Annotated in this window: 49 protein-coding genes and 1 tRNA gene (1 of these 50 running past the window's edge); 27 read left to right on the forward strand and 23 right to left on the reverse strand. The window is 45.7% G+C overall.

All coding sequences use genetic code 11. The annotated features are described in order from the left end of the window. A partial coding sequence (locus ACJHXB_RS03470; protein WP_323498327.1) for an IS3 family transposase occupies window positions 1-79 on the forward strand: 79 nt, incomplete at its 5' end. Between the two features lie 166 nt (window positions 80-245). On the opposite strand, the gene ridA is transcribed toward ACJHXB_RS03470, so the two are convergent. From ridA to bdcA, 6 genes are all read right to left on the reverse strand, one after another. After that, window positions 246-632, reverse strand: coding sequence for a 2-iminobutanoate/2-iminopropanoate deaminase (gene ridA, locus ACJHXB_RS03475; RefSeq protein WP_000047539.1), 387 nt, complete (start codon window positions 630-632; stop codon window positions 246-248). A gap of 72 nt (window positions 633-704) precedes the next feature. Continuing rightward, a complete protein-coding gene (pyrI, locus tag ACJHXB_RS03480) occupies window positions 705-1,166 on the reverse strand; it encodes an aspartate carbamoyltransferase regulatory subunit (RefSeq protein ID WP_000148581.1) in 462 nt (153 codons plus the stop codon). 12 nt (window positions 1,167-1,178) lie between these two features. Further along, the gene (gene pyrB, locus ACJHXB_RS03485) at window positions 1,179-2,114 is read right to left on the reverse strand and encodes an aspartate carbamoyltransferase (RefSeq protein ID WP_000013046.1); all 936 of its coding nucleotides are present in this window, start codon (window positions 2,112-2,114) and stop codon (window positions 1,179-1,181) included. A gap of 3 nt (window positions 2,115-2,117) precedes the next feature. Next, complete coding sequence (pyrL, locus tag ACJHXB_RS03490) at window positions 2,118-2,252, reverse strand: pyr operon leader peptide (protein WP_001296693.1); 135 nt, start codon at window positions 2,250-2,252, stop codon at window positions 2,118-2,120. A 280-nt stretch (window positions 2,253-2,532) separates the two neighbouring features. After that, window positions 2,533-2,928, reverse strand: coding sequence for a RidA family protein (locus tag ACJHXB_RS03495; RefSeq protein ID WP_000230273.1), 396 nt, complete (start codon window positions 2,926-2,928; stop codon window positions 2,533-2,535). A gap of 130 nt (window positions 2,929-3,058) precedes the next feature. Further along, window positions 3,059-3,772 (reverse strand): SDR family oxidoreductase, encoded by a 714-nt coding sequence (gene bdcA / locus ACJHXB_RS03500; RefSeq protein ID WP_000500711.1) that lies wholly within the window; start codon window positions 3,770-3,772, stop codon window positions 3,059-3,061. A gap of 70 nt (window positions 3,773-3,842) precedes the next feature. Between bdcA and ACJHXB_RS03505 the strand changes: the two genes are divergently transcribed. The 3 genes from ACJHXB_RS03505 (at window position 3,843) to ACJHXB_RS03515 (ending at window position 7,027) form a co-directional block, all read left to right on the forward strand. Further along, window positions 3,843-4,436 carry a TetR/AcrR family transcriptional regulator gene (locus ACJHXB_RS03505; protein WP_001316043.1) on the forward strand — a complete coding sequence of 198 codons (594 nt, stop codon included), beginning with the start codon at window positions 3,843-3,845 and terminating at the stop codon, window positions 4,434-4,436. 144 nt (window positions 4,437-4,580) lie between these two features. Further along, window positions 4,581-5,033: a toxin-antitoxin biofilm protein TabA gene (tabA, locus tag ACJHXB_RS03510; protein WP_001328597.1), complete on the forward strand. Its 453-nt coding sequence runs from the start codon at window positions 4,581-4,583 to the stop codon at window positions 5,031-5,033. Window positions 5,034-5,155: 122 nt separating this feature from the next. Then, entirely contained in the window at window positions 5,156-7,027 is a 1,872-nt protein-coding gene (locus tag ACJHXB_RS03515) for a hypothetical protein (protein ID WP_410233463.1), read from the forward strand. Window positions 7,028-7,084: 57 nt separating this feature from the next. Here ACJHXB_RS03515 and argF read toward each other — a convergent pair whose 3' ends face one another. Next, complete coding sequence (gene argF, locus ACJHXB_RS03520; RefSeq protein ID WP_000012907.1) at window positions 7,085-8,089, reverse strand: ornithine carbamoyltransferase; 1,005 nt, start codon at window positions 8,087-8,089, stop codon at window positions 7,085-7,087. A gap of 161 nt (window positions 8,090-8,250) precedes the next feature. Between argF and rraB the strand changes: the two genes are divergently transcribed. Continuing rightward, complete coding sequence (rraB, locus tag ACJHXB_RS03525; RefSeq protein ID WP_000002955.1) at window positions 8,251-8,667, forward strand: ribonuclease E inhibitor RraB; 417 nt, start codon at window positions 8,251-8,253, stop codon at window positions 8,665-8,667. A 45-nt stretch (window positions 8,668-8,712) separates the two neighbouring features. On the opposite strand, the gene ACJHXB_RS03530 is transcribed toward rraB, so the two are convergent. After that, on the reverse strand, window positions 8,713-9,216 hold the full coding sequence (locus tag ACJHXB_RS03530; RefSeq protein ID WP_001059404.1) for a GNAT family N-acetyltransferase: 504 nt from the start codon (window positions 9,214-9,216) through the stop codon (window positions 8,713-8,715). Between the two features lie 192 nt (window positions 9,217-9,408). Between ACJHXB_RS03530 and ACJHXB_RS03535 the strand changes: the two genes are divergently transcribed. Then, window positions 9,409-10,605 (forward strand): YjgN family protein, encoded by a 1,197-nt coding sequence (locus ACJHXB_RS03535; RefSeq protein WP_000079637.1) that lies wholly within the window; start codon window positions 9,409-9,411, stop codon window positions 10,603-10,605. Between the two features lie 53 nt (window positions 10,606-10,658). On the opposite strand, the gene valS is transcribed toward ACJHXB_RS03535, so the two are convergent. From valS to pepA, 3 genes are all read right to left on the reverse strand, one after another. Next, the gene (gene valS, locus ACJHXB_RS03540) at window positions 10,659-13,514 is read right to left on the reverse strand and encodes a valine--tRNA ligase (RefSeq protein WP_000416383.1); all 2,856 of its coding nucleotides are present in this window, start codon (window positions 13,512-13,514) and stop codon (window positions 10,659-10,661) included. Then, entirely contained in the window at window positions 13,514-13,957 is a 444-nt protein-coding gene (holC, locus tag ACJHXB_RS03545; protein ID WP_000786399.1) for a DNA polymerase III subunit chi, read from the reverse strand. The genes valS and holC overlap by 1 nt, the downstream gene beginning before the upstream one ends. Before the next feature lie 133 nt (window positions 13,958-14,090). After that, a complete protein-coding gene (gene pepA / locus ACJHXB_RS03550; protein WP_000397144.1) occupies window positions 14,091-15,602 on the reverse strand; it encodes a leucyl aminopeptidase in 1,512 nt (503 codons plus the stop codon). 153 nt (window positions 15,603-15,755) lie between these two features. Between pepA and ytgA the strand changes: the two genes are divergently transcribed. The 3 genes from ytgA to lptG all read left to right on the forward strand — a co-directional run bounded on the left by ytgA (window position 15,756) and on the right by lptG (window position 18,048). Continuing rightward, window positions 15,756-15,806, forward strand: a complete 51-nt coding sequence (ytgA, locus tag ACJHXB_RS03555; protein ID WP_211180521.1) for a protein YtgA — start codon at window positions 15,756-15,758, stop codon at window positions 15,804-15,806. 62 nt (window positions 15,807-15,868) lie between these two features. Further along, window positions 15,869-16,969 carry an LPS export ABC transporter permease LptF gene (gene lptF / locus ACJHXB_RS03560; protein WP_000584114.1) on the forward strand — a complete coding sequence of 367 codons (1,101 nt, stop codon included), beginning with the start codon at window positions 15,869-15,871 and terminating at the stop codon, window positions 16,967-16,969. Beyond that, a complete protein-coding gene (gene lptG, locus ACJHXB_RS03565; RefSeq protein WP_001182250.1) occupies window positions 16,969-18,048 on the forward strand; it encodes an LPS export ABC transporter permease LptG in 1,080 nt (359 codons plus the stop codon). Before lptF ends, lptG begins: the two co-directional genes overlap by 1 nt. Window positions 18,049-18,211: 163 nt before the next feature. Here the strand turns inward: lptG and ACJHXB_RS03570 are convergent, their stop codons facing one another. From ACJHXB_RS03570 to idnD, 5 genes are all read right to left on the reverse strand, one after another. Next, complete coding sequence (locus tag ACJHXB_RS03570; RefSeq protein WP_001294527.1) at window positions 18,212-19,714, reverse strand: helicase HerA-like C-terminal domain-containing protein; 1,503 nt, start codon at window positions 19,712-19,714, stop codon at window positions 18,212-18,214. A gap of 77 nt (window positions 19,715-19,791) precedes the next feature. Further along, window positions 19,792-20,790 carry a DNA-binding transcriptional regulator IdnR gene (gene idnR / locus ACJHXB_RS03575; protein WP_001309159.1) on the reverse strand — a complete coding sequence of 333 codons (999 nt, stop codon included), beginning with the start codon at window positions 20,788-20,790 and terminating at the stop codon, window positions 19,792-19,794. A gap of 66 nt (window positions 20,791-20,856) precedes the next feature. Next, window positions 20,857-22,176 carry a gnt-II system L-idonate transporter gene (idnT, locus tag ACJHXB_RS03580; protein ID WP_001128344.1) on the reverse strand — a complete coding sequence of 440 codons (1,320 nt, stop codon included), beginning with the start codon at window positions 22,174-22,176 and terminating at the stop codon, window positions 20,857-20,859. A gap of 64 nt (window positions 22,177-22,240) precedes the next feature. Further along, window positions 22,241-23,005: a gluconate 5-dehydrogenase gene (gene idnO / locus ACJHXB_RS03585; protein WP_000998695.1), complete on the reverse strand. Its 765-nt coding sequence runs from the start codon at window positions 23,003-23,005 to the stop codon at window positions 22,241-22,243. 23 nt (window positions 23,006-23,028) lie between these two features. Continuing rightward, on the reverse strand, window positions 23,029-24,060 hold the full coding sequence (gene idnD, locus ACJHXB_RS03590; RefSeq protein WP_001197411.1) for an L-idonate 5-dehydrogenase: 1,032 nt from the start codon (window positions 24,058-24,060) through the stop codon (window positions 23,029-23,031). 216 nt (window positions 24,061-24,276) lie between these two features. Here idnD and idnK point away from each other — a divergent pair, with 216 nt between their 5' ends. Further along, window positions 24,277-24,840 (forward strand): gluconokinase, encoded by a 564-nt coding sequence (idnK, locus tag ACJHXB_RS03595; protein WP_000896737.1) that lies wholly within the window; start codon window positions 24,277-24,279, stop codon window positions 24,838-24,840. Window positions 24,841-24,843: 3 nt separating this feature from the next. On the opposite strand, the gene ahr is transcribed toward idnK, so the two are convergent. Beyond that, entirely contained in the window at window positions 24,844-25,863 is a 1,020-nt protein-coding gene (gene ahr, locus ACJHXB_RS03600; RefSeq protein WP_001469517.1) for an NADPH-dependent aldehyde reductase Ahr, read from the reverse strand. 195 nt (window positions 25,864-26,058) lie between these two features. Between ahr and ACJHXB_RS03605 the strand changes: the two genes are divergently transcribed. From ACJHXB_RS03605 to ACJHXB_RS03625, 5 genes are all read left to right on the forward strand, one after another. Continuing rightward, window positions 26,059-26,143: transfer RNA gene (locus ACJHXB_RS03605), tRNA-Leu, on the forward strand. A gap of 339 nt (window positions 26,144-26,482) precedes the next feature. After that, window positions 26,483-27,262 (forward strand): HNH endonuclease, encoded by a 780-nt coding sequence (locus ACJHXB_RS03610; RefSeq protein ID WP_001088804.1) that lies wholly within the window; start codon window positions 26,483-26,485, stop codon window positions 27,260-27,262. A 68-nt stretch (window positions 27,263-27,330) separates the two neighbouring features. Then, window positions 27,331-27,708: a hypothetical protein gene (locus tag ACJHXB_RS03615; RefSeq protein ID WP_000784770.1), complete on the forward strand. Its 378-nt coding sequence runs from the start codon at window positions 27,331-27,333 to the stop codon at window positions 27,706-27,708. A gap of 325 nt (window positions 27,709-28,033) precedes the next feature. Further along, a complete protein-coding gene (locus ACJHXB_RS03620) occupies window positions 28,034-31,549 on the forward strand; it encodes an AAA domain-containing protein (RefSeq protein ID WP_000344089.1) in 3,516 nt (1,171 codons plus the stop codon). Between the two features lie 127 nt (window positions 31,550-31,676). Further along, entirely contained in the window at window positions 31,677-32,666 is a 990-nt protein-coding gene (locus ACJHXB_RS03625; RefSeq protein WP_086176906.1) for a restriction endonuclease, read from the forward strand. 507 nt (window positions 32,667-33,173) lie between these two features. Here the strand turns inward: ACJHXB_RS03625 and ACJHXB_RS03630 are convergent. Further along, window positions 33,174-33,887, reverse strand: coding sequence for a toll/interleukin-1 receptor domain-containing protein (locus ACJHXB_RS03630; protein ID WP_001469515.1), 714 nt, complete (start codon window positions 33,885-33,887; stop codon window positions 33,174-33,176). Between the two features lie 243 nt (window positions 33,888-34,130). Here ACJHXB_RS03630 and ACJHXB_RS03635 point away from each other — a divergent pair, with 243 nt between their 5' ends. From ACJHXB_RS03635 to ACJHXB_RS03650, 4 genes are read left to right on the forward strand one after another with little or no spacing between them, the layout of a single operon-like run. Next, complete coding sequence (locus tag ACJHXB_RS03635; RefSeq protein ID WP_000172639.1) at window positions 34,131-35,630, forward strand: class I SAM-dependent DNA methyltransferase; 1,500 nt, start codon at window positions 34,131-34,133, stop codon at window positions 35,628-35,630. Between the two features lie 5 nt (window positions 35,631-35,635). Continuing rightward, window positions 35,636-37,120 carry a class I SAM-dependent DNA methyltransferase gene (locus ACJHXB_RS03640; protein WP_001605028.1) on the forward strand — a complete coding sequence of 495 codons (1,485 nt, stop codon included), beginning with the start codon at window positions 35,636-35,638 and terminating at the stop codon, window positions 37,118-37,120. Beyond that, window positions 37,113-38,252, forward strand: coding sequence for a restriction endonuclease subunit S (locus tag ACJHXB_RS03645; protein WP_000130278.1), 1,140 nt, complete (start codon window positions 37,113-37,115; stop codon window positions 38,250-38,252). The genes ACJHXB_RS03640 and ACJHXB_RS03645 overlap by 8 nt, the downstream gene beginning before the upstream one ends. A 3-nt stretch (window positions 38,253-38,255) precedes the next feature. Further along, a complete protein-coding gene (locus tag ACJHXB_RS03650; RefSeq protein WP_000481471.1) occupies window positions 38,256-41,318 on the forward strand; it encodes a type I restriction endonuclease subunit R in 3,063 nt (1,020 codons plus the stop codon). An 80-nt stretch (window positions 41,319-41,398) separates the two neighbouring features. Here the strand turns inward: ACJHXB_RS03650 and ACJHXB_RS03655 are convergent, their stop codons facing one another. From ACJHXB_RS03655 to nanC, 5 genes are all read right to left on the reverse strand, one after another. Then, entirely contained in the window at window positions 41,399-43,306 is a 1,908-nt protein-coding gene (locus ACJHXB_RS03655; protein WP_001097956.1) for an N-6 DNA methylase, read from the reverse strand. After that, the gene (locus tag ACJHXB_RS03660) at window positions 43,303-45,036 is read right to left on the reverse strand and encodes an AAA family ATPase (RefSeq protein WP_000404910.1); all 1,734 of its coding nucleotides are present in this window, start codon (window positions 45,034-45,036) and stop codon (window positions 43,303-43,305) included. The genes ACJHXB_RS03655 and ACJHXB_RS03660 overlap by 4 nt, the downstream gene beginning before the upstream one ends. A gap of 862 nt (window positions 45,037-45,898) precedes the next feature. After that, window positions 45,899-46,885: a sialate O-acetylesterase gene (locus ACJHXB_RS03665; RefSeq protein WP_001469511.1), complete on the reverse strand. Its 987-nt coding sequence runs from the start codon at window positions 46,883-46,885 to the stop codon at window positions 45,899-45,901. A gap of 64 nt (window positions 46,886-46,949) precedes the next feature. Then, entirely contained in the window at window positions 46,950-48,056 is a 1,107-nt protein-coding gene (nanM, locus tag ACJHXB_RS03670; RefSeq protein ID WP_001469510.1) for an N-acetylneuraminate epimerase, read from the reverse strand. Between the two features lie 19 nt (window positions 48,057-48,075). After that, window positions 48,076-48,792, reverse strand: a complete 717-nt coding sequence (gene nanC / locus ACJHXB_RS03675) for an N-acetylneuraminic acid outer membrane channel NanC (protein ID WP_001295734.1) — start codon at window positions 48,790-48,792, stop codon at window positions 48,076-48,078. A gap of 1,452 nt (window positions 48,793-50,244) precedes the next feature. Between nanC and fimB the strand changes: the two genes are divergently transcribed. From fimB to ACJHXB_RS03715, 8 genes are all read left to right on the forward strand, one after another. Continuing rightward, the gene (gene fimB, locus ACJHXB_RS03680; protein WP_000790583.1) at window positions 50,245-50,847 is read left to right on the forward strand and encodes a type 1 fimbria switch DNA invertase FimB; all 603 of its coding nucleotides are present in this window, start codon (window positions 50,245-50,247) and stop codon (window positions 50,845-50,847) included. A gap of 477 nt (window positions 50,848-51,324) precedes the next feature. Then, window positions 51,325-51,921: a type 1 fimbria switch DNA invertase FimE gene (gene fimE / locus ACJHXB_RS03685; RefSeq protein ID WP_000044711.1), complete on the forward strand. Its 597-nt coding sequence runs from the start codon at window positions 51,325-51,327 to the stop codon at window positions 51,919-51,921. Between the two features lie 480 nt (window positions 51,922-52,401). Then, on the forward strand, window positions 52,402-52,950 hold the full coding sequence (gene fimA / locus ACJHXB_RS03690) for a type 1 fimbrial major subunit FimA (protein WP_000695532.1): 549 nt from the start codon (window positions 52,402-52,404) through the stop codon (window positions 52,948-52,950). 64 nt (window positions 52,951-53,014) lie between these two features. Beyond that, window positions 53,015-53,554 (forward strand): fimbrial protein, encoded by a 540-nt coding sequence (locus ACJHXB_RS03695; RefSeq protein ID WP_000824121.1) that lies wholly within the window; start codon window positions 53,015-53,017, stop codon window positions 53,552-53,554. A 36-nt stretch (window positions 53,555-53,590) separates the two neighbouring features. Beyond that, window positions 53,591-54,316, forward strand: a complete 726-nt coding sequence (fimC, locus tag ACJHXB_RS03700) for a type 1 fimbria chaperone FimC (protein WP_000066575.1) — start codon at window positions 53,591-53,593, stop codon at window positions 54,314-54,316. A 66-nt stretch (window positions 54,317-54,382) separates the two neighbouring features. Beyond that, window positions 54,383-57,019, forward strand: a complete 2,637-nt coding sequence (gene fimD / locus ACJHXB_RS03705) for a fimbrial usher FimD (protein ID WP_000121025.1) — start codon at window positions 54,383-54,385, stop codon at window positions 57,017-57,019. 9 nt (window positions 57,020-57,028) lie between these two features. Beyond that, window positions 57,029-57,559, forward strand: coding sequence for a type 1 fimbria minor subunit FimF (gene fimF, locus ACJHXB_RS03710; RefSeq protein ID WP_001469032.1), 531 nt, complete (start codon window positions 57,029-57,031; stop codon window positions 57,557-57,559). Between the two features lie 72 nt (window positions 57,560-57,631). After that, window positions 57,632-57,671 carry the 5' portion of a fimbrial protein gene (locus ACJHXB_RS03715; protein ID WP_077897989.1) on the forward strand. 404 nt of this gene lie beyond the right edge of the window, so only the first 40 of its 444 coding nucleotides appear in the window; the start codon lies at window positions 57,632-57,634; the stop codon falls past the right edge of the window.

The raw sequence follows: 57,671 nt of genomic DNA on the forward strand, positions 1-57,671 counted from the left end.
GAATCAAAAAAGAATAAAACTCAGTCTTGGGGGACTCAGTCCGGTAGAATACCGGACTGAGCATCAAAAAGCCGGTTAACTGAAACTGTCCAGGTTTTGGGGTTCAGTTCAGTAAACGCCCAATCCGGCCTACAAATTCAATAAATTGCAGGAATCACATAGGCCTGATAAGCGTAGCGCATCGGGCGATTTTGCTTTTGTCATCAGACTTAATCCGGGCATGATAGCCCGGATTTCCGTCAAGATTAGCGACGAACAGCGATCGCTTCGATCTCAATCTTCACGTCTTTCGGCAGACGGGCAACTTCAACGCAAGAACGTGCCGGGAAGGTGGCATTGTGCTCGGTGAAGAACGCTTCGTAAGTGGCGTTTACGGTTGCGAAGTCGTTCAGATCTTTCACAAACACGGTGGTTTTAACGATGTCGCCCACTTTCAGGCCTGCGGCTTCGACGATCGCTTTTACGTTATCCAGCGACTGACGAGCCTGTGCAGCGACGTCTGCCGGTACTTCGCCCGTTTTCGGATTTACCGGGATCTGACCGGAGGTGATGATCATATTGCCCAGATCAACGCCCTGTACGTAAGGACCGATAGCTGCCGGTGCATTTTCCGTCGCGATAGTTTTGCTCATGATTTCTCCTTTATTACAGCGGTAAAAAGTCTGGCTCATTATAGGGAGCCAGACTTTTATTACCAACCGCAATTAATTGGCCAGCACCACATTATGGGAAAACTCTTTTTCACAGTATTTGCATTTGAGCGCGATGTCATTGGCGCGTTTTCGCACGGCAAAGCTGGAAGAAACCGGTTCGGCATGGCTGATACAGTTGCTGTTCGGGCAGACCAGCACATTGTCGATGCGCTCCGGCAGACTGGGGCGCGATTTGCCAACCACTTCATAGTTGTCGATACGATTTACCGTGGCTTGCGGCGCATACAATGCCAGTTGATCTACTTGATCTTCACTTAAAAAGGTATTTTCGATTTTGATCAGATCTTTGCGGCCCATCTCGCCAGAAGGCAGATTCAGACCAATGGTGATCCGCTGATCCGTTTCGGTCAGCTTGAACAGACTCAACAGCTTAAAACCGATCTGGGCGGGGATATGGTCAATTACCGTGCCGCGTTTAATAGCTTCAACCTGCAATTTATTATCGTGTGTCATCTCTATTTCCCCTTACAGTACCAGATCGCGATTCAGAACCAGTGCCAGTAACGCCTGGCGAGCGAAAATCCCGTTGCCTGCCTGCTGGAAGTACCAGGCGTGTGGCGTTTTATCAACATCCGTCGCAATCTCATCAACACGCGGCAGCGGATGCAGCACTTTCATATTGGCTTTGGCGTTGTGGAGATCGCTGGCGCGAAGAACAAACTGCGCTTTCACGTTGGCGTACTCGGACGGGTCCAGACGCTCTTTTTGCACGCGGGTCATGTACAGGATGTCTACTTCCGCCATCACTTCTTCAATAGAGCTGTGCAGACTCCAGGCGATCCCTTTTTCATCAAGCATATCCAGAATGTATTGCGGCATTGCCAGCGCGTCCGGCGCGATGAAGTAAAAACGGTTGCCGTCGAACTTCGCTAACGCCTGAGTCAGGGAGTGAACGGTGCGGCCATATTTCAGGTCACCAACCATTGCGACGTGGAGATTGTCCAGACGCCCCTGGGTTTCCTGAATGGTGAATAAGTCCAGCAAGGTTTGCGTCGGATGTTGGTTGGAGCCATCACCGGCATTCAGTACCGGTACATTGCCAGAAAATTCGGTGGCCAGGCGCGCCGCCCCTTCCTGCGGATGACGCATCACTATCGCATCGACGTAAGTGCTGATAACCGAAATGGTATCGGCCAGCGTCTCGCCTTTTTTACCCAGTGATGTATTGGCGCTGTCGGAGAAGCCCACCACGCTGGCACCCAGGCGGTGCATGGAAGTTTCGAAAGAGAGGCGGGTACGGGTAGAGGCTTCGAAGAAACAGCTGGCAATGACTTTGTGCTTCAACAGCTCTGGTTGCGGGTTTGCTTTCAGTTTCGCCGCTGTCGCCAGCACCAGATTAAGGTCATCGCGACTAAGGTCGTTTATGGAAATGATATGTTTCTGATAGAGCGGATTAGCCATCTTTTATCTCCTGACGCCTGGGCAAAAAAAAGCCCCTCGATTGAGGGGCTGGGAATGGGTGATCAACGGGAAGAAAAACGGCAGGCCAGCGTCTTTTTTCAGACGCGGTAAGACAAAATGTCGAACACACTGAACCATACATCCTCCCGGCAAATTGTCCGGCATTATACTCATAGCCAGAAGCGGTGCAAGCATTTGATGCAATATTTTGTCAGCGCAAACGGTTTATTTGAATTAAAAGTCAAAATGTATGCATTTTTATTTGCTTTGATTCTGGAGGAGAACTGTCGTTCGGTATCAATAATTGCAGACATTTCCTGCTTTTTTCTTTTTCACTTTCACGCAATCAGATATGCATTTTATTCCATTCATCCGACTTATACGGCGGAGTGTGAAAACGAACGGCTAACACTATTGCTTACAGCTCAGGGATGCGCGCTATCACTTTAATTTCAAAATCAAAGCCTGCCAGCCAGGTAACGCCCACCGCCGTCCAGTTTGGATAAGGGGGGGCGCTAAATATTTCATTTTTGACCGTCATGATGTCTTCAAATTGTTTTTCCGGATCGGTATGAAAGCTCGTAACATCAATGATATCGTCAAAAGTGCATCCCGCGGCAGCCAGGGTCGCATGCAAATTATCAAATGCCAGTCTGACTTGTTGCTGAAAATCGGGTTCTGGTGTTCCGTCCTCTCGACTTCCTACTTGCCCGGAAACAAACAGCAAATCGCCGGAACGAATAGCCGCAGAATAACGATGTTCAGCATACAGTGAATGTCGGCCAGCAGGGAAAACAGCGGTTCTTTCTACCATTTGGTTATCCCCAAGATTTACGACATGAACAGAAGATTTATATTTACCAGGAGCCGCTTTTAGCGGACGACGTGAGTAAACAAAACCCAGACATCATGGGAAATGGCTGGGCTTAATTGAGCGTAGTCGGTTATGCGCCAAACGCGCCATCAATGGTATGCATCGCGCCGGTAACAAAACTGGCTTCTGGCCCTGCTAACCATGCGACCATACCAGCGACCTCTTCCGGTTGCCCATGTCTTTTAATAGCCATAAAACCATGCAACATATCGCGCATTGGCCCGTTGGCGGGATTAGCGTCGGTATCTATTGGCCCAGGCTGGACGACGTTAATGGTGATCCCACGCGGTCCAAAATCACGGGCCAGCCCGCGCGCCATGCCTTGCAGGGCAGATTTACTGGCGGCATAAGCAGCCATGCCTGCAACAGGCATACGATCGCCATTCACGGAGCCGATGATTAAGATGCGCCCGCCTTCGGGCATCTGCCGGGCGGCTTCAACAGAGGCATGGTAAGGAGCATGAATATTGATTTTGAAAAGGCGATCAATATCGTCGGCATTTAATTCCAGGGCATCGCCAAAGACGCCAATACCTGCATTTACCACCAGGATATCCAATGCGCCGCTCTTACGAACGACATCAATAACAGCGTCTCTGTCAGCACTATCTGTGAATACTGCTGTCGCTCCAGTCTCTTGTGCCAGGCGTTCAGCGGCATCTTTCGACCCCGCATAGGTGAATCGTACATTGGCCCCATCGGTGACGAAACGACGTACGATAGCGGCACCGATTCCACGGCTACCACCGAGGATGAGAACTGTCTTACCTGTAAAAGCGCCCATAAGGACTCCTTGATTTATTATGTAACATGCATTACAAAACTGTTTTAACTTTCTGTCAACAAGTTTTGTAATGGTCACTAAAAAACAATCTCGTGTTCCAGGTCGCCCCAGACGTTTCGCTCCTGAGCAGGCAGTCTCTGCGGCAAAAGTGCTTTTTCATCAAAAAGGTTTCGATGCTGTCAGTGTTGCTGAAGTTACTGATTATCTTGGTATTAACCCCCCGAGCCTCTACGCGGCTTTTGGCAGTAAGGCTGGGTTATTTAGCCGTGTACTCAATGAATATGTCGGTACGGAAGCTATTCCGCTTGCCGATATTCTTCGTGATGATCGTCCGGTAGGCGAGTGCCTGGTTGAGGTATTAAAAGAAGCGGCGCGCAGATATAGCCAAAACGGCGGCTGCGCTGGCTGTATGGTTCTTGAAGGTATTCATAGTCATGATCCACAAGCGCGTGATATTGCCGTTCAATATTATCACGCCGCAGAAACGACCATTTATGACTATATCGCCAGGCGGCATCCACAACGCGCACAATGCGTGACTGATTTTATGAGTACAGTGATGTCTGGGCTTTCTGCGAAGGCACGGGAGGGGCACTCCCTCGAACAACTCTGTGCAACAGCTGCACTGGCGGGGGAAGCGATAAAAACTATTCTCGAGGAGTGATGCGGGCCTTGACCCGAAAGGCGGGAACGCGCCTGCCGATAAGTTGTGATAAGACAATAATTCACGCGTTAAGGCTAGCGGAATTGATCATCTTTTCGTATAACGATAGAAATGAAACGTTGTTTTAATTAAGGAGTGGAAAAGATGATCATCGGAAATATTCATAATCTTCAGCCGTGGCTACCCCAGGAGTTACGCCAGGCGATTGAGCATATCAAAGCACACGTTACGGCAGAAACGCCAAAGGGCAAGCACGATATCGAAGGCAATCGTCTGTTTTATCTTATCTCGGAAGATATGACCGAGCCGTACGAAGCTCGCCGTGCGGAGTACCATGCCCGCTATCTTGACATTCAGATTGTGTTAAAAGGTCAGGAAGGCATGACCTTCAGCACGCAACCTGCAGGCACCCCGGATACCGACTGGTTAGCTGATAAAGACATCGCATTTTTGCCGGAAGGCGTTGATGAGAAAACAATTATCCTAAATGAAGGTGATTTTGTTGTGTTTTATCCGGGGGAAGTGCATAAACCGCTGTGCGCAGTGGGCGCACCAGCCCAGGTTCGCAAAGCAGTAGTGAAGATGCTGATGGCGTAATGACTTTTCGCCGTAAATAACTCCAGGTTTACGGCGAGTTTGTGAAAAGAGCGTTTTTTGATATTTTTTTGTGAGTAAAATTTGTAATGCTTAGACGTTCTTATTAACTCAAGGAGTTCGTCATGAGCAAAATATCAGATTTGAATTATTCTCAACACATTACATTAGCCGACAATTTTAAACAAAAAAGTGAAGTTTTAAATACCTGGCGTGTTGGAATGAATGATTTTGCCCGTATTGCCGGGGGGCAGGATAGCAGAAGGAATATTCTTTCTCCTGGAGCATTTTTGGCGTTTTTGGCAAAGATATTTACCCTGGGTTATGTGGATTTTAGCAAACGCTCCAACGAAGCGGGTAGAAATATGATGGCTCATATTAAGTCCTCATCTTATATCAAAAATAATGACGGTAGTGAGATAATGAAGTTTGTTATGAATAATCCTGTAGGGGAACGAGCGGATTCACCCAAGGTGATTATAGAAATTTCACTTTCCGCTATCACTACTATGGGGACTCGTCAAGGACATACAGCCATTATATTTCCACAATCTGATTTTTTGAGTTTTCGTTATGAAGGTAAGTCTTTTGAAAGAAAAGATGATAGTTCATTACACCTGATTACTAACAAGGTTCTGGCGTGTTACCAACGCGAAGCTAACAAGGAAATAGCGCGTCTATTAAATAATCATCAGAAGTTAAATAATCGTCAAAAGTTAAATGCTCTACAGAAGTTAAATAATTTACAGAAGTTAAATAATCTACAGAAGTTAAATAATTCGCAGGAGTTAAATAATCCGCAGGAGCTAAATAATTCGCAGGAGCTAAATAATTCGCAGGGGTTAAATAATTCGCAGGGGTTAAATGATTCGCAGGATTTAAATGATTCTCAGGATTTAAATGATTCTCAGGAGTTAAATAACTCGCAGGAGTTAAATAATTCTCAGGACTTAAATAACTCGCAGGTGAGTTGTAAAGGTTCAGTTGATTCTACGATTACGGATTTATTAGAAAAACCATTGAATAATGCATTATTAGCAATAAGGAAAGAACATCTGCTATTAATGCCTCATGTATGTGATGAATCGATATCATACTTACTGGGCGAAAATGGTATACTTGAAGAAATAGATAAGCTCTACGAATCAAATGATCACGGAATTGATAATGACAAAAAAGGTAACAATGAAATTAATGACATCATGATTAACCTGTCTCATATTCTTATTGATTCCTTAGATGATGCAAAGGTTAACCTTACACCGGTCATCCATTCGATGTTGGTGACTTTTTTAGAATTGCCATATAATAATGATGTAAAAATACTGGAATGGTGTTTTAATAAAAGCATGCAATATTTTGATGATTCTGCAAAGATAAAGCATGCATGCTCCGTAATAAATCATATTAATCTTCGCAGCGATCAGTCTAAAATAGCTGAGGCATTATTTTTCAATCTCGATAAAGAACCCTATAAAAATAGCCCTGAATTACAGGAGTTGATTTGGAATAAGTTGGTTGTATATGTCAATGATTTTAATTTAAGTAATCAAGAAAAATCACGCTTAATACTAAGGTTATTTGATGATGTTAAGTTGCTATTTAATGAAGTGCCTGTCAGCATTTTAGTAAATGACATTTTTTTGAAGGGTTTTTTCATAAAACACCCTGATTTTGCTAAGTGGTACTTCTATCAATTACTTAAGAATTATGAGGTCGAACAGCTGTATCTTAATGAGTTAGGATATGTTTATGGTGATGAAGAAAAAACAAATGAAATTGTAAAAAAACAACCGGGTTATGTCGTTAAGATTTTTGAAGAAAAGATGGGGAATGAATTAAAAATTAGAACAAGAATGATGAAAATCCTCCGGGATGGGAAAATAAATATATATGAATATATTAATAAAGAACAGTTAGAAAAATTAAATCCTCCGGAAGATTTACGAACAGTAATAGAAAAATTGGGGTGGAAGAATAGAACTCACACTGCATAAAATAATATGATGCCGGGATGTTTTTTGTATTTCCCGGCATCTTTATAGAGATGTCAATTATTTACTGAGCGTCGCGACCATCACCGCTTTGATGGTATGCATGCGGTTTTCCGCCTGATCAAATACAATGCTGGCGGCAGATTCGAAGACCTCATCAGTCACTTCCATTCCGCCATGTAGGCCAAACTCTTCCGCCATTTTTTTGCCAAGCGTCGTTTGGTCGTCATGAAACGCGGGCAGGCAGTGGAGGAATTTGACCTCCGGGTTACCGGTCAACTGCATCATCTTGCTGTTCACCTGATAATCACGCAGTAATGCAATGCGTTCAGCCCATTTTTCTTTTGCTTCACCCATCGACACCCATACATCGGTATAGATAAAGTCAGCACCTTCAACTCCTTTAGCTACATCTTCCGTCAGCGTAATATTCCCGCCATTTTGTTGTGCCAGGGCGCGGCATTCCGTAACCAGCGCAGCTTCTGGCCAGCACGCCTGTGGCGCGACCAGACGCAAATCCAGACCGGTAAGCGCTGCAGCTTCGAGCATCGAATTGCCCATGTTGTTACGTGCGTCACCTGCATAGACCAGCGTCATTTCGTTGAACGCTTTGCCGGGCAAATGCTCCTGCATGGTGAGGAGATCCGCCAGCAGCTGCGTTGGGTGAAACTCATTGGTCAGGCCGTTCCATACCGGCACGCCAGCGTATTCCGCCAGTGTTTCGACAATCTCCTGACCATAGCCGCGATACTGAATACCGTCATACATGCGACCAAGCACGCGGGCAGTGTCTTTAATCGACTCTTTATGACCAATTTGGCTGCCGCTTGGGCCGAGATAAGTAACGCGAGCACCCTGGTCATATGCGGCAACTTCGAAAGAGCATCGGGTACGGGTCGAGTCTTTTTCGAAGATGAGCGCGATGTTTTTACCAGTGAGTTTGGCTTCTTCTTTACCGCTTTTCTTATCAGCTTTCAGCTTCGCGGCTAACTGCAGCAGGCTGTTAAGTTCAGCTGGCGTGAAATCGAGTAATTTCAGGAAATGCTTATGATAAAACCCGGACATAGATCCCTCCTGTGGCTAACGCCTCAATGAATTAAAATTCAATTTATATGGATGATTATTCATTTGCAAGTCTAAAGCATAAATCTTTGTCACAAAGGTGGAGGCAATGTCAGTGGTGTGTGACAATAAGAGTATCGGCAGGACATTAAGAGGAATGAGCCATGGCAAACCCGGAACAACTGGAAGAACAGCGTGAAGAAACACGTTTGATTATTGAAGAATTACTGGAAGATGGCAGCGATCCGGACGCGCTGTACACCATCGAACACCATCTTTCCGCAGACGATCTGGAAACTCTGGAAAAAGCGGCAGTTGAAGCGTTTAAACTCGGTTACGAAGTGACCGATCCAGAAGAGCTGGAAGTTGAAGATGGTGACATCGTGATTTGCTGCGACATCCTCAGCGAGTGCGCATTGAATGCCGATCTGATCGATGCCCAGGTTGAACAACTGATGACGCTGGCGGAGAAATTTGACGTTGAGTACGACGGTTGGGGCACTTACTTTGAAGATCCTAATGGCGAAGATGGCGACGATGAAGATTACGTCGATGAAGACGATGACGGGGTTCGCCACTAATTAATTGATTAAAATGCCCGATAGCACACACTAGCGGGCATTTTTTTAGAGTTCGCGTAGCATCCGCACTTCACAATCGACATGGCCCGTGCAGCCAAGCGCATAGTCGATATGCTCAAAGCCCAAATGCTCATAAAGCGCAATGGCTTCCTTTAAAAAAGCGGTCGTTTCCAGATAGCAGCGTTTGAAGCCCATCTCTCGTGCCTGCTCCATCGCCATTACGGCCAGTTTTTTCGCTAGCCCTTTACCGCGAATAGCCGGAAGAAAATACATCTTTTGCAGTTCGCAAATGTCCGACTCACTCCCGGTTAATGGCGCAATCCCACCGCCGCCGACCACTTCACCCTCGTACTCAACCACCCAATATGCATGGCCAGGCTGACTATACACTTGATACAGCTCGTCAAGATTCGGATCGGCGACGGTGTAGCCTTTATCAGCGGTAAGACCGTATTCGGCGGATACCTGACGAATGACGCGGGCAATAGCAGGATTATCCTGCAGCGTCAGGCGACGCATTACAGGTGATTGCGGCGCAATGTTATTCATAGTTTAACCCAATAAAAATAAAGTAATTATACATTTGTTTAATACCACTCTCTTCTTACGTGCGCAAGCGTCTTATAAAGCAATAAAGTTTTTGCCAGCCTATTACTGATAAGAGTATTGTAACGTGGCAGAACATTTTACTGTCTGTATCTATAAATTATATCAATGGATTTTTTAATTCAGGGAATTTTTATGGCTCAAGTTATTAATGAAATGGATGTTCCGTCCCATTCTTTTGTTTTTCATGGTACAGGTGAGAGATATTTTCTTATTTGTGTGGTGAATGTGTTGTTAACGATTATAACGCTAGGTATCTATTTACCATGGGCATTAATGAAATGTAAGCGTTATCTTTATGCTAATATGGAAGTTAACGGACAACGATTTTCTTATGGAATAACCGGTGGGAATGTTTTTGTTAGTTGTCTTATTTTTGTTTTTTTCTATTTCGCAATCTTAATGACAGTGTCAGCAGATATGCCGCTTGTTGGTTGTGTTTTGACTTTGTTACTGTTGGTTTTGCTTATATTTATGGCAGCAAAAGGACTGCGTCATCAGGCCTTGATGACCAGTCTCAACGGCGTAAGATTTAGTTTTAATTGCTCTATGAAAGGGTTCTGGTGGGTAACCTTTTTCTTGCCGATTTTAATGGCCATTGGGATGGGGACTGTTTTCTTTATCTCGACAAAGATGCTACATGCCAATAGTTCAAGTAGTGTTATTATATCTGTGGTTCTGATGGCAATAGTTGGTATTGTTTCCATTGGTATTTTTAATGGTACTTTATATAGTCTGGTAATGAGTTTTCTCTGGAGTAATACCAGTTTCGGTATACATCGTTTCAAGGTGAAATTAGATACTACATATTGTATAAAATATGCCATTCTCGCATTTTTAGCTTTATTACCTTTTCTCGCTGTTGCTGGTTATATTATCTTCGATCAAATATTAAATGAGTATGATAGTTCTGGGTATGCAAATGATGATATTGAGAATTTACAGCAGTTTATGGAAATGCAACGTAAAATGATAATCGCGCAGTTAATTTATTATTTTGGGATTGCTGTTAGCACCAGTTATTTAACGGTGTCGTTGCGAAATCATTTTATGAGCAACCTGTCACTGAATGATGGGCGTATTCGTTTTCGCTCAACTTTAACGTACCACGGTATGCTTTATCGCATGTGTGCGTTGGTGGTGATATCCGGGATTACGGGTGGTCTGGCTTACCCACTGCTGAAAATATGGATGATTGACTGGCAGGCAAAAAATACGTATTTGCTGGGCGATTTGGATGACCTTCCTTTAATCAATAAAGAAGAACAACCAGATAAAGGCTTCTTAGCCAGTATTTCTCGGGGAGTTATGCCTTCTTTACCATTTCTGTAAGAGATAAAAAAGGCCGGAGCATGCTCCGGCCTTCGTTTTCATCACGGTGTTGATTACAGCGCGGCGATAACAGCCTGCTGTTCAAGCAGCTTCGCTTTCGCTTCCGCATAGCCTTCCAGCTTCTCACGCTCTTTCGCGATAACCGCTTCCGGTGCACGGGCGACAAAGCCTTCGTTCGCCAGTTTGTTCTCGATACGGCTGATTTCACCTTCGATCTTCGCCACTTCTTTCGCCAGGCGCGCCAGCTCATCTTCTTTGTTGATGAGGCCAGCCATCGGGATCAGCAGCTCTGCGCCGTCGATGATCTTCGTAACGGAAACCGGACCTTTGTCATCGGCAGGCAGCACGGTGATGCTTTCCAGACGCGCCAGCGTTTGCAGGAAGCCACGGTTTTCGTTCACTCGACGTTCTGCATCCGCGCTGCAACCACGCAGCAGCAGCTCCAGCGGTTTGCCCGGCGCGATGTTCATTTCTGCACGGATGTTACGTACAGCAACGATCGCCTGTTTCAGCCACTCGGTGTCGGCCAGTGCGGCTTCATCAACCTGAGACGCATCGTACTGCGGGAACGGTTGCAGCATGATGGTGTCAGCAGTGATACCGCAAAGTACTTTCACACGCTGCCAGATGGTTTCGGTGATGAACGGAATGATCGGATGCGCCAGGCGCAGCAAACCTTCCAGTACAGTCACCAGCGTATGGCGAGTACCGCGCAGTTCGGCTTCTGTTCCACCGTTCATTACCGGCTTGGTCAGCTCCAGATACCAGTCACAGAACTGGTTCCAGGTGAACTCATACAAAATGCCTGCGGCGATATCGAAGCGGAAGCTGTCCAGCGCTTCGCGGTACGCTTTGATAGTCTGGTTGAACTCCGCCAGAATCCAGCGGTCCGCCAGCGACAGCGTCATTTCACCGCCGTTGAAGCCGCAATCCTGACCTTCTGTGTTCATCAGCACAAAGCGGCTGGCGTTCCACAGCTTGTTACAGAAGTTACGGTAGCCTTCCAGACGCTTCATATCCCAGTTGATGTCACGACCGGTAGAAGCCAGCGCCGCCAGGGTGAAGCGCAGCGCGTCAGTGCCGTGCGGCTCAATGCCGTTCGGGAACTGTTTCTCGGTGCGCTTACGGATTTTGTCCGCCAGCTGCGGCTGCATCATATTGCCGGTACGTTTTTCCAGCAGTTCTGGCAGCGAAATACCGTCAACCATATCCAGCGGGTCGATAACGTTACCCTTGGATTTGGACATCTTCTGGCCTTCGTCGTCACGAATCAGACCGGTCATGTAAACAGTGTGGAACGGCACCTGCGGTTTGCCATTTTCATCTTTGATGAAGTGCATGGTCATCATGATCATGCGGGCAATCCAGAAGAAGATGATGTCGAAACCAGATACCATCACGCTGGTTGGGTGGAACTGACGCAGGGCGTCGGTATTTTCCGGCCAGCCGAGCGTGGAGAAGGTCCACAGCGCGGAGGAGAACCAGGTGTCGAGAACGTCTTCGTCCTGACGCAGGGCAACGTCGGCACCGAGGTTATTTTCTTTACGCACTTCGTCTTCATTGCGGCCAACATAAACGTTACCCGCTTCGTCGTACCATGCCGGGATACGGTGACCCCACCACAGCTGACGAGAGATACACCAGTCCTGAATATCGCGCATCCAGGAGAAGTACATGTTTTCGTACTGCTTCGGTACGAACTGAATGTCGCCGTTCTCAACCGCTTCAACTGCCGGTTTCGCCAGTACATCGGCACGCACGTACCACTGGTCGGTCAGCATCGGTTCGATAACCACGCCGCCACGGTCGCCGTAAGGAACGGTCAGGTCGTGCGGTTTAATTTCTTCCAGCAGGCCGAGTGCATCAACCGCAGCAACGACTGCTTTACGTGCAGCAAAACGCTCGAGTTTCTGGAACTCTGCCGGGATTTCGCTGGAATAAACGTCAGATTCGTTACCTTTGGTATCGAACACCTGGGCGCTTTCACGGATATCGCCGTCAAAGGTCAGGATGTTGATCATCGGCAGCGCGTGACGTTTACCGACTTCATAGTCGTTAAAGTCGTGCGCCGGGGTGATTTTCACGCAGCCGGTGCCTTTTTCCATGTCGGCGTGTTCGTCGCCAACGATCGGAATACGACGGTTAACCAGCGGCAGAATGACATATTTGCCAATCAGATCTTTGTAACGCGGATCTTCCGGGTTAACGGCTACGCCGGTATCGCCCAGTAGGGTTTCCGGGCGAGTGGTCGCAACCACCAGATAATCTTTACCGTCTGCGGTTTTCGCGCCGTCAGCCAGCGGATAGCGGATGTGCCACATCGAACCTTTCGATTCGCGATTTTCCACTTCCAGGTCAGAGATAGCGGTACGCAGTTTCGGGTCCCAGTTTACCAGGCGCTTGCCACGGTAAATCAGGTCTTCTTTATACAGACGAACGAAAACTTCTTTCACCGCATTGGACAGGCCTTCGTCCATGGTGAAGCGTTCACGCTCCCAGTCGACGGAGTTGCCGAGACGGCGCATCTGACGGGTAATGGTGCCGCCAGATTCCGCTTTCCATTCCCAGATTTTGTCGATGAAAGCTTCGCGGCCGTAGTCGTGACGGGTTTTACCTTCTTCTGCGGCAATCTTGCGCTCAACGACCATCTGGGTAGCGATCCCGGCGTGGTCAGTACCGACCTGCCACAGGGTGTTTTTGCCCTGCATGCGCTGATAGCGGATCATGGTATCCATGATGGTTTGCTGGAAGGCGTGACCCATATGCAAACTGCCGGTGACGTTCGGCGGCGGGATCATGATGCAGAAACTTTCCTGGCTTTCATCGCCATTAGGCTTAAAGTAGCCCTGCTTTTCCCAGTGCTCGTAAAGCGGCTGTTCGATATCTTGTGGGTTATATGTCTTTTCCATTATTTCCAGGTTGCCGTATTCAGGTTGAAACCAGCCACGCGGTAGGCTTTATAGCGTTCGCGCGCCAGTTGTTTCAGAGAATCTTCATAAGGAACGAAGTCTACCACTTCTGTGAAAGCGGTGGCAAAATCTGCAAAGCTTGTTCGCAGACTAATCAATATATCGCGCGGGCTGCTGCTACGCTTTTGCGGCCAGGCGATCTCCACCGGCGCACCGCCGCGCGGTCCTTCTCCCGCTAAATTATGCGGAACAAAGCTTTCTGCCGGACGCGCCCACAGGGCTTCATCCAGCCGGTAAGCCTGCTTTTCATCTTCACAGGCGATGAGCACGCGCTTACCGCTGCGCCAACGTTCTGCGGCAATTTCACACACCAGCTGCTCAACGGCGCTTAAGCCATCGACGGTGGTGTCATTGTCCAGAAGGTAGAACGTTGCGTTTTTCATATATGGGGCTTCTTGTGGTGGATTTAAATATTGCTGCATTCCTCACCCTGAAAGATGAGCAATGAATTTCTATTGCGCTCGATCGGTTCCCTCTCCCTTAGGGAGAGGGTTAGGGTGAGGGTAAAACGCAAACTTACTCTTCGCCGTTAAACCCAGCGCGGTTTAACAGGAACTGTGCCAGCAACGCTACCGGACGACCGGTTGCGCCTTTTGCTTTACCAGAACGCCAGGCGGTTCCTGCAATATCCAGGTGCGCCCAGTTGTACTTACGGGTAAAGCGTGACAGGAAGCAACCTGCGGTAATCGCCCCACCAGGACGACCGCCAATGTTCGCCATATCGGCAAAATTGGACTCCAGTTGTTCCTGATACTCGTCACCCAGCGGTAAGCGCCATGCGCGGTCACCGGATTGTTCAGACGCGGCAATCAGTTCATGGGCCAGCGGATTATGGTTCGCCATCAGACCGGTAATGTGATGGCCCAGCGCGATCACGCAGGCACCGGTCAGCGTCGCCACGTCAATCACTGCTTCCGGCTCAAAACGCTCAACGTAAGTTAACACGTCGCACAGTACCAGACGGCCTTCGGCGTCGGTATTCAGCACTTCAACGGTTTGACCGGACATGGTGGTTAACACATCGCCCGGACGATAGGCACGCCCGCCAGGCATGTTTTCACAGCCTGCCAGCACGCCAATAACGTTAATCGGCAGTTGCAGCTCCGCGACCATACGCATCACGCCGTAAACCGCTGCCGCACCGCACATATCGTACTTCATCTCATCCATGCCTTCTGAAGGCTTGATCGAGATACCGCCGGAGTCGAAGGTTAAACCTTTACCCACCAGCACGATTGGGCGTGCATCTTCCGACGCGTTGCCTTTGTACTCAATCACTGACATCAGCGATTCGTTTTGCGAACCCTGACCGACCGCCAGATAGGAATGCATCCCCAGCTCTTTCATCTGCTGTTCGCCGATAACTCGGGTGATGACATTCTTGCTGTAGCTGTCAGCCAACTGGCGCGCCTGAGAGGCGAGGTAAGCGGCGTTACAGATATTCGGCGGCATATTGCCGAGATCTTTTGCTGCTTTAATCCCGGCGGCAATCGCCAGACCGTGCTGGATCGCGCGCTCACCGCTGGTCAGTTCACGGCGGGTCGGCACGTTGAACACCATCTTACGCAGCGGGCGACGCGGTTCGCTCTTATTCGTTTTCAACTGATCGAAACTGTAGAGCGTCTCTTTTGCTGTCTCGACAGCCTGACGCACTTTCCAGTAGTTGTTACGGCCTTTAACGTGCAGTTCAGTCAGAAAGCAGACCGCTTCCATCGAGCCAGTATCATTCAGCGTATTAATGGTTTTCTGAATAACCTGCTTGTACTGACGCTCATCCAGCTCACGTTCTTTGCCGCAACCAATAAGGAGGATGCGTTCAGAAAGCACGTTTGGCACATGGTGCAGCAACAGTGTCTGCCCCGGTTTTCCTTCCAGTTCGCCCCGACGTAGCAGGGCGCTGATGTACCCATCGCTGATTTTATCGAGCTGTTCTGCAATCGGAGAAAGGCGACGTGGTTCGAAGACGCCCACGACGATGCAGGCACTCCGCTGTTTCTCCGGGCTACCGCTTTTTACACTAAACTCCATGCACTACGCTCCTGAATCTTAAAGACAACGGCGGTGGCTACAGATAGAATTGCAAGCTTTCGTAACTCATGTCCGCTGTTGCGATGACTTCGTGTTAATCTTAACGTTATTACGGCATTGGCACGTCAGAACAAAATCTGAGAGGTGAATCCGTTGAGTATAATTATCTTAGCGACGATTTCGACGACTCAAGAGAATAAATGACGTTTAAGCCATGAAACAAGCTAAAATCCTGCAAAAGACGAGTTTTTACGGGCGTATTTAAAGTGATAATCATAAGATATCTGGTGCGGGAGACGCTCAAAAGCCAGCTGGCGATACTCTTCATCTTGCTTTTGATCTTCTTCTGTCAAAAGTTAGTGAGGATCCTCGGCGCAGCGGTTGACGGCGATATTCCGGCGAATCTGGTGCTCTCCCTTCTCGGGTTGGGCGTGCCGGAAATGGCGCAGCTTATCCTGCCATTAAGCCTGTTCCTCGGGCTGCTGATGACGCTGGGCAAACTGTATACCGAAAGTGAAATTACGGTAATGCATGCCTGCGGCCTGAGCAAAGCGGTTCTGGTGAAAGCGGCAATGATCCTTGCGGTATTCACGGCAATCGTCGCGGCGGTTAACGTGATGTGGGCGGGACCGTGGTCATCGCGTCATCAGGATGAAGTGTTAGCAGAAGCGAAAGCGAACCCTGGCATGGCGGCGCTGGCGCAAGGGCAATTCCAGCAAGCGACTAATGGCAGCTCGGTGCTGTTCATCGAAAGCGTTGACGGCAGTGATTTCAAAGATGTGTTCCTCGCGCAAATTCGACCAAAAGGTAATGCACGTCCTTCTGTGGTGGTGGCCGATTCCGGACATTTAACCCAGCTGCGCGACGGCTCCCAGGTCGTCACTCTCAACCAGGGAACGCGCTTCGAAGGCACTGCACTGTTACGTGATTTCCGCATTACGGATTTCCAGGATTATCAGGCGATCATTGGTCACCAGGCGGTGGCGCTCGACCCGAACGATACCGACCAGATGGACATGCGCACATTGTGGAACACTGACACCGATCGTGCCCGCGCAGAATTGAACTGGCGTATCACGTTGGTATTCACCGTGTTTATGATGGCACTTATGGTTGTACCGTTGAGCGTGGTTAACCCGCGTCAGGGACGCGTACTGTCGATGCTGCCAGCCATGCTGCTGTATCTACTTTTCTTCCTGATCCAGACCTCCCTGAAATCGAACGGTGGTAAAGGTAAGCTGGACCCGACGCTGTGGATGTGGACCGTTAACCTGATTTATCTGGCTTTGGCGATTGTTCTCAACCTTTGGGACACCGTGCCGGTCCGCCGCCTGCGCGCCAGTTTTTCGCGTAAAGGAGCGGTGTGATGCAACCTTTTGGCGTACTTGACCGCTATATCGGTAAAACTATTTTCACCACCATCATGATGACGCTGTTCATGCTGGTGTCACTGTCGGGCATTATCAAGTTTGTCGATCAGCTGAAAAAAGCCGGGCAGGGGAGTTACGACGCGTTAGGCGCAGGAATGTATACCTTGCTGAGCGTGCCGAAAGATGTGCAAATCTTCTTCCCGATGGCGGCTCTGCTTGGGGCGTTGCTTGGTCTTGGGATGCTTGCGCAGCGCAGCGAACTGGTGGTGATGCAGGCTTCTGGTTTTACCCGTATGCAGGTTGCGCTGTCGGTGATGAAAACCGCCATTCCGCTGGTCTTGCTGACGATGGCGATTGGCGAATGGGTCGCGCCGCAGGGCGAACAGATGGCGCGTAACTACCGTGCGCAGGCGATGTACGGCGGCTCGTTGCTCTCTACTCAGCAAGGTTTATGGGCGAAAGATGGCAACAACTTCGTCTACATTGAGCGGGTTAAAGGTGACGAAGAGTTAGGTGGCATCAGTATTTATGCCTTTAACGAGAATCGTCGTCTGCAATCCGTACGTTATGCCGCTACCGCGAAGTTTGACCCGGAACATAAAGTCTGGCGTCTGTCGCAGGTTGATGAATCTGATCTGACCAATCCGAAACAGATCACCGGTTCGCAGACGGTGAGCGGCACCTGGAAAACCAACCTCACGCCAGACAAACTGGGCGTGGTGGCGCTGGACCCGGATGCACTCTCCATCAGTGGTTTGCACAACTATGTGAAGTATCTGAAGTCGAGCGGTCAGGATGCCGGACGTTATCAGCTCAACATGTGGAGCAAAATCTTCCAGCCGCTATCCGTGGCGGTGATGATGCTGATGGCGCTGTCGTTTATCTTTGGCCCACTGCGTAGCGTACCGATGGGCGTGCGTGTGGTCACCGGTATCAGCTTCGGTTTTGTCTTCTACGTACTGGACCAGATCTTCGGCCCGCTGACATTGGTTTACGGCATCCCGCCGATTATCGGCGCACTGTTGCCAAGCGCCAGCTTCTTCTTAATCAGCCTGTGGCTGTTAATGAGAAAATAGTAACCGAATGAACGAATAAAGGGAGCGAAAGCTCCCTTTATTATTGTTAGCAAAGTGTGCTTCGTTCATGCCTGAAAAATCATGAAAATTCAATATATTGCAGTAGTGTAGGCATGATAAGGCGCGCCAGCGTCGCATCAGGCAAAGACAAATCGCACCTGACTTACCTTCTTCTCCCCCCCAGTAAACTCCCCAGCACACCACGCACAATCTGATTCGTCACCTGGCGGGCGGCGCTTTTCGCCATTGTTTGCACCACACCATCTTTCTTCCCGCCGCGTGGTCCGGTAGTGCCAAACAAAATATCCTTCAATCCACCAAGAATACCGTCATCCACCGCCACCTCTTTCCCTTTCGCGGGAGGATTATTTTGCTGCTCGGTACTGGCCTGAAAGCCTTTTTGCAACATCTCATAGGCGGATTCCCGGTCCACGTCATCCTCGTACTTGCCATACACTGGAGAGTGATTAATCAGGCCATTACGCTCATCTTCCGTCACCGGCCCCATTCGTGAACAGGGGGCAATCACCATCGCCCGTTCCACCACTGAAGGACTTCCTTTCGCATCGAGAAACGAGATTAACGCCTCGCCGGTCCCCAGTTCCTGGATTGCCTTTTCGGTATCAAACGCCGGATTGGCCCGCATGGTTTGCGCCGCAGCTTTTACTGCTTTCTGATCTTTTGGCGTAAAAGCCCGCAAAGCGTGCTGAACGCGATTACCGAGCTGCCCGAGCACATTATCCGGAATATCAGACGGGTTTTGCGAAACGAACCAGACGCCCACGCCTTTTGAGCGAATAAGCCTTATCACCTGCTCAATCTTATCCAGCAGTACCTGTGGCGCATCGTTAAACAACAGATGTGCTTCGTCGAAGAAAAACACCAGTTTTGGTTTCTCCAGATCGCCCGCTTCCGGCAATTGTTCATACAACTCTGAAAGCATCCACAGCAGACTGGCGGCGTACAGTTTCGGCATCTGATAAAGCTTCTCGGCGCTGAGGATATTGATAACGCCTTTACCGTTGGTATCGGTACGCATCCAGTCTTTGATATCCAGCATCGGCTCACCAAAGAAGTGTGCTGCGCCTTGCTGTTCCAACGATAACAGCCCGCGCTGGATGGCACCAACCGATGCGCTACTGATATTACCGTACTGATTCTGGAAGGATTTGGCGTTATCGCCGATGTACTGGGTAATCGCCCGCAAATCTTTAAAGTCGAGCAGTAACAGCCCCTGATCGTCCGCAATGCGGAAGATAATATTCAGCACGCCAGATTGCACATCGTTGAGATTCAACAGTCGCGCCAGCAACAGCGGCCCCAGATCCGAAACCGTCGCCCGCACTGGGTGGCCTTTCTCGCCAAAGATATCCCACACCACCACCGGATTGGCATGCGGTTGCCAGTCATTGACGCCGATATTTTTAAGCCTTGCGAGCAGTTTTTCCGACGCCGTTCCTGCCTGCGCGACGCCGGTCAGATCGCCTTTCACATCGGCCATAAACACCGGAACGCCGATTTCCGACAATGACTCCGCCAGTTTTTGCAGCGTAACGGTTTTACCCGTCCCCGTTGCGCCGGTAATCAGCCCATGACGGTTAGCCATAGCGGGTAGTAAAAACAGTTCTGTGTCTGGCGTGCGGGCAATTAACAGGGGTTCGCTCATGAGATATCCTCCAGTTTCCTGCCTGGAGTATAGGCAACGTCCGGCAAAGAGAATACGTGTAATGAAGAGAAAATAACCTAAAGCGTGTTGCCGTGATAAATCTGATACCCGAGGTCAACAGTGTTGTGGTTGTGATCGTTATTTTTAATTTTGCTCAGCAACATTTGGGCGGCCATCCGACCAATATCAAAACGGGGAGTAATTACGCTGGCGAGGCTTGGGATCATTTGCCTGCCAATCTCCAGCCCATGAAAACCCGCAATGGAAATTTGTTCTGGCACGGCGAGGTTTCGCTCGCGGCACAGCAGAAGCGCACCCATCGCAATATCGTCATTGGTGCAAAATACACCGTCTAAATCCGGGTTTGCGCTAAGGGCATCACGCATTAACTGCATTCCTAAATGAATGGATGAGATGGCGCGTGGATTCATGCGTAATGGGGAAAGATTATGCAGCATCATCGCATCGCAATACCCCTGATAACGCTGTTCATCGCGGGTGTCATCTTTGGAACCGAGATACAGAATTTTGTGCCTGACTCGCTTCTCCAGCATGGTACACACCATGTCAAAAGCGGCCTGCCGATTATCAAAACCGACCTCCATATCCAGCCGTTCTCCCTGTACATCCATCAATTCCACGACCGGAATGGTGGCTGAACGCAGAAATTTCACCGTCCTGATGGTGTGATATTTTTCCGAAAGTATAATCCCGTCAATGTTATAAGAGAGCAGGTTAATCACCGACTCTTCTTCGGAATCGCGATCGTAATTGTAATTAGCAATAAGGGTCTGATAATTATGCTCAGAGGTGACGGATTCTATTCCCGCGAGAATGTCAGCGAAGAGTTGATTTTGAAATGACGGAATCAAGATACCGAGGGTATAACTTTGTGCATTCAACAACATGCCGGGAGCGCGATTAGGGATATAATTGATCTCTTCCATAATTTTGGCGATGCGCTCGCCTGTTTCCTTTGCCACCTTTTTCGGCGAGCGGATATAACGACTCACGGTCATTTTTGTTACGCCAGCCAGCGTAGCGATATCCTGTAAAGAAATTCTGTGATTGCGCATAACTTCTCCCAACGTCGGGGGAATCTTCAATCTTCCCCCGAAACTACATCACAATATTTTATTCTTTCAGTGCAATACGGCGTTAATGGCTAACACGCCCAGCAAACCCATAATAGAAATAAGGGTTTCCATCACCGTCCAGGTACGCAACGTTTCACCAACCGTCAGATTAAAATACCCTTTAAATAGCCAGAAGCCAGGGTCGTTTACGTGTGACGCGATCACGCTGCCCGCACCGGTTGCCAGTACCATTAAAGCGGGATCGGCATGGGTAACGTTGATAATCGGCAACACCACACCCGCGGTGGTAATGGCCGCGACGGTGGCAGAGCCCAGAGCGATACGCAACAGCGCCGCAACAGTCCAGCACATCAATAACGGCGAAAGTGTAGTTCCGGTCATTAAGTGTGAAATATACTGCCCGACACCGCTATCTACTAATACCTGCTTAAACGCGCCGCCGCCAGCGATAATAAACACAATCATCGCGATAGCGCCTATAGAATCCCCAATGATATCCATGATTTGCTCGATGGTGCGTCCATTACGTCGGCCCAGTGTGAAAATCGCAATAACAATGGCAATAAACAGCGCAACGGCAGGGTTACCGACAAATTCAAAGAAGAGGCGCACGGTGTTAGTTTTCGGTAACGTAATTTCACAAACGGCGGCGATAGCCATCAGGATGACCGGGATCACGGCAGCGAAAATACTGTTCCAGAAGGAGGGTATCTCCTCTTCGCTAAACAGATGAGGATTAAATAAGCCTTCCGGTGGTGCTTTCTCAAAGCGAGTTAGCAGTTTAGAAAACAGCGGTCCTGCGACAATAACTGTCGGAATGGTAATGATAAATCCATACAGTAAAGTCGTTCCGAGATTAGCCTCAAAGATAGTCGCGATGGCAGTAGGCCCTGGATGTGGCGGCAGAAAACAGTGGGTTACAGAGAGCGCTGCTACCATTGGTACGCCAACATACAACAGGGGTAATCCTGATGATACCACGATGGTAAATACCAACGGCAACAGCAGGACAAAACCCACTTCAAAAAACATGGCGAGGCCCACAACCAGACCGGTGATCACTAGCGCCCATTGCACGCGTTTTTTACCAAAAGTAGCAATCAGCGTAGTGGCGATACGTTGTGCCGCACCCGTATCAGAAATCAGCTTGCCTAACATGGCCCCGAAACCGAGGATCATTGCCAGCCCGCCGAGCGTGCTGCCGATACCATTTTGTATAGAGTGCAGGACGGCCTGTGCATCCATCCCTTCGGCAAATCCGACGACGGCAGCTACCAGAACGAGGGCAATAAAGCCGTTAACTTTAAAGCCGATCATCAGGATAAGAAGCAGCGCGACGCCTGCCGCAATAATGATTAATGGCATAGTCTTTATCTCTTATTAGTGCCAGAAAAGCAGCGCTTTCGCGCTGCACGTAGGGTGGTAGCTGTTAAACAGCCACTAACATGCCGCCATCAACAAACAACAGGTGGCCGTTTACGAAATCAGAGGCTTTTGAAGAAAGGAACACCGCAGCACCAATCAGTTCCTGCGGATCTCCCCAGCGTGCGGCGGGGGTCCGTTTGCACAACCAGGCGGTGAAGGCTTCGTCCTCAACCAGTGCTTTAGTCATTTCTGTTTTGAAATAGCCCGGCGCAATACCGTTGACCTGAATATTGTGGCGCGCCAGCTCGACGCACATGCCGCGGGTGAGCATTTTTACCGCCCCTTTCGATGCGGCATAAGGGGTGATGGTGTCACGTCCCAGTTCGCTTTGCATCGAGCAAATATTAATAACTTTACCTGCCTTGCGTTCAACCATGTGACGAGTTACCGCTTGCGATACCAGGAACACGGCGGTCTGGTTTACTGCGATCACATCATTCCACTCTTGTTCAGGGAACTCAGTAAAAGGATGACGGCGCTGGATACCGGCGTTATTCACCAGCACATCAATGGGGCCGATGTCCTTTTCGATATGTTCAACGGCGGCATCAATTTCATGTTTATGAGTAACATTAAAAGGTGCGGCAACGGCCTGAATACCCTCCTGGTGGAGTTTTTCTACAGCAAGTTCTGCGCGTTCGGCAGTAATATCATTAATAATTATTTGTGCGCCATATTTACCCAGGCCGGTTGCCAGTAAAAAGCCAATGCCCTGTGCTGAACCGGTAATCAAGATATTTTTTCCTGCCAGTGAAAATAGATCGTTCATTGTATTATTCCTTTATTTATCTCTTAGAAAACAAGCTGGACTTTTGCTGCCTGGGTTTTATCACCGGCGAAACGTAGCGCCTCTTCCAGGTCAGTGAAGGGATATTCAGCACTCAGTAAAGGCAGTGGATTGATAACGCCATTCGCCAGCCATGACACTGCGGTATTAAATTCGCTGGTAAAACGGAAAGAGCCTCTGAGTGAAATCTCCTTACCAATCAACGTCATCATTGGGAATTCTGCCATCGCACCTCCCATACCTACCTGCACCATTACGCCGCGTGCACGAGTGACCTCCAGACAGGTATTCACTGATGAAGGATGACCGGACACTTCAAAGCTGACATCGAAATAGCCTTTTTCCGCTTTCCAGTGATCCATGTCGTCGTTTTGTGGGTTTACGAGCACATCCGCCCCCATCTCTTTGCCCAGCGAAAGGGAACGGGGACTCACATCAGCACAGACAATTTCCGCGGCCCCCAGTGTTTTCACTGCACTGACAATCAGGCAGCCAATGGGTCCAACACCGGAAATAAATACTCGCTTGCCCTGTAACTCGCCGGCCTGATGTGCGGCATGAATCGCGACGGCTAAAGGTTCGGCAAAAGCCATAACCTTTTCGTCAGCTTTGGCCGGATAAGGGACACATTGCGACGTTTCGACCATTTTATAACGGGTAAAACCACCATCAACATGAGGGAAATACATGGCACTGCCAAAAAAACGCATATCTGTACACTGATTCTCGTTATGTTCAATGCAGTATTTGCAGTGACCGCACGGTTTAGACGGATTAATGGCTACCGTTTGCCCTTCATGTAATTCTGATGAGTCGCTATGAATAACTTTACCGATAACTTCATGACCTAACACCATCGGTGCCTTTATCATGAAATTACCTACTTTTCCTTCCTGATAATAATGTAAATCGGAACCGCAAATTCCACCTCGGGTTATTTGTACTAATGTTCCATTATTATTCCAATCTATCGTCTGCTCGGTAACGGCAACAGTTTTCTTGCCTGCAACAACGCAGGACTGTGTTTTCACTTGCATAAATTCCTCACTGGTCAGGTAGACACCTCGGAAGCATTTAAGCGGTTTTAATTGTCATTATTTGTGATGAAGATCACGTTAGAAAATTGTTACATTACTATGTTACGCATAACGTGATGTGCTTTGTAATTCTTATCAGCAGAAATAAAAAAACGTGAAATTATTATGCCACCAGGCGTAGTATCGCAGCAGGTAAGATGATTCAGGAGATTTTAAATGGCGGGTGAAAGCTTTATTTTGATGGGCGTTTCAGGGAGTGGTAAAACATTAATTGGTAGCAAGGTTGCCGCGTTATTATCTGCTAAATTTATTGATGGTGACGATCTTCATCCAGCCAAAAATATAGATAAAATGTCGCAGGGTATTCCATTATCTGATGAAGATCGACTTCCCTGGCTGGAACGCTTAAATGATGCTTCATACAGTCTTTATAAAAAGAATGAAACAGGATTTATTGTCTGTTCATCATTAAAAAAACAGTATCGTGATATTTTACGCAAGGGTAGCCCCCATGTTCATTTCCTCTGGTTAGATGGCGACTATGAAACTATTCTCGCGCGAATGCAGCGGCGGGCTGGGCATTTTATGCCGGTAGCGTTACTAAAAAGTCAGTTTGAGGCGCTGGAGCGTCCACAAGCAGATGAACAGGATATTGTGCGCATTGATATCAACCATGATATTGCCAATGTCACCGAACAATGTCGGCAGGCCGTGCTGGCGATACGACAAGACAGAATATGTGCGAAAGGGGGCAGCGCCTCAGATCAGCGCTGCGAATGATTTTCAAAAATCGGCTTTCAGAACCACGCGGTAACGCGCCTTACCGTTGCGCACATGCTGGATGGCGTCGTTTATTTTCGACATCGGGAACAGTTCGGTAGTCGGCGCAACCTTGCTGCGGGCGGCAAAGCGCATCAGCTTACGCAGCTCATAAGGCGTACCGGTTGCCGAACCTGAGACACTGCGATCGCCCGCAATTAACGTAAAGGCCGGAACAGACAGCGGCGTGAGAACCGCACCGACAGTGTGGAAATTACCGCCATAGGTCAGCGCCTCAAAATAGGGCTGCCAGTCGAGGCTGACGTTCACAGTATTGATAATGAGATCAAACTGCCCCGCCAGAGTTTTCAGTGCCTGCGGATCGCGGCTATTCACCACTTTATCGGCACCCATCGCCAGTACTTCCTGCTCTTTCGCCGGATTAGAACTAAAGGCTGTCACCTCGCATCCCATTGCGTGCAGAAGTTTTATAGCGATATGCCCCAGCCCGCCAATACCAATCACGCCGACGCGGCTGGTGGCAGTGATATGGTGCATCAACAGTGGTTTAAAGACCGTGATACCGCCGCACAACAGCGGCCCGGCAGACTCGATATCAATATTTTCTGGCAGTGGGATCACCCATTGCCAGTCCGCACGCAACTTCTCGGCAAAGCCGCCGCGATTCATAATTGTTGGCACCGCGCCTTGCTCGCAGTTGATCTGATTACCGCTAATACAGGCATCGCAGTGACCACAGCTACGCGCCGTCCAGCCAATCCCGACACGCTGACCGACCTGCAAACCTTTATCCTGCGCGGCGCTCCCTAGTGCCACCACGCGCCCAATCACCTCATGCCCGGCAACCAGCGGATATTGTGAAAATCCCCATTCGTTGTCGATCATCGACAGATCGGAATGGCAGATCCCGCAGTAATCCACTTGCACTTCAACATCTTGTGGCTTCAGTTCACCGGGATCGTACTCATAAAGTTCCAGTTCGCCGCCAGCTTCTTTTGCGGCATAGCTTTTTATCATCGACATTTTTTGGTCCTTCTCTGGTGTTGTCTGGGAAGTGTAGAGCATGGCAGGGCGGGGTGCCTGGAGTGTGACAAAGGTTACACATCGCTGTATGCAATGCTGAAAATTTCAGCACTTAGCGAAGTGGGAGCAAGCTGGCGCTTGCATGGTGGCGTGCGACAGGTATAATCCACAACGTTTTCCGCATACCTCTTCAGTGCCGAAGTGGCGAAATCGGTAGACGCAGTTGATTCAAAATCAACCGTAGAAATACGTGCCGGTTCGAGTCCGGCCTTCGGCACCAAAAGTATGTAAATAGACCTCAACTGAGGTCTTTTTTTATACCTGAAATCCAGTATTTACCTACCTTTCCCGCTATATTAACTCTCTCCAGGTGAACCAACTTCAACGTACATCTACCAACAGATAATGGTATTTCCGTTTCGAAAATGCTTGTACCTAGAGGCAGGGGATAAGCAATACAAACTGACCGATGGCAGCGGAATGCACCTGCTTGTTCCTCTTAATGGTTCTGAGTATTAGCGTTTGCAGTACCGTTTTGCAGGTAAGCAGATCAGTTTAGTAAACGATCTTTTCAGATATAATCTGGTGATAATTTACTCTGCAAAAACAGGACGTAATATTGAATAGCTCTGAAGACGATTTGCTTGAAGTGGCGTGGTATTTGTCGAAGTACGGAAAATCTCAACCACCCGCAGGACTGGGTGTTCAGAAATGGAAAGAGGCTTTTGCCTTGTTTTATCCTCGATTTGGAGCGGGCAAAACTGCCAGCGAGTTTCACAATAGTCTGAAAAATAGTCGTGACCGTTTTGATTCCTGGCTTAGTGATGTGCGTGTCGGCTGGCTTGACGAGCAGGGCGCTCCTGCTGCGCTTTCTCATTCAGCGCAGCGTGTGTATCAGCGAATGAGTGTGCTTTCAGACAGTGCGATTGAGCAGCGCGTTCTTTCGTTAATATCTTCTGCTGGAGATGAACAGGCACAACGTGACTGTCTTGCTATTCAGCAGGATAAAAGTATTGAAGATACCGTACGCGAGCAGCTGATTGCGGCACGGCTGGGGCAAGGTACCTTTCGGAAAAATTGTCTTATGTTGTATCCGGCATGTCCTGTTACGGGAACGACGTTTGCACCTTTACTGCGTACCAGCCATATAAAGCCGTGGGCTGCCTGCGAGAATGGGAATGAACGGCTTGATCCTTTTAATGGAATTATATTGGCTGCGCATATTGATATTCTATTCGATCAGGGATGGATTTCGTTTGAGAACGATGGGCATTTATTAATTAGTAAGGCGCTGGATATTAGCGTTAAAGAGCAATGTTTGTTGCCGGAGAAAATAAAGGCGTTTTCTGTTGAATCGTATTGTTATCTGGAGTGGCATCGGAAGAATTTACTGAGATAATTAAGTTTTGACGAGAATGCCTTTGATATAGGATGTCGCGATTCGTTTGGTAAGGGGAAAGTTACAAAATGAAGATGGTAAAAATATATTCAACAGGAGGTTGTGATGCTGCAACACGTGAAGGTTCGGCGGAGGTTGTGTTGGAATACGAAGGAAAAATAAAATATCTGACTTTCTCCTACAGTGATACGACCGCAAATAGATGCATTCTCCAGGGCTTAATTGATGGTGTGAATTATCTGAAGAAACCCTGTACCGTTGAATTAATCAGTTCATGTGAGCTCGGTGTGAAGAAAGCGCAGAAAGGAAAGGGAGTTAATGTTGATTTGCACAAGGAATTATGTGGAATCTTGATAAAGAAAGAATGTGAATATTCTTTTTCTGTCATGCATGGTGAAGGCGACATTTTGAATGCTTTTATTCGCAAGCATCGGACAAAACGATAGCTGGCGCGCCTACATACAGAACCATCTTCGACAGCGATATTTTCTGAACTTACAGGCTCCAATATTGCACTGAACGCTGTCCAGCAGGGCTCACGGGCTTTCGGGGCGTGCTGCGCAGCCGGTAATCCTTTGCTGCTTCGGTTATAAAGCTTTTATGTGCCATGCAACATGATATGGTCGTTTTCTGAACTCCGTATAACCTGAGTATTTGTATCGAAGCGTGAACAAAACATTGCAGCCAGCCTTGCAACGTGGACAATAGTTATCCATACGGTGATTTTATATTCGATAAATCAATGGATTTCATTGAGTCATAGGACTGGTAATGGATGAAAATGCTTTAGGGTTTGCCTCATACTGGCGCAACTCGCTTGCGGATGCTGAGTCAGGAAAGGGCAGTTTTGAACGGAAAGACGCCAAAAATTTCACTCACTGGCATGGGATAGCGGCGGGACGTCTTGACGAAGCGATTGTCAGTAAATTTTTTGAGGGAGAAAAAGACGATGTCGAAACGGTCGATGTCGTCTTGCGCCCAAAAGTTTATTTTCGGTTACTGCAGCATGGTAAGGACCGTTCCGCAGGCGCACCTGATATTGTTACCCCGCTAGTGACGCCAGCCTTGCTCAGCCGTGAGGGTTTTTTATATCCGACGCCAGCGACCTCCATTCCCAGAGACCTGCTTGAACCTTTGCCAAAAGGAGCATTTTCGATTGGTGAGATTGGGCAGTATGACAAATACAAGACAATCCATACCTCGTTCTCTATCAACTTTGATGACAGCATTGATAAGACTGCCGAAACGGATGAAGAACGGGAAGCACGATATGCAGCCTTGCAGCAGGAGTGGCATCAATATCTGGATGATTCAGAGAGGCTGCTGAAGAACGTTGCCGGCGACTGGATTAAAAATCCTGAGCAATATGAACTCGCTGAGCACGGTTATATTGTTAAAACGGCGCAATCTGGCGGTGCCAGTTTCCATATCCTTTCTCTTTATGATCACCTGCTTGTTTGCAAGAAGGATGTGCCGCTCTTCAATCGCTTCGCCTCGCGAGAGGTTCATGCTGCAGAGTCTTTGCTGGCTCCAGGAGCAAAATTCAGCGACAGGCTTGGACACTCCGGAGATAAGTTTCCGCTGGCAAAGGCTCAGCGCGATGCCTTAAGCCATTTTCTGGATGCAAGACATGGCGATATCCTTGCTGTTAATGGACCTCCGGGAACCGGAAAAACCACGCTGGTGCTTTCTATCATCGCCACGCAGTGGGCCAGAGCAGCTCTCGAAAAATCTGAGCCTCCGGTTATTATCGCGACTTCAACGAATAACCAGGCTGTAACGAACATTATTGAGGCATTCGGGAAAGACTTTTCGCAAGGTTCAGGTGCGATGGCCGGACGATGGTTGCCAGAGCTGAAAAGCTTCGGCGCTTATTTTCCCTCAAGCACTCGTAAAGCTGAGGCAGCCAAAAAATATCAAACTGAAGATTTCTTCAACCAGGTTGAGTCAAAAGAGTATGTAGAGGATGCACTGCTGTTTTATCTCGAGAAAGCTAAGGCAGCTTTTCCTGAAAAAGAGTGTTCATCCCCTGAAAAGGTCATTGAACTCCTGCATGGTCAGTTGGCAGCAAAATCCGAGCAACTGATAAGACTGAACGCAACATGGCAAACGTTAAGCCAGGTACGGGCTGCGCGTGAGCTTATTGCTAACGACATTGAGCAATATCTCGATAATTTAAATAAATTACTTTCCGGACAAGAACAAAAAGTCACTCTACTGAAGAGTGCTAAAACGGAATGGAAAAAATATCGCGCCGGTGAATCACTGATCTATTCATTATTTTCCTGGCTCCCAGCGGTTCGTAGTAAGCGACAGTACCAAATACAGTTGTTTCTCGAAGATAAATTAGGCGCGCTGATTGCAGGAAATCAGTGGTCTGATCCTGAAACTATCGAACGTAATATTGATGGGCTGCTCAATTCCGCTGAGCGCGAGCAAACAACATACCGGCAGCAGATTGACTCCGCCCATGAAATCGTTCTTAAAGAACAGCAGGCGGTTCAGGAGTGGCAGAGGCTGGCATTTGATTTAGGGTATGAGGGCGACGAGGAACTGAGCTTCTCACAGGCCGATGAACTGGCTGATACGCAGATTCGCTTCCCTGCATTTTTACTGACGACTCACTACTGGGAAGGTCGTTGGCTGATGGATATGGCCAGAATTGATGATCTGCAGGAAGAGAAGAAGAAAAAAGGCGCTAAAGGGGTAACCGCCCGTTGGCAACGTCGAATGAAACTCACTCCATGTGTGGTGATGACATGCTATATGCTGCCCGGCAATATGCAGATAAGTGAGCACAAAGGACAACGTAAATTCGAGAAAAGTTATTTGTATGATTTTGCCGATTTACTCATTGTCGATGAAGCCGGGCAGGTGCTTCCTGAAGTGGCTGCTGCCTCGTTTGCATTAGCTAAGAAGGCATTAGTGATTGGCGATACGGAGCAGATCCCGCCAATATGGAGTATTGCTCCCGCGATTGATGTCGGTAACATGCTTGCGGAAAAAATTCTGTCTGGCAGTACGCAAGAAGAGATTACCGAGAAATATACGGCAATCGCAGACCTTGGTAAAAGTGCCGCATCTGGCAGCGTTATGAAAATAGCGCAGTTTGCTTCGCGCTATCAATATGATCCCGAACTGGCTCGTGGTATGTACCTATATGAACACCGCCGGTGCTTCGATAATATTATTGGATACTGTAATACGCTCTGCTATCACGGTAAGTTGTTGCCTAAAAGAGGGCGCGAAGAGAGCAATTTAATGCCCGCAATGGGTTATCTCCATATTGATGGTAAAGGAGAGCTGGCAAGTAGTGGAAGTAGATATAATTTGCTTGAGGCTGAAACGATAGCGGCCTGGTTGGCAGAGAACCAGCAAAATATTGAAGCGCATTACGGCAAATCGCTTCATGAAGTTGTCGGTATCGTGACGCCTTTTAGCGCGCAGGTATCCACTATCAAACAGGCGCTGGGTAAACAAGGTATCAGTACGGGCGCGAATGAAAAGTCGCTCACCGTGGGCACCGTGCACTCTCTTCAGGGAGCGGAAAGAGCGATTGTTATATTCTCGCCAGTCTATTCAAAACATGAAGATGGCGGGTTTATTGATAGCGATAACAGCATGCTGAATGTTGCAGTCTCCCGTGCGAAGGATAGCTTCCTGGTCTTCGGCGATATGGATCTGTTTGAGATCCAGCCTCCCTCATCTCCGCGGGGATTACTGGCAAAATATCTCTTTGAGTCCGAGAAGAATGCGCTCTCTTTTGATTATAAAGAGCGTAAGGATTTAAAAACTTCCGAGACCAAAATCTACACACTCCATGGTGTGGAGCAGCATGATAATTTCCTGAATCAGACGTTTGAAAATACCGATAAACACATCACGATAGTTTCTCCATGGCTGACCTGGCAAAAGCTGGAGCAAACGGGTTTTCTTGATTCCATGATTGCGGCGTGTTCACGTGGTATTAACGTCACGATAGTCACTGACAGAAGCTACAACACTGAACATAAAGATTTTGAGAAGCGAAAAGAGAAGCAGCAGAACCTTAAAGCGGCGCTGGAGAAACTGAATGCGCTGGGTATTGCTACAAAGCTGGTAAACCGTGTTCATAGCAAAATTGTTATTGGTGATGATGGTTTGCTATGCGTGGGATCGTTCAACTGGTTTAGTGCGACACGGGAAGCGCGATATGAACGATACGATACATCGATGGTTTACTCTGGTGATAACCTGAAAGGTGAGATTGAGGCTATTTATAATAGTCTTGAGAGGCGTCAGGTTTAGAACAGACATTTTGATTAGCCATCTTATCGGTGTTTTTCCCTGGATAAGATGGCTGAATGGAATGATCACGTCCCGGTATAACGATGAAGTATTTTCAGAAGGAATTATTGTGGCGACTAAGATGTGGATGATCCGCGGTGATGGCGGAAAATTGTACGACGACTTCAGAGACAAACAGGTTGTTGCAATTGGTTGGTCGCAGCTCGCTCCCTATGTGAAACCTGGATGCTCAAGAGAGCAGTTGTTTACCCGGTATCAGGAGCTTGAGCCACAGACTAAGCCAGGCACAGTTCGTTCTGGAGCTTCTCAGGTCTGGCGCTTTGTGAATGAAATGCAGAAAGGCGACTGGGCTATCACTTATTCACCTTCTAATCGGACCTATTTAATAGGGAAAATAGCGTCAGATTTTGAGTTTCATGCCGAGTGGCTTGAAGATGGCATGGGCATCGCCCGTAAAGTGAAGTGGAATGCGGAAGAGATTAAGCGCGATAGTCTGAGTGATGCAACCAGAAACACCCTTGGTTCAACGCTGACAGTTTTTCAGGTGCCTGATTTTGCTGTGAATGAATTAGTGCAGGGCAATAAGCCTGTCTCAGATATCGTGCCGGAAGTACCTGTTTCAGGTGAAGAGGATGAGGTCGTTTCTAATCCTCTGCGCGACATGGAAATGATCGCTTTTGAAGGCATCAAGGATCGTATCAACCGTCTCGACTGGGATGAGATGCAGAATCTGGTCGCTGGCGTGTTACGCAGCATGGGATATAAAACTCAGGTATCGCCTGCGGGTGCTGACCGTGGGAAAGACATCATTGCTTCGCCTGACGGATTTGGGTTTGAAAATCCGCGCATTATTGTTGAGGTGAAGCACCGGCGGGAACAGATGAGCAGCCAGCAAATCCGTAGCTTTATCGGTGGCCGTCATAAAGACGATCGCGGGCTGTATGTTAGTACCGGCGGATTCAGCAAGGATGCGCGTTATGAGGCCGATCGTTCTACAATCCCGTTGACGCTATGGACGCTGGACGATTTGGTACGCGCGTTAGTGGAAAACTATGAGCAGGTGGATATTGAAACTAAGCTGTTGGTGCCGCTTAAGAAAACGTATTTGCCTGCATGAATTTGCAACGCCTGTTTTTGTATATACAGGCGTTGCTGTAACTACAGCAGGAGCCCATTAATTTCGTCCCCAAGTAACAGCGCTCTGGCAAGATTAAATTGCACCATTTCTCAACGCCTATTGAGATATTGCCAATAATGACAGCACAAAAATCGGGCAGTATGCCCGACTGTGATATGGCAAATTATCGGGACATTCTTTGCTTGATTAGCCCGAAGAACATTTCCCAGAGATGTTCCGACATACCTTCATTGGTCAATAGTTCGTCTCGTGAAGTTCCACGACTGAAGCCTCCCATCAGAGCACGAAAACCAAGAGTCTGGCCGTTATCAGCAAGGTTTAGAGTTTCGTTAATACTGTTTCGAACAACATTATCCTGGCTATAACAGATATCTCCCATTCCATGATGTTGATTGCCTCGCCAGATGCCACATTGGCCGACCTTACTGCCATTGATATACACGGCACAGGTGAATGAATCTGTATCAAGCCGATTAAAATCGATATCTAATCCGGGTGGCGCTTTTTGAGTTCATCTAACGAATTTTCAAAATAGCGGGCAACATATTCAAAGCCCTCACGTCTGGCACGATCTTTATCCAGATCGGTAAATTTCTTGGGTAGAATAAGGTTGCTTGAACGCGGTGTAAAAACGGAATCTACTCCCTGAAAGATCGGATTCGCCGGAGCCGGTGAAGGGATATGTATAGTTTGCTGTGGTTTTTTGGCTTCCATCCGGGCAATGGCACGCGAGACAGCCTCGACGACCTGAACGTAGCCTTCATCGTGGGTGGCAAACTTAGTGATGGGTTTACCGTCGATAGTCGCCGCCATAATGCTGCCGAATTCTAACTGATGCCATGCACAGTCTCTTAAAATTACCGGAATGACCGCCGCCTCGCTCCGGTTATGCCGTTCCTGTGCGTTTTTCATCTCTACCTGATAGCAGTAATCAGCAGCAATGAAGTCACTGCTGATCAGGATCAGGATGATATCTGCTTGCGAAAAATAGTGGTCGATCTGACGTTCGAACTCCTGACCAGGAACGATGCGGCGATCGTGCCATGTTGTGATCTTCCCGGTTCGCTTCAGCGGGGAGAGATGCTTCTCAAGTTCATTGCGTAGTGCTTCATCTGCATGGGAATAGGAAAAAACGAGAGTGGTTATAGCGCGTAAGATGCTCCGAAGGAGAAATGAGGAAATGCCGCCATTTTGCGCCAATAAGGGTAAAAGAGTAATCCCCTATTACCACAAGGTATTGATGCGGAAATCAGCCCTTCAACTTGGTATCATTCTGATGCCAGAGTATTATCTCAGGCAATTTCCTTGATTTAAGCAACTTGGGTAAAGGCGTCATACATATTGAACGCTCAGGTGGTTGTGGAATCGCTTTACTTGCTTTTTTACTGTGAAATCCATGAGTTGCTGAGAGTTCAAGCACTGCAGGATCGAAAAGAGACAACAATGACACTGATTAACCTAAAAGATCTCGAGGCCCATCTATGGCATGCAGCCCATATTATTACAGGGCCCATTGATGCGTCAGATTACAAAACGTACATTTTCCCCATCCTGTTCTTCAAGCGCATTTGTGACGTGTATGACGAAGAATTTGCCGATGCGATGGAGAGCGTTGGGGATGCAGAGCTTGCCAAGGGCAAGATGTTTCACCGTATTCAGATACCTGAAAATTGCCACTGGCGCGATGTTTTCGCTGAGACCAAGGACATCGGTCAGGCTTTAAAAGAGTCCTTCCGTGGTATAGAACTGGCAAACCCTAAACTGCATGGCATTTTTGGCGATGCCAGCTGGACCAATAAAGAACGCCTTTCTGATGAGTTACTGGCTACGTTACTCAATCACTTCAATAAGGTGAACCTTGGCGTTTCTAGTGTCCGTGACGATGATATGGGGCGCGCATACGAGTATCTGATCAAACGCTTTGCAGACAAAGCCAATAAGAAAGCCGGTGAGTTCTATACCCCACGAACTATCGTTCGTTTGATGGTTAACATTCTTGATCCGAAAGCCGGTGAGAGTGTCTACGATCCCGCCTGTGGTACCGGTGGTATGCTGCTTGAGACCATCCACCATGTAAAAGAAAATGGTGGTGATCCGCGTTTACTAAAAATCAAGGGTCAGGAAAAGAACTTAACGACGGAAGCTATTGCGCGTATGAATCTGTTCCTGCATGGACAGGAAGATTTCGATATTGTCCGAGGGGATACTTTACGCGAACCTAAATTTTTAAAAAGCGATCGTTTAGAAACCTTTGACTGCGTTGTTGCCAACCCACCATTTAGCTTAAAAGAATGGGGATACGATCTGTGGTCGAACGATCCCTATGGCCGTAAGCAATATGGCCTGGCGCCTAAAACAAATGGTGATTTTGCCTGGGTGCAGCATATGTTTGCTTCACTTAACGACAATGGACGTATGGCAGTCGTATTACCTCATGGTGTGCTGTTTCGTGGCGGCGCAGAGGGGGCAATTCGAACCAAATTACTGCAAGAGAATCGCATTGTGGCGATTATTGGTGTTGCTTCCAACCTGTTCTATGGAACTGGGATTCCTGCGTGTATTTTGGTGCTGCGTAAATCACGTCCGGCCGCGCATAAAGATCATGTATTGATCATCAATGCTGAAGAAATCTATACCAAGGGACGTGCGCAGAATACGCTGTCCAACAAGCAGGCCGATGAAATATACCAAATCTATCATGACCAGGCACAACAAGGGCCAGATGCAAAAGAAATCGAAGGCGTTGCACGCTGGGTTTCTCTGAAGGAGATTGAAGAAAATGACTTCAATCTAAATATTGCTCGTTATGTGCAAAAGCCACTCGAAGAAGAAACCATCACTGTGGAAGAGGCGCTCAAAGATTTTCAACGGAAGCTGGCTGAGCTGGAAAAAGCAGAAGAAGAGCTGGAGGCCCTGCTTATCAAAGAAGGTTTCGAGGTATGAGTACTATGAGTAATAAAAAGCTGGAAGAGCTGCTCTGGGGAGCCGCCGAATTTCTTCGTGGCCAAATTGACGCATCAGACTACAAGCAGTATATCTTCCCGTTGCTGTTTTACAAACGCCTGTCAGATGTCTATCTGGAAGAATATAACGAAGCGATGGAGCTCCATGAAGGCGATGCTGAATACGCCGCCATGCCGATGTTTCACCGTTTCAACATTCCCTCTGAAGCCAGTTGGGAAAAGGTACGCAATACCAGTAAAAATATTGGTGAAGCGATCCAGACTGCGCTTCGACTAATTGAAGCCAATAACCCGCGTTTACATGGCGTCTTCGGTGATGCACAGTGGACCAATAAAGAGCGCCTTCCCGATCATCTGCTGGCTGATCTGATTGAACATTTCAGTAAAATTCCGCTCGGCATTAAATCTGTCGCCCAGGATGATCTTGGTGAAGCCTACGAATACCTGATTAAAAAGTTCGCTGATGATTCCGGTCATACGGCAGCAGAGTTCTACACCAACCGAACAGTCGTGCATTTAATGACGCGCATTATGGGCTTAAAACCGGGTGAAACAGCCTATGATCCAACGTGTGGCACTGGAGGGATGTTGCTAAATGCAGTGATGGATCTTCGTGCAAGAGGAGAAGAGTGGCGCTCTGTGCACCTTTATGGCCAGGAAGTGAACCTGCTGACTTCCGCTATCGCCCGTATGAATATGTTTCTGCACGATATTGAAGAGTTTGATGTGCTGCGCGGTGATACTTTGGCTGAACCTAAGTTTATTGAAAATGACCGGCTCAAGCAGTTTGATGTGATTTTTGCCAACCCACCGTACTCCATTAAAAAATGGAATCGTGACAAGTTTGCCGCTGATCCGTATGGTCGTAATCTTTATGGCGTACCGCCGCAGGGCTGCGCTGATTATGCGTTTTATACCCATATAATCAAAAGCTTAAAACCAGATACCGGTCGTGCTGCTATGCTCTGGCCACATGGCGTGCTGTTCCGTGATTCCGAGCAGGCCATTCGTAAACAGGTGATTGAATCGGACATTATTGAAGCGGTGATTGGTTTGGGACCTAATCTGTTTTATAACTCGCCGATGGAATCTTGTGTGGTGGTGCTTAATTGTAATAAGCCAGCTGAGCGCAAAAACAAGATCTTGTTTATCAATGGGGTTGAACATGTTACCCGCGAGCGGGCTCATAGCCGTTTATCTGATAACGATTTGTCGGTGTTATGCGAGGCTTATTTCAATCCTGAAAAGCAAAGTGACATCACTGCGTTAGTCAGCATTGATATTATTAAAGATAATCTCTACAACATATCGATTCCGTTGTATGTACAAGCGCAAAATAGTAATGAAGAGCATGATTTAGAACATGCCATTGAGGCGTGGAAGGTTAGCCGTTTGCAATTACAAAAACAGACTAAGAAACTATTTGAGAACCTCGCGCAGTTAGGTTATGAGGTGAAAAAAAATGACTGATAAACAAACTGTTAAATTTGGTGATATTTGTCGTGAAGTAAAGCTCACTACTAAAGACCCGATAGCAGAAGGCTATGAGCGTTATATTGGTTTAGAACACTTGGATTCAGGTTCGTTAAAGATTAAACGCTGGGGAATGATTGCTGACGATAACCCCAGTTTTACACGTGTCTTTAGAAAGGGACAGATTTTATTAGGAAAGCGTCGTCCCTATCTTAAAAAGGCTGCCATTGCTGAGTTCGATGGAATTTGTTCTGGTGACATTATTGTAATGGAAGCAAATGAAAGTAACGATAACCCTGATTTTTTAGAAGTGATTATTCAATCTCAAGGATTCTGGGATTGGGCAATTCAAACATCCTCAGGGTCATTGTCACCTAGAACAAAATTCAAGTCTATTTCTGAATATTCATTTGTATTGCCTGAGAAGAGCAAGATTTTAAGGCTCATAAAATTAAAAGATCAACTTGAAAAAAGCAGGGAGCTTAAACAGAAATTAGTTAATTCTTACGAAAATGTGTTGGATCTCACAGTAAATGAACTAATGGCCAACTTAGACGGAAAATTAGTTCCATTATCAACAATAGCTAGAATCGAGTATGGTATAAGCAATCCGATTGATAAGTCACTAAAAGAAGGCGTTAGAATGGTAACTTTACCTTGTGTTGAATCAAGGTGCTATCTTTCTATAACAGAAGAAAAAATTGCTTATGTCCGGCAATCTGATGTAAAGAATGACGATTATCTTAAATCAGGAGATATTCTATTTAATTGGAGAAATGGTAGCCTAGATCATATTGGGAAGTCTGTTTTAATATCCGAAAATATGGAATACACTCATGTCGGGTTCTTATTAAGAATTCGTTTGATAAAAAGTGATATAGAAATGTCAAGGTTTATTTTCTTTTATTTGTATTGGCTTAAGATTAATAATTACTTCCGTGGTTCAAAAGGTCAGGTAAATAAAACCTTTAATAAAGGTGAGCTATCAAATCTTATGATGCCTATTATTGAAAGGGAAAAAATGGTTGGAATAACTAAATCACTAAGTGATTTGTTTTCTATTAGAGACAATTTAGAAGAGTATGGCATGCGGGCACAAAACTTGAAATTTACTGCTTTAAGGTTCTAATTTATGTTTAACGAACAAACCGTTACAGAAAATGGAATTATCGACCGTTTAAAAGGTTTAAGCGGAGTCAAGTGGACTTACTGCCACGGTGAAAACCTGCCTAAACAAGCGCAGGATATCTTCGTTGATGAGTGGCTAAAAGACGCGCTTTGTTCGTTAAACCCTGATATCGGCAGACAGCCTGACTATGCCGATGAGGTCATTTACAAACTGCGAGGAGTGGTTTTAGAAGCCCGCCATACCGGCTTGGTAAAGGCCAATGAAAACTTCCAGGAATGGTTGATGGCCGACAAAACCTTGCCTTTTGGTAAGAATGGCGACCATATCACCATCAATCTGATTGATTTTGACAATATAGAGAACAACCACTTTGTGGTGGCGCAGCAGGTTCACTATATCGCGGCCACTGAAGTCTATTTTGATATTGTTCTTTATGTGAACGGCATACCACTGGTAGTAGGCGAAGTTAAAACCGCAACACGCCCCAGCGTGACCTGGCAAGACGGTGCTGCCGATTTCATGGGTGGCAAAAAGTACTACTGGAAAAATGTTGAATCTTTCTTTGTACCTAACTTGCTGTGCTTTGCCAGCGAAGGTAAAACCTTTGCCTATGGAGCCATTAATGCCCGAGTTAAAGACTGGGGACCCTGGCATAATACTGAGCTTCGTGATGACATTTTGCCGGGTCTGGCATCGGTACTCAATAGCTGTGAGAGTTTGTTAAATCCGCAAACCTTATTGCAGTTACTGGAATCTTTTGCATTATTTTCAACCGTCAAAACGGGCAAAAATACTCCACCTAAACGCGTTAAAATCCTGCCGCGTTATCCGCAATTTGAAGCTGCAAAACAAATTGTTGAGCGTGTTCGTAGAGGCTATCCAAAAAAAGGTCTTATTTGGCATTTCCAGGGATCGGGTAAATCCTTGTTGATGCTTTACGCCGCCAAAATGCTACGTGCCGATAATGCGTTAAAAAACCCGACGGTACTTATCGTTGTGGACCGGCGAGATCTGGACAGCCAAATTAACGAGACCTTTGGTGGAGCCGACGTTAAGAATCTGATTAAAGTGCAAAGCTGCAAAAAGTTGGGTGAATACATTGAACAAGACAGCCGTGGCATTTTAATCACCACCATCTTTAAATTTAAAGATATCGAAATTTACGATAGCAACCCTAATGGCCTGAACAACCGGGACAATATCATTGTGTTGGTTGACGAAGCTCACCGTACACAGGAAGGGGGATTAGGCGAGAAAATGCGCTGGGCGTTGCCCAATGCCCACTTCTATGGCCTGACTGGTACTCCGATTTCTGGCATTGATCGTAATACGTTCAAATTGTTCGGTGCCGAAGAAGATCCAGGTCGCTATATGAGCCGCTATAGCTATAAGCAGTCGATCCGGGATGGCGCAACTAACCCGGTGAAGTTCGAACCTCGGCTGGCTGAACTCCGAGTGGATCGTGATGCCATCAATGAAGAGTTCGAGCAACTGGCTACCGAAAACAACCTGGATGAAGAAGAAAAAGCAGCATTGTCCAGACGTGCCGGCAAGCTGGCTATTATGCTGAAATCTCCCAGACGTATGGCTGCGGTGAGTAATGATATTGCTGAGCATTTTACCAACCATGTTATGCCGAAAAAGATGAAAGGCATGGTTGTGGTATACGATCGCGAAGCCTGTGTGCAGATGTATTATTTGCTCGGTGAAAAGCTTGGTTTTGATGCGGTTGAAGTGGTTATGAACGTTGACCAGGCTCCGGTTAAAGTTGAAGAGGGTGGCAAAAAAGACAAGCTCAACAAGGATTGGCTTAAATGGCATGATGAGTTGGAGCTGCCTGTCAAACAAGTCGATTTTGAACGCTGGCAGCACATCGATGCCGAAGAGCAGGTGCAAAAGGATCTAATTGAGTGCTTTAAAGATCCTGAACATCCATTACAGCTTATTATCGTAACCGCCAAGCTGCTTACGGGCTTTGATGCCCCGATTTGCTACTGCATGTACCTCGATAAGCCTCTACGCGATCATACCCTTCTGCAGGCCATGTGCCGAACTAACCGGCTGTACGAAACCGATACTGTACGCAAGGACATGGGATTAATTATCGACTACCTCGGCGTTTTCGAAAATCTGCGTACCGCTCTGGCCTATAACCCTGAAGAAATTGAAGGAGTTGTAGAGGGAATTGAGGCATTTAAAGAGCTATTGCCGTTACAACTGAATAAATGTTTGTCCTTCTTCCCTGGTGTGGATCGGTCCATAGCTGGTTTTGAAGGTATTATGGCCGCGCAGGAATGCCTGCCGACCAACGAGAAGCGCGATGAATTCGCTGCCAGCTTTGGTGTGTTATCCAAGTTATGGTCAGCTATCAACCCAGACCCTTTTTTGACCCCTTATCGTCAGGACTATAAATGGCTGGCGCAAATTTATGAATCGGTGCGTCCGGTAGGGCAGACAGGTGCGCTTGTTTGGGCTGCCCTTGGCCCCGAAACAATCAAGATGATCCATGAGCATACTGATATCAATCGTATTCGCGATGATATTGACGAGTTGGTCATGGACGAGCACGCTATTTTTACCCTGACCGCTAAAGAGCAGGAACAACGTGCTAAACGCCTGGAGATTGATCTTATGGGACGTTTGCGCGGCAGTCATGATCCTAAATTTGTGGCATTGGGCGAGCGCCTTGAAAAACTGCGTCAGGACTATGAAGCTGGTGTTATCAAGGCCATTGACTGGTTGAAAGGCCTGTTGGATGCAGCGAAAGATACCGTACAAGCCGAGCGCGAAACGGGCGAGCGGCCAGTAACTGAAGCTGATAATAAACAGGCGTTGACTAAGCTTTTCCTCGAAACACGTCCGGAAACTACCCCTAAGTTAATCGGTGATGTTGTAGAGCAAATTGATAAAATTGTGAAAGCTACCCGCTTTGATGGCTGGCAAAATTCCAACAGTGGCCCGCGCGAAATCCAAAAGGCGCTTTTACTGACCTTGGCCCAGTTTGGACTAGGGAAAGATAAAGAGTTGTTCCAGAAGGCGTATGGGTATATTGAGGAGCATTATTAATAGTAGCTTCAGCAGTACAGATATTGCAACTTACTTGCAACCAGTAGCAGGGTGCATTATGGACACCCTGCTACTGTGATCTATTCTATTAAAAGACCTCTATACAAATTCTCTTTAAGTTCTCGCTTATCATTCATTATTTTTTCAATGAGCTTATTATATTGTTCAAGCGTATTATCTAACTCATCAAGCCAAATATTTAATTTATGCTGGGTCGTTAAAGGTGGAATACTAACTTCTACATTTTTTATTTGTGTCGTGGTTAAATATTGCTGAGCGGTACCAACGGCGAGCCTTCTTAAGTTTAAAGTAGATAATAATTTTGCAAGGTAGGGTGTTAAAACTTTATTTGGTGAATAATTCTTAATAATTAATGAGTTATTTGTCACCCAAATATTACCTTGAACATACCGAACGTTTCCGCAAAGAGCTCCGACCTTACCAATAATAATATTTTCACCATTTTCCATTGCCTCGTTATTATATCCAATAACTCCATTTCCACCGTATACAGGAATTGGTCCAGTGGGTAACAGCCTGTTTTTTTGTAATAAATTTCCGGATTTTACTATTGCAATATTTCCAACTTTAATTCTCTCAAATTCATATTCATGCGAATGATTTTTTATTGTTGACTCTAAGATCTCTATTTTTTCTCTTAATAAAGACAACTCGGTTAGTAATAATTCATTATTACGTATTGTCTGTTCAATGTTAACTATAGAATCACTAAGAAACTCATATGAGTTTCGCTCTTTATCTTTTAAGAGTAAGTTATAAGATGAAGGTGTATCACTAATATTGATAATCCAGGAGTGTTCAGTTATTGTTCTATTTTTTGCTGACTCTAAAAAATCTATAAAATCATCGAATTTTATAGTATTTGTACGTGAGTATTTTTTACCATTATTTAAATTGTAGAAAAATATTCTATCTGTTGGGCCAGAATTACTTATAAAAAGAATACATAATTTTACTGCAGTGTAAGGAAGCAATGCACCTGACGGTATAGATAAAATACAATCTAAATTATAATTTTGGAAGATCTTATCTTTAAGAGTGATGCACTCTTTACTCACATCATATAAAAAACGCTCTGGTAATATTATGGCTGCTTTGCCATTAACAGCGAGAGAGTCAATAACATGCTCCAGGAAGTAATAGTCTAGATTAGGTCCTTTATAATGTGTGTCAATATGAATATTATCCCAACCGCTCTTTTTCCCAAATGGTGGGTTAGTTAAAACAAAGTCATATTTTTTATTCTTATAATTTATATCTAAGCTATCTTTTAGTATTATTTCAAAATTAAATTCTTTATTGATTAAAAGGTTAACAATTGAGATTAGACAGGCAAATGATGATGTGTCATTACCAATAAGTGAATAATTTAAATTTAAGTTTTTGTTTAAACTGTTGCCTTTAATATATCGTGCTGACTCTATTAATAAACCCCCAGTTCCACATGCTGGGTCGTAGATTGATGTGCCATCTGTAGGTGATAACATTTCAACCATGAGCTGAACTAAAGCAGATGGAGTAACATATTCACCTGAACGACCCGATTCATTAACCATCCTAAGAATTAAAGATTGATAAGAATTTGCATATTGATAGAATTCTGTAAGTGAATGTATATGCGAAAGAGAATAATCTATATATTTAATTATTTCATGGTCATTGATGTTATTAATTAAAAAACCTATCTTACTCCTGAGATTTTCAAGCATGTCGTGGTTTATATTTTTTATATCTATCGAGAAAATAAAGCTTTCATATAGTTGCTGGTAATAATATTTAATTTCATTAATGTTGTTGCTTGATATGTTTTTTATATCTGAGAATCTTTTATCATTTTCATAAAGATATAATTTTATATAATGTAAAAAAATAAATAATGAAATTAACTCTACTGCTTGTTCTGTATTTCTTATCGAACTCTTTTTCTTGATTAGTGTAAGTAGATCTTCAAATAAAGAGGTGTTCATTTTAATTTCTCCACCAAAAAATTGTACATGTTCACTATATCTTCACTGATCTCAGCAGGTGGTATAAGTTCTATATATGAGTAAAGTTTTGATATATCTAATCCTATACCATCAGAATCAATTATTTTTGTGATGCAATGTTTTACGTTAAGCCGGCTAATTGCTGAATTATCTCCAGGATCGTTTTCTTTTAAATAACTGTTAGCTGGCAGATCTCCATTGTTTATTTTCTCGATAAATCCATGATGGGTCAATGCCGTATAAGATAATAAGTAGTTTTTTATTTCTCTTCTTTTCCAGACAAGGAGATATATTTTATTTTTGTTTTTATTTTCTAACTTCGCTATATGTTTTGAATATTCACTTCCATTGACTTGAACTCCATCTTTCTGATAGGTAATTGGAGCCTCATCTTTGTCGCAGATCATGAATATTCTTTTGACTTTTTTATCAGTATTTACATTTAAAAGCGAATTAATCCACTCTATTTTTGGTTTTGCGAACTCTTGATTTAAATTATCGTAACCAGAGGACTGTTTTATTGCATGGAGGCCATCTAACTTTGATACATCAAGTCCTTTTTTCTTTGCTAAGGCATAAAAAATAGTCCAATCATTATAATCATCCATCAATACTATGTTTTCTAGTTTACGACACACTTCGAACTGTACGTCTGATATTCTTGTCAAGACAGATAAACGTTCTATTATAGTTTTTATTTTATCATCTTCTTTTATTTTTCCTTTATCAACAATCTTTAAGTTTTTAAAATCATTATCAGTAGCTGTAATTGAGTCTAATAGATGGGTGGTTGTTATCGCATAACCATTAATACTATGTAGTCGATGCCATAAGAGCTCAATATTCTTGTAATGTAAATGGGAATCTATCTCATCTAATAAGAATAAAGTATTAGGACTATCAAAAATATCAAGCAGAGAGTATAAAAAGAGTACTTGATATTCCCCATCACTAATATCATTCAGTTCGATATTATTTTTAAACTCTAGCTGTAATGATGGTTTTATTATAAAGTAATCATTATCTGCTGCTTGGGTGAAAAATGTTATGATAGGATCAAAAAAGGAATCTTCTGCTTCCTCAAATGATGGATTGAAAAAATTTGAATGAGTTAGCAAGATCTCTTGAGCTTCAAGTGGAGACTCGAAATCATAATCAGCATTAACAATATTATTAATGAAACTTTCTAAAGTCCTATGATAAGCTGAATACCTTAAAGTATTTTCAATACCTTGTTCTTCTTGTGCTAATGCCATTTTTACTCGATTAACGTAAGCCGAGTTTACTCGGACCGTCAATGTAAGCTTGCTTGATATATCATCATTTTTATCATCTGATACATCAATATAGCCTTTCTCACATAAAAAATTTCTAACAAGACCATTTGATTGACAAATTGTGGATATGAATATTAATAACTTTGACCATGCTTTATCGTAATAACAACAATCTAAGCTAAGACCCCTATTTGCTTGCCTTTCATGAGAAAGATAATCAGAGAAATACGTTGAGTATTTCTCATTTTGTCCAGAAGAAAAACAAACAACCTTTGTTTCTGGTAGATATTTTTTTGTTAAACAGTTAATAAATACGGATTGTAAAATCGAGGACTTACCAGCACCATTTTCGCCAATTAAGGCCGTAACCTTTTCAAAAAAGACATTTTGCTCTCTGTCATATAAGGTGTTTTTTGGTAACATGATTTCCATTTTTATAGTTCCATTTTTTTAATTCTATGCACCTGACACTTTTAAAATTCTGCTACCTTTTAAACTGGGCCACTACAGTCTCGACCAAATTATCTTCAACGCTGTTACGGTAGCAACGTACTCTGCCCTACAAGAACATATAATAATCGTTCCTTCTGTACAAACAAATCATTGTGTAGTGATCAACTCATTTTGGCAACTACAGGGATTATTCTCGATACGTTACTTTCATGGACCTTCAGTCACAAAGAATACCATGATGCCCTCGAAGCTATCGAAATGTTGTGCACGAAAAATGAATCGACATAAATTCTCAAGTATACTCTTGATATTGCAGAGGTTCTTTATGATTGTGAATCTGGTGATAGCGATCGCCGACTACAGTACTGGATTAACATTCGCGAGATGTTCCTACGTCGCTGGGAACGGTTGGATATCCGTATGCTGTTGTTGGCACGCATGATGGAACAGCTCTACGCTTGTAAGGATATCGGTAGTACCCTCCCGACAGAAACCATACCAGCAAGCGTAACGTCTCCGTTGTATCGGAATCTCGGCGGGAAAAAGCGGGTGTTTTACAGTATTACAAAAATGCCACGCAACGTGGTAAAGACGCCTTATTGAAATTGTAACCGGCGCTATGAATTGAGCTCAACAATGATCGCGTTGCCATTGATGCGTTATTGGATGCTGCCAAAAAAGCAGATTACTTCATCTTCGTCAACGGCAGTTCAAAACATCAAGCATTTTATACGGTTACCAATTGCCGTAAGGATATTATTTATCCGGCGGGGAAAGGGGCTTCAAGCATAGTTGCTGCCTTTATTGCGAGTTGGCCTGATTGCACAAAGAATAGCGTGTACTATTCTTTGTGAAAATGTGACAAACGCAAAATTGCTTCTACAAACCTGTCAGAAATAATCCCCCGACGGGCTGCTGAGCTGAAATGACTGCTTCGCAGTGCCGTCGTCCAGTTCTCCGGTGACCGGTACGCTGAACCGTAATATCCCGTGCTTAAATCGTCTGGATCTTCATCAGGCGCGTTCGTCAGTCCTCTTGCACCTTGTTGCTGGAAGTCGACGAAAATAATATTGGCTAAAACATTATTTTGATAATTGCCATAAATAGCTTCATACGCATGAGGGAAATTTTCTTTCCAGTACCAGGTGGTATCGCCGCAGAACCACGGTGCGTCAGTAATATTATTAAGCTGAGAATGGTATTGTTTTAGATCCCTACGAAAGGCTTCAACCATATGATTAAAGTGTTGAGGGTGTGACGCGTAGTCACTGGTCATTAAGTCAAATTCGCCTTGCATCCAGCATACGCCGAGGAATTTGTTATGCGGATTTTTTGCCAGTGCGGCTCGCGTTCTGCTGACTAAATCCTGGTATAGCGGAGTATCCGTTCCCCAACGACAAGCATCATGGCTGGCTCCGTGCCGTTCTGAATATGTCCCTTCGCTGCCTGCGGTAAAAGCCGATCCGCCACGGCAACACGGAACGATGAGAACCCCTGCATTATCAGGAATAGAGGGCAGTAATTTCCGTGCAATATGCAGTGCCTGGCCAACGGTGCCGTACTGTGTTTGATGATTCGTTGCCAGAGGATGGTGATAACCCTGCATATCCTGAACATCGTGTGGGCAGTGAGTCAGTGGAATAATGTCGTTAAAGTGACATGACGGGCCTCCGGGATGCGTATGCGCAAATCTCGCTAATTGTTTAATTCTGGGATGAAGCGCATCTTCCCTGTCCGGTAATGGCAGTCCTTCGCCATACGCCATGGCATTAGACTGACCAGCAACGGTAAGAACATAGTAATAATCGGGCGATATTATTGCGTTCATATAATTTTCGCGTAATACAAATGACAAATTGATAGCAGGGCCCCTTTACCGGGGCCCTGAAGCGTTAGTTTTGTACTGTGACTTTATTATCCTTCACAGAAATTAAAACTGAATCCGTCACCGCTTTGCCGCCTGCAGTTTCACCGCCAATAATTAATAAACTATTATTCCAGGGCAATGATACTCCGTAGGCCCGACCTTGCGATAATTCACCAGATTTATCCCATTTTCCGTTATGCCAAAGATGAATATCAGCGCTATATGATTTTTTCAGGCCTTCATGCGCATAGTTCTTACCGTTTTGGTAATTTTCCCGTGAACCTTTGAATCCGGCCCCTCCGGCAAATATCAGTGAGTCATTGCTCATGCCTGCAAAACCGCCAGCGACGCCATCTGGTGATGCGACGGGAGCAAGCTTATTCCATTTTAAATTATTACCGGTGAAATCAAGTTCAAATACGGCATCCGTTCGCAATCCTGGTTTGGCTTCGCCATTAATAAGCCAGGTTTTATCACCTTTACTCACAACCGCCGCACCAGCCGTCCCGTACCAGGGAGATTCGCCAGCGTAACTCCATTGCTGTGTTGAGGGATCAAAAGACAACAGAAACTTATTGAAGAAATAATCTTCTGCTTTTTTGTCAAAATAGTGGGCGTTGATTTTATCTATAGCGGTTGAATCTTTTCCAGCCTCGTTGAGATCTTCAAAATAGCCATTGAAGATATTCTGGTTAACACCGCCAGTAACATAAGCCTTGCCGTTGTGTACAAAAGTCACATGGCCCGCCATGCCCATCGGCGCGTGCGACATCAATTTAACCCAGCTATTGGTTTTGGGGTTGTATTTGTGTACGTCATTAAATACCTGAGTCAAGCCCTCGCTGTTTTTGCCAATGCCGCCAAACACATACAGATTGCCATCAATAAATGCAGAGGTTGCTTGATCTCTTGGTCCGCCAGGGAATGCAGCTAACGCTGTCCATTTTTTATCTTTGGCCTGTGTATCCAGCTTGTACCATGCTGTACCTGCGCTACCTAAACCAATGTAGACAGTGTCGTTATCAATTGCCCCGGTACCACTTTTAAATGGCACAGGAGTTTCCGGTAATACAGACGCGTTTGCGGCAAATGAAGCCATCATGATAGCAAGCGCCGTTATTGTTTTATTCATTGTGACTGTCTCCTGTCTACTACAGTTTAAATGACACACCAATGCGATAACTGTTTTCCGATAAATTATCTCTGCCGTTGTAAACACCCTGACGGTCAAGGTAGTCATATTCTATGTATGGCGTAATATCGGGCGTCATATGGTATTGTAGAACAAATGCATTTTCCGTCGCCCATTTCTTGTGGTTTGCATAGCGATAATCGTTCTGTTTGCTGTATAGCGTCGTTTGCCATGCGAAGGTGAAATCACTATTAATATGGTAAGTGACATATCCATCCCAACGATGAACGTTATCACGAGACATATCACCGGATAAGTCTTGTTGTCGGTAAGCTTTCCAGTCGTAACGATAGCGAATGCCAAAATTAAGATCTTTTGTCGCGTCCCAGGACAGTTTTACGTAGGGTCCGTAGCGTGTGCCGTTGCTGCTAAAATGCGTTAACATTCCCGGGCGCACCGTCCATTGATCATCAAGTTTAATCGCGTAATTAACTTCAACCTGAACATCATTGAGTGCGGCATTTTCCTTTTTATTATCATGAATGGTATTCCAGGTATTACTTTCCATGCTTGCCCACCATCCATTTTGCCATCCCTCACTGACTTTGAGTCGAGTCTCATAGGCATGGCTTCCGCTACGATATCCACCACGTACGTCCAGTGTCGCAGCCTGAGAAATTAATGGTGACGAAAAGCACAGTAATAATACGCCAGAAAGTATTTTTGCCTTTTTCATAAATTTCACTCATTTGTAGGATACAGAAAGCAATACAAAGCCCGCATAAACAATTAGCATTTATGTTGTGTAATATTTTTTGCCAGGCTTATAGTGTCTTTGGCAACGGGTAACTGTATTTTATATTTTTTGTATAAGGTCTCCTGTGAAAATTCTCTTCCACATTATTTAAATAAACAGAGAGCCAGATTAAATACCTGAGTATAAAATCTCTTCTGATGTTTAATTGATTTGAATGTTCGTAAGCTATATCACTTACTCAATCCATTTTACCCAGAGTCATAAAATAGAGTGTCTGTTGATCTCATTTTCATATTCCTTTCAGACTGAAGTGCGTTTTCATCACCCGATGAGAAAGAACTGAAGTGATGTTTGCCATAGATTGCGAGATGCCCTGTCTCATTGACTATCGTGGTGCACCTTTATACCTGTTATACCAGATCAAAAATCACGCAATCCATACAACAAAACCAGATTTGCAATTCGTGTCACAAAATATGTCGATCTTTTTCTAAGAAGAAGATGCCATGTGAAGCTAAACGAACATTTGTGGAGGCCGTCACAAACCAAAGGTTTTTGTTTAATTGCCTGTTTTATATGAGATTTATCTAGAGTCTAAACAAGGGAAGATTTGCAAGCTAACTCAGTGAGCGGGGTGAAAATAAGGGTTTACCCGCCATCAGACTGATCATAATTCTCACCATGAAATATGTTTCCTGATTTGTGGCTTGTAACTGGTCACTCCTGAAGTCGATCTGGAGAGGCTTGTTGATGTTGGTGTTTTCAGGATGATGTTTCACTTAGTTTGTTTGCCGTATTGCCCGGCGAACAGCTGTGATTGAGGAGGGTTTAAGTCTTAGTGACCAAAGCCATATTTATCAACGAATGTAGATGAAAAAATCGTCTCCTGCTTTCCCCCATATCTCCATGATAAAAAGGAATGTAACAATCTCATGGCCTAAACTGACGAACCAGCCAGGAATAATCGCTAGGGACCTAAGCATTAGCATGATAATAGCCACTAAGAAATTACTGCGTTCCATGAAATAGCCATTTTGTGGCAAATGGAGTTGACTAATAATGTCATATGTGAGACGGCTAGTTGAACGAATATTAAATTTTGCTGAATTTTTTATGTTGATTTTACTTGTTACAGAACATATCACATGATATATAGATAAGATTAGTTGCATTAATGATGAGGGTTATTATTAGATTCGTATCAGATTGATAAATATATAAAGGTACATAGCATGCAAGAGCATGGCGTTTGTATGGCAAAGTTATTATAAGTAACTATCGCTACTCCATTTAAGTTCGCTCAGAAGAACTGGTCCACTTACGTTAGTTATTAAGCAAACGTTCGCTTTTATAAACATAATCAGGATTAAAATGTTGGATTATTGCTAACCCAGCACAGCTAGTGCGCGTCTGTAATTATAAGGGAAAACGATGAAGAATAAGGCTGATAACAAAAAAAGGAACTTCCTTACCCATAGTGAAATCGAGTCACTCCTTAAAGCAGCAAATACCGGGCCTCATGCAGCACGTAATTATTGTCTGACTTTGCTTTGTTTTATTCATGGTTTCCGGGCGAGTGAAATTTGTCGATTGAGGATTTCGGATATTGATCTTAAGGCAAAGTGTATATATATCCATCGATTAAAAAAAGGCTTTTCAACAACGCACCCGCTATTGAACAAAGAAGTTCAGGCTTTAAAAAACTGGTTGAGTATCCGTACTTCTTATCCGCATGCTGAGAGCGAGTGGGTATTTTTATCACGTAAGGGGAATCCGCTTTCTCGGCAACAGTTTTACCATATTATCTCGACTTCTGGTGGTAATGCCGGGTTGTCACTGGAGATTCATCCGCACATGTTACGCCATTCGTGTGGTTTTGCTTTGGCGAATATGGGAATAGATACGCGACTTATCCAGGATTATCTTGGGCATCGCAATATTCGTCATACTGTCTGGTATACCGCCAGCAATGCAGGGCGTTTTTACGGCATCTGGGATAGAGCCAGAGGACGACAGCGTCACGCTGTTTTATAGAGATAGTTGAGATACCAGGGATGGTGTTAAAAACTACATTATTCTTACGATATATCAAAAATGATTAACCATTTATTAATTGATGTTATTGTAAGTGTGATTCTTAATTATCATAATAAACATTAAGTTAACCATATCCATACAAAATACAATGGCTTATATTCTTCAAAATAAATAAACAAAATTATTCATAAATTTACACATCACTTAAATTCGCCTGTTTTCATACTTTTTTCTTTATTTTTTAAGCAACTGGAAGTTAATCTACTGCAATCTATTGTTATATTGAATCAAATCAATGAAAATAGATGTTGTCACATCAGTGATATTTTATTTTTGTATGATATTTAATGTAATTGACTGATAGCCACATCACTTCGTGTGTGGTTATCTTTTTATCTATTGGGCTAATTTTGACCGATTGAGGTTTCCTATAGGTATTCATTCAAATATATCTCAGTCAGGAGTACTACTATTGTGAGTAAACGTCGTTATCTTACCGGTAAAGAAGTTCAGGCCATGATGCAGGCGGTTTGTTACGGGGCAACGGGAGCCAGAGATTATTGTCTTATTCTGTTGGCATATCGGCATGGGATGCGTATTAGTGAACTGCTTGATCTGCATTATCAGGATCTTGACCTTAATGAAGGTCGAATAAATATTCGCCGACTGAAGAACGGATTTTCTACCGTTCACCCGTTACGTTTTGATGAGCGTGAAGCCGTGGAACGCTGGACCCAGGAACGTGCTAACTGGAAAGGCGCTGACCGGACCGACGCTATATTTATTTCTCGCCGCGGGAGTCGGCTTTCTCGCCAGCAGGCCTATCGCATTATTCGCGATGCCGGTATTGAAGCTGGAACCGTAACGCAGACTCATCCTCATATGTTAAGGCATGCTTGCGGTTATGAACTGGCGGAGCGTGGTGCCGATACCCGTTTAATTCAGGATTATCTCGGGCATCGAAATATTCGCCATACTGTACGTTATACCGCCAGTAATGCTGCTCGTTTTGCCGGATTATGGGAAAGAAATAATCTCATAAACGAAAAATTAAAAAGAGAAGAGGTTTGATTTAACTTATTGATAATAAAGTTAAAAAACAAATAAATACAAGACAATTGGGGCCAAACTGTCCATATCATAAATAAGTTACGTATTTTTTCTCAAGCATAAAAATATTAAAAAACGATAAAAAGCATCTAACTGTTTGATATGTAAATTATTTCTCTTGTAAATTAATTTCACATCACCTCCGCCAAATGTAAAGCTAACGTTTCTGTGGCTCGACGCATCTTCCTCATTCTTCTCTCCAAAAACCACCTCATGCAATATAAAAATCTATAAATAAAGATAACAATAGAATATTAAGCCAACAAATAAACTGAAAAAGTTTGTGCGCGATGCTTTCCTCTATGAGTCAAAATGGCCCCAAATGTTTCATCTTTTGGGGGAAAACTGTGCAGTGTTGGCAGTCAAACTCGTTGACAAAACAAAGTGTACAGAACGACTGCCCATGTCGATTTAGAAATAGTTTTTTTAAAGGAAAGCAGCATGAAAATTAAAACTCTGGCAATCGTTGTTCTGTCGGCTCTGTCCCTCAGTTCCGCAGCGGCTCTGGCTGATACTACGACGGTAAATGGTGGGACCGTTCACTTTAAAGGGGAAGTTGTTAACGCCGCTTGCGCAGTTGATGCAGGCTCTGCTGATCAAACCGTTCAGTTAGGGCAGGTTCGTACCGCATCGCTGGCACAAGAAGGAGCAACCAGTTCTGCTGTCGGTTTTAACATTCAACTGAACGATTGTGACACTACTGTTGCAGATAAAGCTGCTATTGCCTTCCTTGGTACCGCAATTGATGGAACTCATCCTAACGTATTAGCTTTGCAGAGTTCAGCTGCGGGTAGCGCAACAAAAGTTGGTGTGCAGATCCTGGACAGAACGGGTGCTGCGCTGGCGCTGGACGGTGCGACATTTAGTGCACAAACAACCCTGAATAACGGAACCAACACCATTCCGTTCCAGGCGCGTTATTTTGCAACCGGTGCCGCAACCCCTGGCGCAGCTAATGCGGATGCGACCTTCAAGGTTCAGTATCAATAACCTACCCAGGTTCAGGGACGTCATTACGGGCAGGGATGCCCACCCTTGTGCGATAAAAATAACGATGAAAAGGAAGAGATTATTTCTATTAGCGTCGTTGCTGCCAATGTTTGCTCTGGCCGGAAATAAATGGAATACCACGCTGCCCGGCGGAAATATGCAATTTCAGGGCGTCATTATTGCGGAAACTTGCCGAGTTGAAGCTGGTGATAAACAAATGACGGTCAATATGGGGCAAATCAGCAGTAACCGGTTTCATGCGGTTGGGGAAGATAGCACACCGGTGCCTTTTGTTATTCATTTACGGGAATGTAGCACGGTGGTGAGTGAACGTGTGGGTGTGGCGTTTCACGGTGTCGCGGATGGTAAAAATCCGGATGTGCTTTCCGTGGGAGAGGGGCCAGGGATAGCCACAAATATTGGCGTAGCGTTATTTGATGATGAAGGAAACCTCGTACCGATTAATCGTCCTCCAGCAAACTGGAAACGGCTTTACTCAGGCTCTACTTCGCTACATTTCATCGCCAAATATCGTGCTACCGGGCGTCGGGTTACTGGCGGCATCGCCAATGCCCAGGCCTGGTTCTCTTTAACCTATCAGTAATTGTTCAGCAGATAATGTGATAACAGGAACAGGACAGTGAGTAATAAAAACGTCAATGTAAGGAAATCGCAGGAAATAACATTCTGCTTGCTGGCAGGTATCCTGATGTTCATGGCAATGATGGTTGCCGGACGCGCTGAAGCGGGAGTGGCCTTAGGTGCGACCCGCGTAATTTATCCGGCAGGGCAAAAACAAGTGCAACTTGCCGTGACAAATAATGATGAAAATAGCACCTATTTAATTCAATCATGGGTGGAAAATACCGATGGTGTAAAGGATGGTCGTTTTATCGTGACGCCACCTCTGTTTGCGATGAAGGGAAAAAAAGAGAATACCTTACGTATTCTTGATGCAACAAATAACCAATTGCCACAGGATCGGGAAAGTTTATTCTGGATGAACGTTAAAGCGATTCCGTCAATGGATAAATCAAAATTGACTGAGAATACGCTACAGCTCGCAATTATCAGCCGCATTAAACTGTACTATCGCCCGGCTAAATTAGCGTTGCCACCCGATCAGGCCGCAGAAAAATTAAGATTTCGTCGTAGCGCGAATTCTCTGACGCTGATTAACCCGACACCCTATTACCTGACGGTAACAGAGTTGAATGCCGGAACCCGGGTTCTTGAAAATGCATTGGTGCCTCCAATGGGCGAAAGCACGGTTAAATTGCCTTCTGATGCAGGAAGCAATATTACTTACCGAACAATAAATGATTATGGCGCACTTACCCCCAAAATGACGGGCGTAATGGAATAACGCAGGGGGAATTTTTCGCCTGAATAAAAAGAATTGACTGCCGGGTGATTTTAAACCGGAGGAATAATGTCATATCTGAATTTAAGACTTTACCAGCGAAACACACAATGCTTGCATATTCGTAAGCATCGTTTGGCTGGTCTTTTTGTCCGGCTCTTTGTCGCCTGTGCTTTTGCCGCACAGGCACCTTTGTCATCTGCCGAACTCTATTTTAATCCGCGCTTTTTAGCGGATGATCCCCAGGCTGTGGCCGATTTATCGCGTTTTGAAAATGGGCAAGAATTACCGCCAGGGACGTATCGCGTCGATATCTATTTGAATAATGGTTATATGGCAACGCGTGATGTCACATTTAATACGGGCGACAGCGAACAAGGGATTGTTCCCTGCCTGACACGCGCGCAACTTGCCAGTATGGGGCTGAATACGGCTTCTGTCTCCGGTATGAATCTGCTGGCGGATGATGCCTGCGTGCCATTAACCTCAATGATCCATGACGCTACTGCGCATTTAGATGTTGGTCAGCAGCGACTCAACCTGACGATCCCTCAGGCATTTATGAGTAATCGCGCGCGTGGTTATATTCCTCCTGAGTTATGGGATCCCGGTATTAATGCCGGCTTGCTCAATTATAATTTCAGCGGAAATAGTGTACAGAATCGGATTGGGGGTAACAGTCATTATGCATATTTAAACCTACAGAGTGGGTTAAATATTGGTGCGTGGCGTTTACGCGACAATACCACCTGGAGTTATAACAGTAGCGACAGATCATCAGGTAGCAAAAATAAATGGCAGCATATCAATACCTGGCTTGAGCGAGACATAATTCCTTTACGTTCCCGGCTGACGCTGGGTGATGGTTATACTCAGGGCGATATTTTCGATGGTATTAACTTTCGCGGCGCACAATTGGCCTCAGATGACAATATGTTACCCGATAGCCAAAGAGGATTTGCCCCGGTGATCCACGGTATTGCTCGTGGTACTGCACAGGTCACTATTAAACAAAATGGGTATGACATTTATAATAGTACGGTGCCGCCGGGGCCTTTTACCATCAACGATATCTATGCCGCAGGTAATAGTGGTGACTTGCAGGTAACGATTAAAGAGGCTGACGGCAGCACGCAGATCTTTACCGTACCCTATTCGTCAGTCCCGCTTTTGCAACGTGAAGGACATACTCGTTATTCCATTACGGCAGGAGAATACCGTAGTGGAAATGCGCAGCAGGAAAAACCCCGCTTTTTCCAGAGTACATTACTCCACGGCCTTCCGGCTGGCTGGACAATATATGGTGGAACGCAACTGGCGGATCGTTATCGTGCTTTTAATTTCGGTATCGGGAAAAACATGGGGGCACTGGGCGCTCTGTCTGTGGATATGACGCAGGCTAATTCCACACTTCCCGATGACAGTCAGCATGACGGACAATCGGTGCGTTTTCTCTATAACAAATCGCTCAATGAATCAGGCACGAATATTCAGTTAGTGGGTTACCGTTATTCGACCAGTGGGTATTTTAATTTCGCTGATACAACATACAGTCGAATGAATGGCTACAACATCGAAACACAGGATGGTGTTATTCAGGTTAAGCCGAAATTCACCGACTATTACAATCTCGCTTATAACAAACGCGGGAAATTACAACTCACCGTTACTCAGCAACTCGGGCGCACATCAACACTGTATTTGAGTGGTAGCCATCAAACTTATTGGGGAACGAGTAATGTCGATGAGCAATTCCAGGCTGGTTTAAATACTGCATTCGAAGATATCAACTGGACGCTCAGCTATAGCCTGACGAAAAACGCCTGGCAAAAAGGACGGGATCAGATGTTAGCGCTTAACGTCAATATTCCTTTCAGCCACTGGCTGCGTTCTGACAGTAAATCTCAGTGGCGACATGCCAGTGCCAGCTACAGCATGTCACACGATCTCAACGGTCGGATGACCAATCTGGCTGGCGTATACGGTACGTTGCTGGAAGACAACAACCTCAGCTATAGCGTGCAAACCGGTTATGCCGGGGGAGGCGATGGTAATAGCGGAAGCACAGGCTACGCCACGCTGAATTATCGCGGTGGTTACGGCAATGCCAATATCGGTTACAGCCATAGTGATGATATTAAGCAGCTCTATTACGGAGTCAGCGGTGGGGTACTGGCTCATGCCAATGGCGTAACGCTGGGGCAGCCGTTAAACGATACGGTGGTGCTTGTTAAAGCGCCTGGCGCAAAAGATGCAAAAGTCGAAAACCAGACGGGGGTGCGTACCGACTGGCGCGGTTATGCCGTGCTGCCTTATGCCACTGAATATCGGGAAAACAGAGTGGCGCTGGATACCAATACCCTGGCTGATAACGTCGATTTAGATAACGCGGTCGCTAACGTTGTTCCCACCCGTGGGGCGATCGTGCGAGCAGAGTTTAAAGCGCGCGTTGGGATAAAACTGCTCATGACGCTAACCCACAATAATAAGCCGCTGCCGTTTGGGGCGATGGTGACATCAGAGAGTAGCCAGAGTAGCGGCATTGTTGCGGATAATGGTCAGGTTTACCTCAGCGGAATGCCTTTAGCGGGAAAAGTTCAGGTGAAATGGGGAGAAGAGGAAAATGCTCACTGTGTCGCCAATTATCAACTGCCACCAGAGAGTCAGCAGCAGTTATTAACCCAGCTATCAGCTGAATGTCGTTAAGGGGGCGTGATGAGAAACAAACCTTTTTATCTTCTGTGCGCTTTTTTGTGGTTGGCGGTGAGTCACGCTTTGGCTGCGGATAGCACGATTACTATCCGCGGCTATGTCAGAGATAACGGCTGTAGTGTGGCCGCTGAATCAACCAATTTTACTGTTGATCTGATGGAAAACGCGGCGAAGCAATTTAACAACATTGGCGCGACGACTCCTGTCGTTCCATTTCGTATTTTGCTGTCACCCTGTGGTAATGCCGTTTCTGCCGTAAAAGTTGGGTTTACCGGTGTTGCAGATAGCCACAATGCCAACCTGCTTGCACTTGAAAATACGGTGTCAGCGGCTGCGGGACTGGGAATACAGCTTCTGAATGAGCAACAAAATCAGATACCCCTTAATGCCCCATCGTCCGCGCTTTCGTGGACGACCCTGACGCCGGGTAAACCAAATACGCTGAATTTTTACGCCCGGCTAATGGCGACACAGGTGCCTGTCACTGCGGGGCATATCAATGCCACGGCTACCTTCACTCTTGAATATCAGTAACTGGAGATGCTCATGAAATGGCGCAAACGTGGGTATTTATTGGCGGCAATGTTGGCGCTCGCAAGTGCGACGATACAGGCAGCCGATGTCACCATCACGGTGAACGGTAAGG

Origin of the sequence: Escherichia sp. WS3227_2 (genome assembly GCF_046486495.1) — a bacterium.
In the GTDB taxonomy this organism is placed as follows: Bacteria; Pseudomonadota; Gammaproteobacteria; order Enterobacterales; family Enterobacteriaceae; genus Escherichia; species Escherichia coli.

Coding starts and splice junctions, on each gene's coding strand:
- ridA (WP_000047539.1), bottom strand. CDS start 632: ATGAGCAAAACTATCGCGACGGAAAATGCACCGGCAGCTATCGGTCCT.
- pyrI (WP_000148581.1), bottom strand. CDS start 1,166: ATGACACACGATAATAAATTGCAGGTTGAAGCTATTAAACGCGGCACG.
- pyrB (WP_000013046.1), bottom strand. CDS start 2,114: ATGGCTAATCCGCTCTATCAGAAACATATCATTTCCATAAACGACCTT.
- pyrL (WP_001296693.1), bottom strand. CDS start 2,252: ATGGTTCAGTGTGTTCGACATTTTGTCTTACCGCGTCTGAAAAAAGAC.
- ACJHXB_RS03495 (WP_000230273.1), bottom strand. CDS start 2,928: ATGGTAGAAAGAACCGCTGTTTTCCCTGCTGGCCGACATTCACTGTAT.
- bdcA (WP_000500711.1), bottom strand. CDS start 3,772: ATGGGCGCTTTTACAGGTAAGACAGTTCTCATCCTCGGTGGTAGCCGT.
- ACJHXB_RS03505 (WP_001316043.1), top strand. CDS start 3,843: ATGGTCACTAAAAAACAATCTCGTGTTCCAGGTCGCCCCAGACGTTTC.
- tabA (WP_001328597.1), top strand. CDS start 4,581: ATGATCATCGGAAATATTCATAATCTTCAGCCGTGGCTACCCCAGGAG.
- ACJHXB_RS03515 (WP_410233463.1), top strand. CDS start 5,156: ATGAGCAAAATATCAGATTTGAATTATTCTCAACACATTACATTAGCC.
- argF (WP_000012907.1), bottom strand. CDS start 8,089: ATGTCCGGGTTTTATCATAAGCATTTCCTGAAATTACTCGATTTCACG.
- rraB (WP_000002955.1), top strand. CDS start 8,251: ATGGCAAACCCGGAACAACTGGAAGAACAGCGTGAAGAAACACGTTTG.
- ACJHXB_RS03530 (WP_001059404.1), bottom strand. CDS start 9,216: ATGAATAACATTGCGCCGCAATCACCTGTAATGCGTCGCCTGACGCTG.
- ACJHXB_RS03535 (WP_000079637.1), top strand. CDS start 9,409: ATGGCTCAAGTTATTAATGAAATGGATGTTCCGTCCCATTCTTTTGTT.
- valS (WP_000416383.1), bottom strand. CDS start 13,514: ATGGAAAAGACATATAACCCACAAGATATCGAACAGCCGCTTTACGAG.
- holC (WP_000786399.1), bottom strand. CDS start 13,957: ATGAAAAACGCAACGTTCTACCTTCTGGACAATGACACCACCGTCGAT.
- pepA (WP_000397144.1), bottom strand. CDS start 15,602: ATGGAGTTTAGTGTAAAAAGCGGTAGCCCGGAGAAACAGCGGAGTGCC.
- lptG (WP_001182250.1), top strand. CDS start 16,969: ATGCAACCTTTTGGCGTACTTGACCGCTATATCGGTAAAACTATTTTC.
- ACJHXB_RS03570 (WP_001294527.1), bottom strand. CDS start 19,714: ATGAGCGAACCCCTGTTAATTGCCCGCACGCCAGACACAGAACTGTTT.
- idnR (WP_001309159.1), bottom strand. CDS start 20,790: ATGCGCAATCACAGAATTTCTTTACAGGATATCGCTACGCTGGCTGGC.
- idnT (WP_001128344.1), bottom strand. CDS start 22,176: ATGCCATTAATCATTATTGCGGCAGGCGTCGCGCTGCTTCTTATCCTG.
- idnO (WP_000998695.1), bottom strand. CDS start 23,005: ATGAACGATCTATTTTCACTGGCAGGAAAAAATATCTTGATTACCGGT.
- idnD (WP_001197411.1), bottom strand. CDS start 24,060: ATGCAAGTGAAAACACAGTCCTGCGTTGTTGCAGGCAAGAAAACTGTT.
- idnK (WP_000896737.1), top strand. CDS start 24,277: ATGGCGGGTGAAAGCTTTATTTTGATGGGCGTTTCAGGGAGTGGTAAA.
- ahr (WP_001469517.1), bottom strand. CDS start 25,863: ATGTCGATGATAAAAAGCTATGCCGCAAAAGAAGCTGGCGGCGAACTG.
- ACJHXB_RS03615 (WP_000784770.1), top strand. CDS start 27,331: ATGAAGATGGTAAAAATATATTCAACAGGAGGTTGTGATGCTGCAACA.
- ACJHXB_RS03620 (WP_000344089.1), top strand. CDS start 28,034: ATGGATGAAAATGCTTTAGGGTTTGCCTCATACTGGCGCAACTCGCTT.
- ACJHXB_RS03625 (WP_086176906.1), top strand. CDS start 31,677: ATGATCCGCGGTGATGGCGGAAAATTGTACGACGACTTCAGAGACAAA.
- ACJHXB_RS03635 (WP_000172639.1), top strand. CDS start 34,131: ATGACACTGATTAACCTAAAAGATCTCGAGGCCCATCTATGGCATGCA.
- ACJHXB_RS03640 (WP_001605028.1), top strand. CDS start 35,636: ATGAGTAATAAAAAGCTGGAAGAGCTGCTCTGGGGAGCCGCCGAATTT.
- ACJHXB_RS03645 (WP_000130278.1), top strand. CDS start 37,113: ATGACTGATAAACAAACTGTTAAATTTGGTGATATTTGTCGTGAAGTA.
- ACJHXB_RS03650 (WP_000481471.1), top strand. CDS start 38,256: ATGTTTAACGAACAAACCGTTACAGAAAATGGAATTATCGACCGTTTA.
- ACJHXB_RS03655 (WP_001097956.1), bottom strand. CDS start 43,306: ATGAACACCTCTTTATTTGAAGATCTACTTACACTAATCAAGAAAAAG.
- ACJHXB_RS03660 (WP_000404910.1), bottom strand. CDS start 45,036: ATGGAAATCATGTTACCAAAAAACACCTTATATGACAGAGAGCAAAAT.
- ACJHXB_RS03665 (WP_001469511.1), bottom strand. CDS start 46,885: ATGAACGCAATAATATCGCCCGATTATTACTATGTTCTTACCGTTGCT.
- nanM (WP_001469510.1), bottom strand. CDS start 48,056: ATGAATAAAACAATAACGGCGCTTGCTATCATGATGGCTTCATTTGCC.
- nanC (WP_001295734.1), bottom strand. CDS start 48,792: ATGAAAAAGGCAAAAATACTTTCTGGCGTATTATTACTGTGCTTTTCG.
- fimB (WP_000790583.1), top strand. CDS start 50,245: ATGAAGAATAAGGCTGATAACAAAAAAAGGAACTTCCTTACCCATAGT.
- fimA (WP_000695532.1), top strand. CDS start 52,402: ATGAAAATTAAAACTCTGGCAATCGTTGTTCTGTCGGCTCTGTCCCTC.
- ACJHXB_RS03695 (WP_000824121.1), top strand. CDS start 53,015: ATGAAAAGGAAGAGATTATTTCTATTAGCGTCGTTGCTGCCAATGTTT.
- fimD (WP_000121025.1), top strand. CDS start 54,383: ATGTCATATCTGAATTTAAGACTTTACCAGCGAAACACACAATGCTTG.
- fimF (WP_001469032.1), top strand. CDS start 57,029: ATGAGAAACAAACCTTTTTATCTTCTGTGCGCTTTTTTGTGGTTGGCG.